General features: G+C 72.1%; 48 protein-coding genes and 1 pseudogene (2 of these 49 running past the window's edge). 22 read left to right on the top strand and 27 right to left on the bottom strand.

Annotated features, from left to right (window positions below; all coding sequences use genetic code 11):
- Nucleotides 1-11, top strand: partial view of an ABC transporter permease gene (locus ACZ7LU_RS26265; RefSeq protein ID WP_471918193.1) — the 3' end only. Its footprint begins 772 nt before the window's first position; only the last 11 of its 783 coding nucleotides appear in the window; the start codon falls outside the window, past its left edge; its stop codon occupies nt 9-11.
- A 248-nt stretch (nt 12-259) separates the two neighbouring features.
- Here the strand turns inward: ACZ7LU_RS26265 and ACZ7LU_RS26260 are convergent, their stop codons facing one another.
- Nucleotides 260-529, bottom strand: a complete 270-nt coding sequence (locus tag ACZ7LU_RS26260) for a hypothetical protein (protein WP_358590355.1) — start codon at nt 527-529, stop codon at nt 260-262.
- A 413-nt stretch (nt 530-942) separates the two neighbouring features.
- Here ACZ7LU_RS26260 and ACZ7LU_RS26255 point away from each other — a divergent pair, with 413 nt between their 5' ends.
- Nucleotides 943-2,586 carry a serine/threonine-protein kinase gene (locus ACZ7LU_RS26255; RefSeq protein WP_471918361.1) on the top strand — a complete coding sequence of 548 codons (1,644 nt, stop codon included), beginning with the start codon at nt 943-945 and terminating at the stop codon, nt 2,584-2,586.
- Here ACZ7LU_RS26255 and ACZ7LU_RS26250 read toward each other — a convergent pair.
- Entirely contained in the window at nt 2,570-3,391 is an 822-nt protein-coding gene (locus tag ACZ7LU_RS26250) for an SGNH/GDSL hydrolase family protein (protein ID WP_471918192.1), read from the bottom strand. The genes ACZ7LU_RS26255 and ACZ7LU_RS26250 overlap by 17 nt on opposite strands.
- Before the next feature lie 231 nt (nt 3,392-3,622).
- On the opposite strand from ACZ7LU_RS26250, the gene ACZ7LU_RS26245 reads away from it, so the two are divergent.
- The 6 genes from ACZ7LU_RS26245 (at nt 3,623) to ACZ7LU_RS26220 (ending at nt 12,108) form a co-directional block, all read left to right on the top strand.
- A complete protein-coding gene (locus ACZ7LU_RS26245) occupies nt 3,623-4,045 on the top strand; it encodes a hypothetical protein (RefSeq protein ID WP_398309998.1) in 423 nt (140 codons plus the stop codon).
- Between the two features lies 1 nt (nt 4,046).
- Nucleotides 4,047-5,147, top strand: a complete 1,101-nt coding sequence (locus tag ACZ7LU_RS26240) for a GNAT family N-acetyltransferase (protein WP_471918191.1) — start codon at nt 4,047-4,049, stop codon at nt 5,145-5,147.
- Between the two features lie 362 nt (nt 5,148-5,509).
- Nucleotides 5,510-6,343, top strand: coding sequence for a glycosyltransferase family 2 protein (locus ACZ7LU_RS26235; protein ID WP_471150295.1), 834 nt, complete (start codon nt 5,510-5,512; stop codon nt 6,341-6,343).
- Nucleotides 6,340-7,347: a glycosyltransferase family 2 protein gene (locus ACZ7LU_RS26230; protein ID WP_471918190.1), complete on the top strand. Its 1,008-nt coding sequence runs from the start codon at nt 6,340-6,342 to the stop codon at nt 7,345-7,347. Before ACZ7LU_RS26235 ends, ACZ7LU_RS26230 begins: the two co-directional genes overlap by 4 nt.
- Nucleotides 7,344-8,147 (top strand): polysaccharide deacetylase family protein, encoded by an 804-nt coding sequence (locus ACZ7LU_RS26225; RefSeq protein ID WP_398310009.1) that lies wholly within the window; start codon nt 7,344-7,346, stop codon nt 8,145-8,147. The genes ACZ7LU_RS26230 and ACZ7LU_RS26225 overlap by 4 nt, the downstream gene beginning before the upstream one ends.
- Complete coding sequence (locus ACZ7LU_RS26220) at nt 8,140-12,108, top strand: lipopolysaccharide biosynthesis protein (RefSeq protein WP_471918189.1); 3,969 nt, start codon at nt 8,140-8,142, stop codon at nt 12,106-12,108. Before ACZ7LU_RS26225 ends, ACZ7LU_RS26220 begins: the two co-directional genes overlap by 8 nt.
- Before the next feature lie 31 nt (nt 12,109-12,139).
- On the opposite strand, the gene ACZ7LU_RS26215 is transcribed toward ACZ7LU_RS26220, so the two are convergent.
- Complete coding sequence (locus tag ACZ7LU_RS26215) at nt 12,140-13,561, bottom strand: GH39 family glycosyl hydrolase (RefSeq protein WP_468561653.1); 1,422 nt, start codon at nt 13,559-13,561, stop codon at nt 12,140-12,142.
- A 153-nt stretch (nt 13,562-13,714) separates the two neighbouring features.
- Between ACZ7LU_RS26215 and ACZ7LU_RS26210 the strand changes: the two genes are divergently transcribed.
- Complete coding sequence (locus ACZ7LU_RS26210) at nt 13,715-14,809, top strand: DUF5925 domain-containing protein (protein ID WP_471119217.1); 1,095 nt, start codon at nt 13,715-13,717, stop codon at nt 14,807-14,809.
- 37 nt (nt 14,810-14,846) lie between these two features.
- Here ACZ7LU_RS26210 and ACZ7LU_RS26205 read toward each other — a convergent pair whose 3' ends face one another.
- A complete protein-coding gene (locus ACZ7LU_RS26205) occupies nt 14,847-15,227 on the bottom strand; it encodes a GntR family transcriptional regulator (protein WP_398310021.1) in 381 nt (126 codons plus the stop codon).
- Between the two features lie 136 nt (nt 15,228-15,363).
- On the opposite strand from ACZ7LU_RS26205, the gene ACZ7LU_RS26200 reads away from it, so the two are divergent.
- Together ACZ7LU_RS26200 and ACZ7LU_RS26195 are read left to right on the top strand one after the other, a co-directional pair.
- Nucleotides 15,364-16,302 carry a GNAT family N-acetyltransferase gene (locus ACZ7LU_RS26200; protein WP_471918188.1) on the top strand — a complete coding sequence of 313 codons (939 nt, stop codon included), beginning with the start codon at nt 15,364-15,366 and terminating at the stop codon, nt 16,300-16,302.
- Nucleotides 16,283-16,795 (top strand): ribonuclease FAU-1 family protein, encoded by a 513-nt coding sequence (locus ACZ7LU_RS26195; RefSeq protein ID WP_471918187.1) that lies wholly within the window; start codon nt 16,283-16,285, stop codon nt 16,793-16,795. Before ACZ7LU_RS26200 ends, ACZ7LU_RS26195 begins: the two co-directional genes overlap by 20 nt.
- Here ACZ7LU_RS26195 and ACZ7LU_RS26190 read toward each other — a convergent pair.
- Complete coding sequence (locus tag ACZ7LU_RS26190) at nt 16,792-18,300, bottom strand: trifunctional class I SAM-dependent methyltransferase/NUDIX hydrolase/VOC family protein (protein WP_471918186.1); 1,509 nt, start codon at nt 18,298-18,300, stop codon at nt 16,792-16,794. The genes ACZ7LU_RS26195 and ACZ7LU_RS26190 overlap by 4 nt on opposite strands.
- 123 nt (nt 18,301-18,423) lie before the next feature.
- On the opposite strand from ACZ7LU_RS26190, the gene ACZ7LU_RS26185 reads away from it, so the two are divergent.
- Nucleotides 18,424-18,564 carry a hypothetical protein gene (locus ACZ7LU_RS26185; RefSeq protein ID WP_398310033.1) on the top strand — a complete coding sequence of 47 codons (141 nt, stop codon included), beginning with the start codon at nt 18,424-18,426 and terminating at the stop codon, nt 18,562-18,564.
- A gap of 7 nt (nt 18,565-18,571) precedes the next feature.
- On the opposite strand, the gene ACZ7LU_RS26180 is transcribed toward ACZ7LU_RS26185, so the two are convergent.
- The 4 genes from ACZ7LU_RS26180 to ACZ7LU_RS26165 are packed head-to-tail and all read right to left on the bottom strand — an operon-like array spanning nt 18,572 to nt 22,074.
- Nucleotides 18,572-19,051 (bottom strand): GNAT family N-acetyltransferase, encoded by a 480-nt coding sequence (locus ACZ7LU_RS26180; protein WP_471918185.1) that lies wholly within the window; start codon nt 19,049-19,051, stop codon nt 18,572-18,574.
- Entirely contained in the window at nt 19,048-20,556 is a 1,509-nt protein-coding gene (locus ACZ7LU_RS26175; RefSeq protein ID WP_398310039.1) for a tripartite tricarboxylate transporter permease, read from the bottom strand. The genes ACZ7LU_RS26180 and ACZ7LU_RS26175 overlap by 4 nt, the downstream gene beginning before the upstream one ends.
- Before the next feature lies 1 nt (nt 20,557).
- Nucleotides 20,558-21,094 carry a tripartite tricarboxylate transporter TctB family protein gene (locus ACZ7LU_RS26170; protein ID WP_471918184.1) on the bottom strand — a complete coding sequence of 179 codons (537 nt, stop codon included), beginning with the start codon at nt 21,092-21,094 and terminating at the stop codon, nt 20,558-20,560.
- A complete protein-coding gene (locus ACZ7LU_RS26165) occupies nt 21,091-22,074 on the bottom strand; it encodes a Bug family tripartite tricarboxylate transporter substrate binding protein (RefSeq protein WP_471918360.1) in 984 nt (327 codons plus the stop codon). Before ACZ7LU_RS26165 ends, ACZ7LU_RS26170 begins: the two co-directional genes overlap by 4 nt.
- Nucleotides 22,075-22,204: 130 nt before the next feature.
- Between ACZ7LU_RS26165 and ACZ7LU_RS26160 the strand changes: the two genes are divergently transcribed.
- Entirely contained in the window at nt 22,205-22,891 is a 687-nt protein-coding gene (locus tag ACZ7LU_RS26160; protein WP_471918183.1) for a response regulator, read from the top strand.
- A 927-nt stretch (nt 22,892-23,818) separates the two neighbouring features.
- Nucleotides 23,819-24,847 (top strand): lytic polysaccharide monooxygenase auxiliary activity family 9 protein, encoded by a 1,029-nt coding sequence (locus ACZ7LU_RS26155; RefSeq protein WP_471918182.1) that lies wholly within the window; start codon nt 23,819-23,821, stop codon nt 24,845-24,847.
- Between the two features lie 37 nt (nt 24,848-24,884).
- Here the strand turns inward: ACZ7LU_RS26155 and ACZ7LU_RS26150 are convergent, their stop codons facing one another.
- The 3 genes from ACZ7LU_RS26150 to ACZ7LU_RS26140 form a co-directional block, all read right to left on the bottom strand.
- Nucleotides 24,885-25,763 carry an esterase/lipase family protein gene (locus ACZ7LU_RS26150; protein ID WP_471119238.1) on the bottom strand — a complete coding sequence of 293 codons (879 nt, stop codon included), beginning with the start codon at nt 25,761-25,763 and terminating at the stop codon, nt 24,885-24,887.
- A gap of 202 nt (nt 25,764-25,965) precedes the next feature.
- Nucleotides 25,966-26,646 carry a response regulator transcription factor gene (locus ACZ7LU_RS26145; protein WP_471918181.1) on the bottom strand — a complete coding sequence of 227 codons (681 nt, stop codon included), beginning with the start codon at nt 26,644-26,646 and terminating at the stop codon, nt 25,966-25,968.
- Complete coding sequence (locus ACZ7LU_RS26140; RefSeq protein ID WP_471918180.1) at nt 26,643-27,929, bottom strand: sensor histidine kinase; 1,287 nt, start codon at nt 27,927-27,929, stop codon at nt 26,643-26,645. Before ACZ7LU_RS26140 ends, ACZ7LU_RS26145 begins: the two co-directional genes overlap by 4 nt.
- Before the next feature lie 134 nt (nt 27,930-28,063).
- Between ACZ7LU_RS26140 and ACZ7LU_RS26135 the strand changes: the two genes are divergently transcribed.
- Nucleotides 28,064-29,011, top strand: coding sequence for an ABC transporter ATP-binding protein (locus ACZ7LU_RS26135; protein WP_471918179.1), 948 nt, complete (start codon nt 28,064-28,066; stop codon nt 29,009-29,011).
- Nucleotides 29,008-29,847 (top strand): ABC transporter permease, encoded by an 840-nt coding sequence (locus tag ACZ7LU_RS26130; RefSeq protein WP_471918178.1) that lies wholly within the window; start codon nt 29,008-29,010, stop codon nt 29,845-29,847. Before ACZ7LU_RS26135 ends, ACZ7LU_RS26130 begins: the two co-directional genes overlap by 4 nt.
- A 29-nt stretch (nt 29,848-29,876) precedes the next feature.
- Here ACZ7LU_RS26130 and ACZ7LU_RS26125 read toward each other — a convergent pair whose 3' ends face one another.
- Both ACZ7LU_RS26125 and ACZ7LU_RS26120 read right to left on the bottom strand, forming a co-directional pair.
- Nucleotides 29,877-30,863, bottom strand: coding sequence for a DNA polymerase Y family protein (locus ACZ7LU_RS26125; protein WP_471918177.1), 987 nt, complete (start codon nt 30,861-30,863; stop codon nt 29,877-29,879).
- On the bottom strand, nt 30,860-34,306 hold the full coding sequence (locus ACZ7LU_RS26120) for a DNA polymerase III subunit alpha (RefSeq protein ID WP_471918176.1): 3,447 nt from the start codon (nt 34,304-34,306) through the stop codon (nt 30,860-30,862). Before ACZ7LU_RS26120 ends, ACZ7LU_RS26125 begins: the two co-directional genes overlap by 4 nt.
- 184 nt (nt 34,307-34,490) lie before the next feature.
- Between ACZ7LU_RS26120 and ACZ7LU_RS26115 the strand changes: the two genes are divergently transcribed.
- Nucleotides 34,491-35,534, top strand: a complete 1,044-nt coding sequence (locus ACZ7LU_RS26115) for a DUF3533 domain-containing protein (protein ID WP_398310070.1) — start codon at nt 34,491-34,493, stop codon at nt 35,532-35,534.
- Between the two features lie 97 nt (nt 35,535-35,631).
- Here the strand turns inward: ACZ7LU_RS26115 and ACZ7LU_RS26110 are convergent, their stop codons facing one another.
- From ACZ7LU_RS26110 to ACZ7LU_RS26070, 9 genes are all read right to left on the bottom strand, one after another.
- The gene (locus tag ACZ7LU_RS26110; RefSeq protein WP_471918175.1) at nt 35,632-36,714 is read right to left on the bottom strand and encodes a S1 family peptidase; all 1,083 of its coding nucleotides are present in this window, start codon (nt 36,712-36,714) and stop codon (nt 35,632-35,634) included.
- 278 nt (nt 36,715-36,992) lie between these two features.
- Nucleotides 36,993-37,838: a slipin family protein gene (locus ACZ7LU_RS26105; RefSeq protein ID WP_471918174.1), complete on the bottom strand. Its 846-nt coding sequence runs from the start codon at nt 37,836-37,838 to the stop codon at nt 36,993-36,995.
- A gap of 144 nt (nt 37,839-37,982) precedes the next feature.
- On the bottom strand, nt 37,983-38,888 hold the full coding sequence (locus ACZ7LU_RS26100; protein ID WP_468315019.1) for a S1 family peptidase: 906 nt from the start codon (nt 38,886-38,888) through the stop codon (nt 37,983-37,985).
- Nucleotides 38,889-39,078: 190 nt separating this feature from the next.
- Nucleotides 39,079-39,864, bottom strand: coding sequence for a DUF1684 domain-containing protein (locus ACZ7LU_RS26095; RefSeq protein ID WP_471918173.1), 786 nt, complete (start codon nt 39,862-39,864; stop codon nt 39,079-39,081).
- A 5-nt stretch (nt 39,865-39,869) separates the two neighbouring features.
- Nucleotides 39,870-41,198: an NtaA/DmoA family FMN-dependent monooxygenase gene (locus tag ACZ7LU_RS26090; RefSeq protein WP_471918172.1), complete on the bottom strand. Its 1,329-nt coding sequence runs from the start codon at nt 41,196-41,198 to the stop codon at nt 39,870-39,872.
- On the bottom strand, nt 41,195-42,301 hold the full coding sequence (locus ACZ7LU_RS26085; protein ID WP_471918171.1) for an LLM class flavin-dependent oxidoreductase: 1,107 nt from the start codon (nt 42,299-42,301) through the stop codon (nt 41,195-41,197). Before ACZ7LU_RS26085 ends, ACZ7LU_RS26090 begins: the two co-directional genes overlap by 4 nt.
- Nucleotides 42,302-42,310: 9 nt before the next feature.
- A complete protein-coding gene (locus tag ACZ7LU_RS26080; protein WP_471918359.1) occupies nt 42,311-43,063 on the bottom strand; it encodes an amino acid ABC transporter ATP-binding protein in 753 nt (250 codons plus the stop codon).
- Between the two features lie 19 nt (nt 43,064-43,082).
- Nucleotides 43,083-44,864: an FAD/NAD(P)-binding protein gene (locus tag ACZ7LU_RS26075; RefSeq protein ID WP_471918170.1), complete on the bottom strand. Its 1,782-nt coding sequence runs from the start codon at nt 44,862-44,864 to the stop codon at nt 43,083-43,085.
- Nucleotides 44,861-45,727: an amino acid ABC transporter permease gene (locus ACZ7LU_RS26070; protein ID WP_471918169.1), complete on the bottom strand. Its 867-nt coding sequence runs from the start codon at nt 45,725-45,727 to the stop codon at nt 44,861-44,863. The genes ACZ7LU_RS26075 and ACZ7LU_RS26070 overlap by 4 nt, the downstream gene beginning before the upstream one ends.
- Before the next feature lie 481 nt (nt 45,728-46,208).
- Here ACZ7LU_RS26070 and ACZ7LU_RS26065 point away from each other — a divergent pair, with 481 nt between their 5' ends.
- Nucleotides 46,209-47,168, top strand: a complete 960-nt coding sequence (locus tag ACZ7LU_RS26065) for an ABC transporter substrate-binding protein (protein ID WP_471918168.1) — start codon at nt 46,209-46,211, stop codon at nt 47,166-47,168.
- A 48-nt stretch (nt 47,169-47,216) separates the two neighbouring features.
- Here ACZ7LU_RS26065 and ACZ7LU_RS26060 read toward each other — a convergent pair whose 3' ends face one another.
- On the bottom strand, nt 47,217-48,527 hold the full coding sequence (locus ACZ7LU_RS26060) for a DUF5685 family protein (protein ID WP_398310102.1): 1,311 nt from the start codon (nt 48,525-48,527) through the stop codon (nt 47,217-47,219).
- A 291-nt stretch (nt 48,528-48,818) separates the two neighbouring features.
- Between ACZ7LU_RS26060 and ACZ7LU_RS26055 the strand changes: the two genes are divergently transcribed.
- Nucleotides 48,819-49,268 carry a cell division protein SepF gene (locus ACZ7LU_RS26055; RefSeq protein WP_398310104.1) on the top strand — a complete coding sequence of 150 codons (450 nt, stop codon included), beginning with the start codon at nt 48,819-48,821 and terminating at the stop codon, nt 49,266-49,268.
- Nucleotides 49,269-49,310: 42 nt separating this feature from the next.
- Here the strand turns inward: ACZ7LU_RS26055 and ACZ7LU_RS26050 are convergent, their stop codons facing one another.
- Both ACZ7LU_RS26050 and ACZ7LU_RS26045 read right to left on the bottom strand, forming a co-directional pair.
- Complete coding sequence (locus ACZ7LU_RS26050; protein ID WP_471918167.1) at nt 49,311-50,507, bottom strand: acyl-CoA dehydrogenase family protein; 1,197 nt, start codon at nt 50,505-50,507, stop codon at nt 49,311-49,313.
- A 216-nt stretch (nt 50,508-50,723) separates the two neighbouring features.
- A complete protein-coding gene (locus ACZ7LU_RS26045) occupies nt 50,724-52,355 on the bottom strand; it encodes an MFS transporter (protein ID WP_471918166.1) in 1,632 nt (543 codons plus the stop codon).
- Between the two features lie 253 nt (nt 52,356-52,608).
- Between ACZ7LU_RS26045 and ACZ7LU_RS26040 the strand changes: the two genes are divergently transcribed.
- Together ACZ7LU_RS26040 and ACZ7LU_RS26035 are read left to right on the top strand one after the other, a co-directional pair.
- Nucleotides 52,609-53,766 (top strand): glycosyltransferase family 39 protein, encoded by a 1,158-nt coding sequence (locus ACZ7LU_RS26040; protein ID WP_471918165.1) that lies wholly within the window; start codon nt 52,609-52,611, stop codon nt 53,764-53,766.
- Between the two features lie 248 nt (nt 53,767-54,014).
- Nucleotides 54,015-55,043 carry a phosphatase PAP2 family protein gene (locus ACZ7LU_RS26035; protein WP_468315076.1) on the top strand — a complete coding sequence of 343 codons (1,029 nt, stop codon included), beginning with the start codon at nt 54,015-54,017 and terminating at the stop codon, nt 55,041-55,043.
- A gap of 129 nt (nt 55,044-55,172) precedes the next feature.
- Here ACZ7LU_RS26035 and ACZ7LU_RS26030 read toward each other — a convergent pair whose 3' ends face one another.
- Nucleotides 55,173-55,397, bottom strand: coding sequence for an I78 family peptidase inhibitor (locus ACZ7LU_RS26030; protein ID WP_398310119.1), 225 nt, complete (start codon nt 55,395-55,397; stop codon nt 55,173-55,175).
- Nucleotides 55,398-55,693: 296 nt separating this feature from the next.
- Between ACZ7LU_RS26030 and ctaD the strand changes: the two are divergent.
- Nucleotides 55,694-56,358: pseudogene (ctaD, locus tag ACZ7LU_RS26025) on the top strand (aa3-type cytochrome oxidase subunit I); its annotated part runs 1,063 nt beyond the window's last position; the annotation flags it as partial.

Raw genomic sequence — 56,358 nt, 5'->3', positions numbered from 1 at the left:
GGGAGCGCTGAAAACCGCGGGAGGCACGGGGAAGAAGAGGAGGCAGAGGCGCTGCGGCGAACACGCACCGACCGGGGGAGTTTGGGCGCGTCGGCCCGACGATCGGTGCGGTTCGGCTGAATCTCTGCGCGTCCGGAGCCGACGAGCGGCCCGTCGAGCCCGGGGTCTACGGGGTGGTGTGACGGACGGAGGAGGGAGAGCGGGGTGGCGGGAAAGACCCGCCGCGGAGCGGCGGTTCAGTCCCGGGGGCCACCCGCGGTCAGCGTCCGCCGAACAGCGAGCGCCGCAACCGGCGCAGTGGCGCGAAGAGCGAGACTCGCCTCACTCGGGCACCCCTGCTGCTGCGGGCGTGCGCGGTGTCACGTGAGGTCAGCTCACGCATCAGCAGCGTCGCCTCGTGCGACTCCCGCTGCGGGACGGCGGGGCCGCCCAGCACCGAGAGATGGCGGTCGAGACGCGAGCTGCTCGCGCTGCTGCCACAAGTGATCGCAGGGACACGCGCCCTGCTGCGCACCGTTATCTGTTCCATGTCACTCCCCACCCGTACGAGGGCACCCGGCCCAGGGCAGGTTAACCCTATCGCCCCATCCTGACACGCGTGTATCCCGGTCGCAGGATTCACCTACCCCACAAGGAGGTTGACGATTACTCTCCGAATACGACTGATTCCAGGGCGAGTTGGACATACGTCCTGACCGTGGCGCGGCAGCGCTCCGGTGACGTGGGCCATCTCACGCGGGTTCCCGGACGCCATGTCCGCGTCACTGGGGCGAGCGGGCTCGCTCTTGGGTGTGGATTGGTGTGCAAGGGGGCCGCAACAGCGCTCGGTTGAGCTACTTTTGTGGAGAATCGCACCGCTGCGGATGGGGGGCGCCCGTGAGCCGGCCAGAGCGCGTGATCGCCGGGCGGTACCGCCTTCTGGCGCCGTTGGGCGAGGGGGGCATGGGCACCGTGTGGCGGGCCCGTGACGAGGTGCTTGGCCGTGAGGTGGCCGTCAAGGAAGTGCGCGCCCCCGCCGGGCTCCCGGCGGGTGACGTCGACCGGCTGTACGCGCGCCTGGAGCGCGAGGCCTGGGCCGCCGCCCGCATCCCCCACCGGAACGTGGTGACGGTCTACGACGTCGCGAGCGAGAGCGGCCGCCCCTGGATCGTCATGGAGCTGGTCCGCGGCCTCTCCCTGTCGGACGTGCTGGACGCCGAGGGAGCGCTCACCCCGCAGCGGGCCGCCCGGATCGGCGCCGAGGTCCTCGGCGCCCTGCGCGCCGCCCACGACGCCGGGGTCCTGCACCGCGACGTCAAGCCGGGCAACGTCCTGATCGCGAACGACGGCCGGGTCGTCCTCACGGACTTCGGGATCGCCCTGGTCGAGGGGAGTTCGGCGCTGACGATGACCGGTGAGGTCGTCGGGTCGCCGGAATTCCTCGCGCCGGAGCGGGCGTTGGGGCAGCGGCCGGGGCCCGCGTCCGACCTGTGGTCGCTCGGCGTACTGCTGTACGCCGCGGTGGAGGGCAGCTCGCCGTTCCGCCAGGACACCCCGCTGAGCACGCTGCGCGCGGTGGTGGACGAGCCGCTGCCGCCCGCCCGCGGCGCCGGGCCGCTCACCCCGGTCATCGAGGGGCTGCTGCGCAAGGATCCGGACGAGCGGATGTCCGCGGCCGACGCCGAGCGCGATCTGCGCACCGTCGCCTCGGGCGGCACGCCGCGCACCGGGTCCGCGCTCCCCTACATGCCGACGACCACGGCCGAGCGGCCCCCGCCCGAGCCGACGCCGCCCGCTCCCCTGCCCGCCCCCGCGCCGTGGCCCACCACGGCCACCACCGACACGTCGACGGCCGGGCCCGACCGGTCCCGCCGGGCGGTGGCCGTCCTGGTGGCGGGCCTCGTCGCCCTGGCGCTCGCGCTCGGCGGGCTCACCTACTACCTGGTCGGTCGCGACGACGGCGGAGGCGGGAGCGGCAACGAAGGCAGTGACAGCAGCGGCCAGTCCGCCGGGGGCGGCGGCAGTACGTCGGAGGGGTCGGACGGCGGCTCCGGCGGAGGCGGGTCGACCGGCTCCACGGACGGGAACGGCGACGACGGCGGCTCCACGGACGGCGGCGGCGGAGGCGACGGAAACAACGGAGGGAGCGGGGGGAACGGCGGAAGCGGCGGGAGCGGGGGCAGCACCCCGGCCCCGCAGTCCGTGAAGGTGCACGTCTCGGGCGCCTACACGCAGTACGAGGGCGCGTGTCCGCCGGCGGCCGCTCACGCTCCGTCGTTCACCGCGACGTTCACGGTGGGGCGCGTCCCCGCCACCGTCGAGTACCGCTGGGTGACGGAGTCCGGTGAGCCGAGCGAGCCAGGCTGGAAGACCCTGTCCTTCCCCTCGGGGAGCAAGACCCGGCAGGTCAATCACGTCGAGACGGCGTACGACACGGGCGGCGGGACGTACGAGAACGCGATCAGCGTCCAGGTGCGCAAGCCCGTGGAGACGACGTCGAACTCGGTGGCGTACACGGTCACCTGTGAGGAGGAGACCCCGACGGGCGGGGCCTCCTACACGCCGAACGGGTACGGACAGCCGGTGGGGGTCAGGCCGCCGCGGTGAAGACCGGGAGGTAGCCACCGGACTGGCCGGCGGCGGTGGGGTGGTAGGACTCGCCGATGTTGAGCCAGTTCACGCTGTGCAGCCAGGGGCTGCCGGAGCAGATCTCGTGCCCCGCGAAGGTGGAGGTGACGTCACCGAAGGCGAAGCCGTGGTCGGCGGCGCGCTTTTCGGTGGCGGCGTTGAGATAGTCCGCCGCGCCGTTGATGGCGGCCCGCTCGCGCTCGGAGAGGCCGGCGGCGCAGCTGCCGCTGAGCTTGTAGAAGCGGGGGTAGCCGAGGACGACGACGCGGGCGGAGGGGGCCTTCGCCCTGATCGCGTCGTACACCCTGTCGAGGTTCCCGGGGAGCGTGGTGTCGACGTACCGGCGCGCCTGGTCGATGCGGGCCAGGCAGTTGCTCTCGGACTGCAGCACACAGGTCGTCATGACGTCGGCGAAGCCCGCGTCGTTGCCGCCGACGGAGAGGGAGACGAGGCCGGTGCCGGCGCCGAGCGGACCCAGCTGGTTCGCCAGAACATCACCCGTACGAGCGCCCGAGCAAGCGGTGAAGGCGAAGCTCGAGGGTGAGTGGGCGGCTGCCCACAGGGCGGGGTAGGCGCGGGTGCTGCGCTTGCAACTGCCGCTTCCGCTGTCGTAGTTGCCGGCGCCGACGCCCGACGAGTAGGAGTCGCCGAGGGCCACATAGCCGGTGGCCGCGGCCTTCTGGTCGGACGACTGTTCGGCGCGGGCCGCTGCCGCGCCGGTGAGCGCGAAGGCGGCCGCAAGGAGGAGCGAGGACACGTATGCCGTGATCCGGGACAATTTCATGGAACCTCCCTTAGCAGGGTTTCTGCCTCGACCGTGGTAGCACGCACCCCCGACCACCGATAGTGTCCATGTCAATAAGTTCTTGAACAATTCCCTTGTGATCGCGGGAAGTTCAGCTTCGACCGGTTGTGGCGGGGAACATTTGCACGCCCTCTCCGCATCTTGACGGGCCGCCGAGGGGTGGGCGACATTGAAGCCCGGCATCCGGCGCGTCGGGGGGCAAAGTCGCCCATGCAGACCAACGTCAAGGCACCACCAGCGGACACGGGGCAGCACACCGGAGGGGGCGGCCGCCACGACCTGGTACCGCTGCTCGCGGGGGCGGCCGTCGCCGTCGGCGGGGTCGGCGCGGTGCTCGCGCTCGTCGACCTGGACTCACCGCTGCGCGGCCCGTGCACCCTCTTCTTCCTCCTCGCCGCGCCCGGGGCCGCGATCGGCGCGGCACTGCGGGCCCTCACACCGTGGGGCAGGGCCGTGGTGTCCGTGTCCGGGGCCGCCGCGGTCAACCTGCTCGTGGCCCAGGGCATGCTGGCGCTGCACGTGTGGTCGGTGCGCGGCGGTGTCGCCGCGGTCGCCGCCCTCAGTTCGCTCATCCTCCTGCTGACCGTGGTGCGACGGCTGCGCGGCCGTCCGGCGAGAAGGTGGACCACCTGACGTGAACATCACCGTGCACCGCCCCGGCGAACTCACCTCGGCCGACCGGGCGGCGTGGACCGCGCTGCAGTCCAAGGCGCACCTCCACGGCTCGCCCGGTCTCGCCAACCCCTTCCTCTCCCCCGAGTTCGCACTCGCGATCGGGCACGAGCGGCGCGGGGTGCGGATCGCCGTGGCGCGCGAGGACGGCGGGCCCGCCGCGTTCCTCCCCTTCCAGAGATCGGCCACCGGCATCGGCCGGGCCATCGGTCTCGGCGTCTCCGACTGCCAGGGCCTGGTGCACCGGCCGGGCTTCGACTGGGATGCCAGGGAGCTGTTGCGGGCCTGCGGGCTCTCCCTGTGGGAATTCGACCATCTGGTGGCCGGTCAGACGCCGTTCGAGGCGCACGCCTCGGGCACCTTCGCCTCCCCCGTCATCGATCTCGACCAGGGGTACGAGGCCTATCTCCGCCAGCTCCGCGAGGAGTCCCCGAAGTTCCTCAAGCCGACGCTCGCCAAGGAGCGCAGACTTGGCCGCGACCACGGCGCCGTGCGGTACGTGCACGACGAGCGCGACCCCGCGGTCCTCACCACGCTGATGGGCTGGAAGTCCGCGCAGTACCGCAGGACGGGCCGCAGCGACCGCTTCGCACGCCCCTGGATCGTCCGGCTGCTGCGCCGGCTCTTCCACACCCGCACCGACTCCTTCGCCGGGGTCCTCTCTGTCCTCTACGCCGCCGACGTGCCGGTCGCCGCGCACTTCGGGCTGCGTTCCGAGCGGATCCACACCTGCTGGTTCCCGGCGTACGACCCGGCCTACGCGAAGTACTCGCCCGGCCTCATCATGCACCTGCACATGGCCGAGGGCGCCGCCGCCGACGGGATCGCGCACATCGATCTCGGCCGCGGCCAGAAGGCCTACAAGGACTCCCTCAAGACACGTGAACTCGTCGTGTCCGAGGGGTGGGTGGCGCTCCGCCGTCCAGCGGCGTTCGGGCACCGGGCGCGGCGTGCCCCGGTCAGGGCGCTGCGCAACACCGTGCAGTCACGACCGGAATTGTTCGAACCGGCCGACAAACTGCTCAAGCGTATGGGTCGAATTCGATCTAGGGGCAGGGAATAAGCCGGTCCGAATAAGATCGAACAGTTTACGCAAATCATGAAAAACGTGGGACCACGCTCCAGGTCTTGCCATACAGTCTCATTCATCAATACCGTCGTACATCCACCCGCAACGGTCCATCACGCAATGCGATCAAGGGGAGGGCTCAAGATCGCGGTGATGCCGGTGCGGGCGCGGTAGGGGGGTGCCGTGCTCGGTGACCGCTCTTTCACCGAGTCACGTCCCGCGCAAATGCCAGCTCACTCGGCATGCACGGAGATCCATTTCGTCACGCTCAAGTGAGAACCCCCCTTTCGAACCGGATCAATTTCCGGACTGCCCGGGGGCGGGCCGTCCACCGGACGAGAGGGACCACCGGACTCATGACTTCTTTTGTGCGCCCGGCAGACGCCGGGCAAGAGCCATTGGAAGAGATCTCAAGGAACTACCGGCCGATCTCCACGCACTTGGCGATCACCCCACCCGTCAGTGTGGTGATACCGGCCATGAACGAAGCGGAGAATCTTCCGTACGTTTTCAAGACACTGCCCGAATGGGTGCACGAGGTCGTCCTCGTGGACGGCAATTCCACCGACGACACGGTGGCGGTCGCCCGTGAGCTGTGGCCGGACGTGAAGGTCGTCCGCCAGCTCGGCAAGGGCAAGGGTGACGCTCTCATCACCGGCTTCGCCGCGTGCACGGGCGACATCATCGTGATGGTCGACGCCGACGGCTCCGCCGACGGCAACGAGATCGTCTCCTACGTCTCCGCCCTCGTCTCGGGCGCGGACTTCGCCAAGGGCTCCCGGTTCGCCAACGGCGGCGGCACGGACGACATGACGCCCATCCGCAAGCTCGGCAACCACGTCCTGTGCTCCGTGGTGAACACCAAGTTCGGCGCGCGCTACACCGACCTGTGCTACGGCTACAACGCCTTCTGGCGGCACTGCCTCGACAAGATCGAGCTCGACTGCACCGGCTTCGAGGTCGAGACCCTGATGAACATCCGGGTCGTCAAGGCCGGGCTCAAGGTCCAGGAGATCCCGAGCCACGAGTACCTGCGGATCCACGGCACCAGCAACCTCAGAGCCGTCCGGGACGGCATCCGCGTACTGAAGGTGATCCTCTCCGAGCGCTCCAGCCGCGGCAGGCGCGGCGGGCGGCGCAAGGGCGGCCGGGGGCTGCCGCTCCGGGCCGGTCAGGGAGAAGGGTCTTGAACGGGGACACATCCGTCGTAATCTGCGTGTACACCGAGGACCGCTGGGAGGACATTCTCGCGGCGGTCTCCTCGGTGCGCGCGCAGTCACGTGCGGCGCTGGAAACCCTTCTCGTGGTCGACCACAACGCCTCGCTCCTGGACCGCCTCACCAAGGAGTACAAGGAGACCGAGGGTGTGCGGGTGCTCGCGAACGCGGGCCCCCGCGGCCTCTCGGCGGGCCGCAACACCGGGATCGCCGCCGCCCGCGGCGACTTCATCGCCTTCCTCGACGACGACGCCGTCGCCGAGCGGGACTGGCTGCGGTACTTCGCCGAGGCGTTCGAGGACCCGCGGGTCCTCGCCGTCGGCGGCCGCACCCTGCCCGCCTGGGAGTCCGGGCGGCGGCCGGACTGGTTCCCCGAGGAATTCGACTGGGTGGTCGGCTGCACGTACAAGGGGCTGCCCCGCGGACGGGTGCGGGTGCGCAACGTCCTCGGCGGTAACGCCTCCTTCCGGCGCACCGCCTTCGCCGCGCCGGGCGGCTTCGCCACGGGCATCGGACGGGACGGCGACAAACGGCCGCTGGGCTGCGAGGAGACGGAGTTCTGCATCCGCCTCACCCGCACGAGACCGGACGCCGTCCTGCTCATCGACGACCGCTCGGTGATCCACCACCGGGTGCCCGCCGCGCGGGAACGATTCCGCTACTTCCGTACGCGGACGTACGCCGAAGGCCTCTCCAAGGCACTCGTCTCCCGAAGTGTCGGCGCCGCCAAGGGCCTCGAGTCCGAGCGGCGCTACACCACGCGCGTCCTGCCCGCCGGGGTCGCCCGCGGCCTGCGCGACGCGGCGCTCGGCCGCCCGGGCGGTGCGGGGCGCGCGGGGGCCATCGTGGCGGGAGTGCTCACCGCGGCGGGGGGGTACGTACTCGGGAGCGTCCGTGCGCGCAGGGGAGGCGCGACGTTCTCGGTCGTGGAGATCGCCGGGACGGCAGAGACGGGCGGCGAGGGGGCTGCCGCATGAGCACGGGACCCGTGCCGATACTGATGTACCACTCCGTCGCGCGCGCGCCGAACGCCGCGACGCACGACCTCTCGGTCTCCCCCGACGCCTTCGAACGCCAGATGAAGGTGCTCGCCGAGCGCGGCTTCACCCCGCTCACGACCGCCCGGCTGGCCGCTCTCTGGCGCACTTCCTGCGGGTCACTGCCCGAGCGGCCCGTCCTGATCACCTTCGACGACGGCTACGAGGGCGTGCACCGGTACGCGCTGCCCGTGCTCGCCGGGCACGGCTTCGCGTCGACCCTCTTCGTCACCACCGGCTGGCTGCGCGGGGCGTACGACACCGGGGGCGCCCCCGACCGCATGCTCGACTGGGACCAGGTGCGCGAACTCGCCGCCGCCGGGGCCGAGATCGGCGGGCACAGCCACACCCACCCCGAACTCGACCAGCTCGACGACGACCGGCTCCGCTCCGAGCTGCGGCGCTGCCGCGACATCGTCACCGACGAGCTGGGCACCCGGCCCGTGTCCTTCGCGTACCCGTTCGGCTACTCCGACCGCCGGGTGCGGGAGCGGGTGCGCGAGACGGGCTTCGGCCAGGCCCTCGCCGTCGGCAACCGGCTGGCGTGCCGGACGCAGGGGCCGTACGCGCTGCGGCGCGTGACCGTGCGGCGCACCACAGGGGCCGAGGAGTTCGAGCGGCTCGTGACCGGCCGCTCGATCGGCCGCATTTTCGCCAGGGACCGCGCCCTCACCAAGGGGTACGCCGTGGTCCGCAGAGCCCGACAGGTACGTCGGAAGGCAACGCGTTCCAGTGTCTGACACGACCACGGCCCAGGCCGGCGCCCCCGATTCCGCGAGCGCCGGGGGCCGGTCACCGTCCGGCAAGCCCGGTAAGTCCGGTAAATTAAGCAAGACCGGTAAGTCCGGCAAGTTCGGCAGGGCCCGCAGGATGCGCCTGCCGGGCCGTGGAGACGATCAGAGCCCGCTGTTCCGCAACGCGTACGCACTGATGCTCAACACCGGCATCTCCGGCGTGCTCGGCGTGGGCTTCTGGCTGGCCGCCGCCCGGTACTACTCGGAGTCGGCGGTCGGTCAGGGTTCGGCGGCGATCGCCGCGATGAAGCTCCTCGCGGGGCTCGCCGCGCTGACGCTGATGGGCGCCCTCGCGCGGTTCATCCCCATCGCGGGGCGCGCCACGGGCAAGCTCATCTTCCGTACGTACGCGGGCAGTTCCGCCGTGGTGGCGCTCGCCGCCGTCCTCTTCCTGCTCACACTGGACCTCTGGGGACCCTCGTACCGCTTCCTGCACGGTCCCGTCCACGGCGTCGGCTTCGTCCTCGCCGTGGTGGCCTGGTCGGTCCTGACGCTGCAGGACGGCGTCCTGACCGGGCTGCGCAGCGCGCTCTGGGTGCCGGTGGGCAACACCGTCTTCTCGGTCGCCAAGCTCGCGCTGCTCATCGCGATCGCCGCCGCGATCCCCACCGCGGGCGTCTTCGTGTCCTGGGTCGCCTCGATCCTCGTGTCGGTGATCCCGCTCGGCTGGCTGGTCTTCCGGCGCCTGGTGCCGCGGCACGTGCAGGCCACCGAGGGGAAGGCGCAGCCGCCGACGCTGCGCGAGATCGGCCGCTTCCTCGCCGGCGACTACACCGGCTCGCTCTTCTCGCTCGCCGTGGTCTACCTCGTCCCGGTGATCGTGGCGTCGCAGGTCAGCTCGGTCGACAACGCGTACTTCTACATCACCACCACCATCGGCAGCACCATCAACCTCCTCGCCATCAACATGGGTGCCTCGCTGACCGTGGAGGGCGCGCACGATCCGGCGCTGCTCGCCGCCAACACCCGCTCGGCGCTGCGCCGGATGGCGGTGATCATGCTGCCGGTGTGCGGGATCCTCTTCCTGGCCGCACCGCTGATCCTGAGCATGTTCGGCCGGGGGTACGCGGACGCGGCCACTCCGCTGCTGCGCTGGTTCGTGGTGGGGGCGCTGCTGCGGGTCGTCATGGAGACGTACTTCGCGGTGCAGCGCGCGCAGAGCAAGACGTCCGGCATCGCCTGGCTGCAGGGCCTGTTGTGCGTCCTGGTGCTCGGCCTCACGCTGATCCTGCTGCCGCGGATGGGGCTGACCGGCGCGGGCGTCGCGGAGATCTGCAGCCTGGCGGTGATCGTGGCCATCGCGGCGCCGAAGCTGTACCGCGTGGTGCGGGCGGCGCCCTCGGGGCAGGCCGCGGGGGCGGCGCCGGACGGGGACCTGGCCGACCTGGGGACGCCGGACGCGCCCGCCGAACAGGTGCGGGCGGGGGCCTCGGCCAGGGACGGGGAGCGCAAGCAGCATCGCGGGCCCGCGTGGGCGTTGCGCGAGTCGCTCGACTCGGACACACTCCAGCTCGCGGTGCAGCTCGACTTCGAGCACCAGGAGCGCAGGCCGGACGTGCGCCCCGGTCCTGGCACGCCCGCGGCGGGGACGCCCGTGGCGCGGAGCGAGGGGGACGACATGGACCACCGGCCGACCTGGGCGCTGAGAACCCCGGCCGGGCCGGACACCACACCCGTCCCGGGGCCTGAACCGGACCACGTGCCCGACGCCGTGGAGGACGCGGCGCCAGCAACTCCCCCGGAACCGGCGGCACCGGCAGAGCCCGTCGCAGCTCCTCCGGAACCGGCGGCACCGGCAGAACCCGTAACAGCGCCTCCGGAACCGGCGGCCCCCGAGGAACCGGCCCCGCCACCGCGCGCCCCCCGCCGCCACATCCTCGTCATGGCGCTGCTCCTCGCCGCCGCGCTCGCCCTGTACTGGCTGCCCGTCCTCGGTCTCGGCGAGAAGGACCTGGACGGCATGGGCGGGCTCGGTCTGATCTCCGTGCTCCCGACGCCGACGCTGGTCGGCGCCGCCCTCCTGGTCGTCGTGTTCGCCGCGCTGCTCTGGATGGACCGGCCGGTCAAGAGCCTCCTCCTGCTCACCCTGCTCGCCACCGTCGTGTCGCTGCACGCGCTGCCCGCGGTCGTCGAGACCGAGCCGCGGTTCGCCACGGCCTGGCAGCACCTGGGCTTCATGGAGTACATCGACCGGACGGGCTCCGCGGTGCCCGATCTGGACGCGCGCTGGAGCTGGCCGGGCTTCTTCGCCGCGGCCACCTTCGTCGCGGAGGCGTGCGGCGTCTCGGACATGACCGAGGTGATCCGCTGGTGGCCGACGGCGATCCAACTGCTGTACCTGGCCCCGATGTTCCTGCTCGTGCGGTCGATCAGGGCGGCCTGGCGCGCCAAGTGGGCGGGTCTGTGGATCTTCGTCCTGAGCGGCTGGGTCGGTCAGGACTACTTCTCCCCGCAGGGCTTCACGTACCTCCTCTACATCGTCTTCGTCGCCGTGCTCCTGGTGTGGTTCCGCGCCCCGCGCGTGCTGTGGACCAAGCGGCGCCCGGGCGAGGCCGAGGTCGAGCCGGCCGGCCGCGGGGAACGCGCGGTGCTGCTCCTGGTCCTGATCGGCCTCTTCGCCGCGACGGTCCCCGCGCACCAGCTCACGCCGTTCGTGATGCTCGGCGTCCTTACGGTGCTCGTCCTGGTCGGCCGCTCGGAGCTGCGCGGCCTGCCGCTGCTCTTCGGGGTGCTCGTCGTCGTGTGGCTCGGCTTCCTCGCCGAGCCGTACTGGTCGGGGCACTTCGGCGAGCTGTTCGGCGGGGTCGGCGGGGTGGGCGGCAATGTGTCCTCGTCGGTCTCCGGACGCATCGAGGGCGGCGATCCCACCCACAAACTGGTGCTGTACGTGCGGGTGGCGATGGCCGGCGGCGTCATGGCGTTCGCCTGCTGGGGCTGGTGGCGGCGGCGCTTCCACAAGTACGGCGAACGCTCGCTCCTCGTCCTCACCTTCGTGCCGTTCCTGGGCTTCGGCATGCAGTCGTACGGCGGCGAGATGGCCCTGCGCGTCTTCATGTTCGCGCTGCCGGGCGCGGCGCTGCTCGCCGGCCTTGCGCTGTTCCCGCGCGCGGGCGGCACACCGGACGAGCCCGACCGTGGCGGTGGCGGTGGCGGTGGCGGTGGCGGTGGCGGTGGCCGGGTGCATCTCGCGCCGCTGGCCGCCCTCCTGGCCGGGCTCGTCCTGATGGGCGGTTTCTTGGTGGCCCGCTGGGGCAACGAACCCTTCGAGCGGGTCCGTCCCGGCGAGGTCGCCGCGATGGAGTACGTGTACGCGCACGACGAGCCGACGGCACGGCTGCTCTGGATGACCAACGACACGGTCAACAACGTGACGCCGTCGATCCCGTGGGGCTCCCGGGACATGGAGAAGGTGGAGTACGTTCCGACGCTCGCGCCCGCCGACCCGGTCCTGGTGTCCGGCCTGGCGAAGGCCCTCAAGGACGCGGGACCCAACTCGTACCTGATGATCAACCGCAGCCAGACGGCCTTCCTGCAGCTGGACGCCGGCTACTCGAAGACGTGGGAGACGCGGCTCGTCCGCAACCTCGACGCCCGCGAGGACCTCAAGAAGGTCTTCGCCAACGCCGACGCGACCGTCTACACCCTGAGCGAGCGGCCGGACGGCAGGGTCGCGCGGGCCGATCCGGGGCCCGTCGGGCCGAAGGTGACCTGGACGCCGTGGTCGGTGGTGGGCGGTCTCGCCGCCGTCGCGCTCGTGCTGCTGCTCGGGGCGCGCGAGGTGGTGCGGGTCGCCGCGGCGCCGAGCGTGCGACAGCAGCGGTGGCTGCAGGGCAGCTTCTGGTTCTCGCTGCCGCTGCTCGCGGTGCTGCTCGCTTCACTGATCCAGCGGTTCGTGACGATGGCGTGAGGATCGGCGGGGGGTGACGGTGGCGTGAGGTTCAGCGCTTCAGCCACTGCACCTCGTACCCCGCCAGGTCGACGCGGCGCCCGTCGACCTTCGCGCTGATCCGCCGGTCGAGGGTGTTCACCACGAGGACCGCCTCGTCGTCGGCGAGGACGCGGACGTGGGGGCGGTCGTCGGCGGCGACCGTCACCGTCTCGTACGCCGTGCCGGGGCCGAACTCCTTGCCGAACCGCTCGATGAGCTCCAGCATCGGCAACTTCGCCCCGCCGTCGGCCTGTTGGGTGGCCGTCCACAGGCAGCCCGCGCATTTCGCGCCCCGCTTCTGCGGGTTCCAGTAGAAGCCGCTGGTGGCGCCGCCACGGGCGATCGCCATGAGGCCCGAGGCGTGGACGGCCACGCGGTGCGCCTCGGACCAGTCGTCGCGGTTGTCCTGGCTGTCGCCGGGCTCCACGTAGTACTCGGCCCACCACAGGGGCAGGTCCCCGGTCCGCTCGCGCACCCACTCGCCGACGGCCGTGAACTTGTCGGTGGCCTTGAACTCGTCGGGCAGCAGCTCGTCGTCCTCGGTGTAGCTGGCGCCGTCGACGACGACGAAGTCCGCGCCCTTCTTGTGCTTGTTCCAGTACTCGAAGGCGTCGAGAGGCCGCTGGTCGAGCCGGCCCCAAGGCCCCTCCACCTCGGAGGCGTTCTGGGTCTGGCGGGGGTCGATGCTGTCCATGACCAGGTAGGGACCGCCGACCATGATGTCCCTGTTGACCTTCTTGAGCTCGCGGTAGACGAGGTTGTAGAGCTCGGTGTAGCCCTCGTAGTCCCAGCGGGCCTCTTCGTTGTTCCAGAAGCCCTTGAACTCGTTCCAGACGACGAAGTGGCGTACGTCGGGATAGCGCTTGGCGACGGTCGCGGCGAGCCGCGCGAAGTCGTCGTAGTGCTCGCGCTCCGGGGCGGTCTCCAGAGCCTGCTGGCTCCAGTCGGTGTTCTCCGCGCCGGGCTCGCCGCCCTTCATCCAGTCCGGTGCGCAGCACAGCGTGACCACGGGCGTGCCTCTGCTCGCCCGGACGAAGTCGATCCGGCGGTCCATGTCGGAGAAGTCGTAACGGCCGTCGACCGGCTCCGGGTTGCCCGCACCCCAGCCCATGATGTGCTGGATCTGCGGGACGGGCCGCCCCTGTCCCGCGAGTCCGGCGCGGACGCGCTCGACGGCTTCCTCCTCGCCCTCGTCCGCGCTGTACTGGGTGTGGGTGAAGCCCCAGCCGACCTCCGGGTCGGCGTCCTTGGGCGGAACCGCGGGCGTGCCGTGCACCTTGTCGCCGTCCCGGGTGGTGCCCTTGGTGCTGCCACCGTCCCCGGGAAGCGTGTCGATCAACGTGATCACCAGGGCCAGTAAGGCCAGACCGACTCCGAGCAGTGCGACGAGTCGCCACCGCCGTGCTTCCGAAAACCACCCATGACGTCCCATCAGCGACAAGCGTATCGGGGGTCATACGCGGTAGGACAGGTTCCGGACCACAGCTCCGCACCGCGGCCACGGCGCTCGGAAGTGCGAACGGCGCAAGCGGAGCGCCTGCGCAAACCGGGTGCGCGCGGGCGGTGCGTGCCGGATCATGTCGGCATGTCTGCGAACCCCCAGGACGCCCTGCCGATCCGGCTCAACGTCGACGACAGCGACTCCCCGTCGGATGTCGTGGACGCCCTCTTCCTCGGCCGTTTCGCGACGGGCGAGCAGCCCTTCTCGCACAGTGCGAACATCGACCGCGTCAAGTCCGGTTCCACGCTGCTGCCGCCCGCGGCGAAGGTGCTGCGCGCGGCCCGCGACGACGACCGCAGCGCGACGCTCGCCGAGGGCGACGGCTGGACGCTGCTGGTCTCCCGCTGGAACCGGGGCGCGGACGTCACGGTGACGGCGACCACCGCCGAGCTCGCCGAGAAGGTGCTGAAGCAGGCCACGGACGGCGCGCAGGACGAGCCCGAGCCCCAGCCGGAGAACGTGACCATGGGCTTCTGGTACGTCTCCCCGCGGCGCGGCCCGCACCGCACCACCCGGCAGATCTCCGCCGGTACGTGGGAGGAGGTGCGGCCCAACTACACGGCGCCCGTCGCCGACGCCATGGACAAGCTGATGAAGACGGTGCCCGATGACATCTCGGGCCGGCTGCTCCTCCTCCACGGACCGCCGGGCACGGGCAAGACGTCGGCGCTGCGGACGCTCGCGCGGTCGTGGCGGGACTGGTGCCAGGTGGACTGCGTCCTTGACCCGGAGCGGTTGTTCAGCGACGTCGGTTACCTCATGGACATCGCCATCGGTGAGGACGATGGGACTGCGAAGGGGCGGTGGCGGCTGCTGCTCCTGGAGGACTGCGACGAGCTGATCCGCGGGGAGGCGAAGCACACGGCGGGCCAGGCGCTCTCGCGCCTGCTCAATCTCACGGACGGGCTGCTCGGCCAGGGGCGGAACGTCCTGGTGGGCGTGACGACCAACGAGGACCTGGAGCGCCTGCACCCCGCCGTGGTCCGCCCCGGCCGCTGCCTGGCCCGCATCGAGGTCGGCGCGCTGACCCGCTCCGAGGCGGTGGACTGGCTCGGCACGGAAGAGGGCGTGGGCCGCGAGGGCGCCACCCTCGCCGAACTCTTCGCCCTGCGCCGCGGCACAGCCCCGACCTCGGTACCGGACCAGCGGGAGGGCGCGGACTCGGGGTTGTATCTGTAGGAGCGCGATCCGGGGCCGGCCCCGTAATGGGCCGGGCCTACCCGGAGCTTCCGTACGCGGCGCGCAGGGCGTCTCGTACCGCGGTGAGCGCGTCCTCCTCCGAGAGGCCGAGGCGGCGGGTCCGCTCGGCGTACGACTGTGCGGCGGTGGACGCCTCCTTCGCGGCCGCGTCACCCGCCGCCGCGACGAACGTCCCGTTCCGCCCCCGGGTCTCGATGACCCCGTCGGACTCGAGCGCACGGTAGGCCTTGGCCACCGTGTTCGCGGCGAGCCCGAGCGACTCGGCGAGCCCTCGGACCGTGGGCAGCTTGTAGCCGACCGGCAGCGCCCCGGACCTCGCCTGCTCGGCGATCCGGGCCCGCACCTGCTCGTACGGCGCGTCGCTCGCGCCCCCATCGATGTGGATCTTCAATGTCACGGAGCGATTGTCCCGCACGTCGCGCCTTCGACGGCACCGTCGCGGCCGCGAGGGTCGCGGCGGCGGTCATGGCAGCAGTCGCGGCGGCGAAAAATGGGAGGCGGCCCCGCGCGCCCCGCACGTAGCGTGCGGCTCCATGACAGTGATCGTCCGAGCCCTCGCCCACGGCGCGCCGACAGCCGCCGCGGACGACGCGGGTTTCGCCGCCGTACGCCGGGCCTGCGTACCCGCCATGCTCGCCACTCCCGAGTCCGTCGCGTTCGACCGGGCGCACGCCCATCCGGACGCCGCCTACCGGCAGTTGGTCGCCGAGACGGACGGCGAGATCATCGGCACGGCGCAGGTGGGCATCGCCTACGACAGCCCCGAGCCGGGCCAGGGCTACGCCAACGTCTACGTCCACCCGGACCGGCTCGGCAGGGGCGCCGGAACGCTGCTCCTGCGGACCGCGGAGGAGTACCTCGCGGACGCGGGCGCCCACACCGTCTACTCGTGGGTGCTCGACGAGCCCGCGAACCGCGCCTTCGCCGAGCGCCACGGCTACCGGGCGCGGCGCAGCGCGCACTTCCTCCGCCTGGACCTGGCGCACGGCACGCTGCCGCCCCGCCGGGAGCCGTCGGCCGGGGTGGAGCTGGTCAGCGGTTCGGTGTTCGCGGACGACGCACGCGCGCTGTTCGCGCTGGACGCGGAGACGGTGGCGGACGAACCGAGCGATGTGGCCGCCGAGTTCGCGGACTACGAGCACTGGCTCGCCGAGACCTGGCACCATCCGCTGGTCGATCAGGAGCTGACCAGCGTGGCGCTGGTGGACGGCCGCCCTGCGGCGTTCAGCCTGGCCCGCACGGACGGCGCGGGCCGCTACGCGTCCAACATGACGGGCACCGCCCGCGCCCACCGCGGCCGGGGCCTCGCCAAGCTCGCCAAGAACGACTCCCTGCACCGGGCCCGCGCGGCGGGCTACACGGAGGCGTTCACGGGCAACGACGCCGGGAACGGGCCGATGCTGGCGATCAACAAGTGGTTCGGTTACGAGATCTGCGCGACGGAGGTCCGCCATGTCCGCACCCTCGGCTGACCCGGCCGGCCCGGCGACACCGGCGGTCACCCTGGAGATCGCCCTGGTCAAGGCGGGCCGCACCAAGATCCGCTACCCGGCACGGCTCGTCCGCGACGACGGAACCCGGATCACCGTCCGCGCCCCCTGGGCGGCCCCCGACGCCCGCGACTTCGGCTTCGTCCGCTTCGAGCCGGGCGACGTCTTCACCGAGCACTACTGGCGCGACCGGTGGTACGCGATCAAGGAGGTGTACGCCGCGGACGGCACCCTGAAGGGCTGGTACTGCGACGTCACACGCCCCGCGGTCCGCACCGGCTCCGTCCTCACGGTGGAGGACCTGGACCTGGACCTGTGGTGCTCGGCGGACGGCGGCACCGTACTCCGCCTGGACGAGGACGAGTTCGCAGCGAGCGCCCTGCCCACCACGGACCCGCCGGCTGCCGCCGCGGCGGTCCGCGCCCTGGAGGAACTGGAGGCGATGGCCATGGGCAAGGGCTTACTCGCCGACTAATCGGCGACGAGCTCCACTTCGTACCCCCACGCGTCCTCCAGGTAGGCCGCGTAATGGGCCTCACCGCCCGCGTGGGGGTGCCGGTCCGGGAAGAGCAGGGTCCAGCCGTGGCCGGGCGCCTCGGCCACGATCCGGTCGAGCTCGGCCCGGTCCGGCACCCGGAGCGCCAGGTGGTTCAGACCGGGGCGGTGCCGGTCATGGCCGCCGGACCGCAGATCGGGTGACTCTTCGAGGACCACGTACGTCTCCTCGCCCGCGCGCCGCCAGCTGCGCCCGCGTGCCCAGCGCCGGTGGGGCAGGTGGCCCGACTCGCCCAGGAGCCACTCCCACGAGTCCTCCGCCGCCTCGATGTCGGGCACCCACAGCTCCACGTGGTGGATTCCGCCGGCCCGTGCGGGGGCCAGTGGTGTCGGTGTCGCTGTGCGGGCGCTGTCGTACGCGACGGGCTCGTCGTCCGACTGCCAGTGGACGATGAAGCGTTCGCCCGCGTGCCAGGCGGTCAGGGCCGCGCGGCAGTACGCCACCATGTCGTGCGGCAGCGCGGACAGGGGGTGCCAGACGAGCTCTGCGCATTTGGCCGGTTCGGCGTTGAACGGCTCGCCGCCCGCGCCGTGCTCCGCCGAGAAGAACCAGCCCGTGCGCGGTGCCTCGCCGGGGCCGCGGTGCTGGACGACCGCCTCCGCGCGCAGGTCGGCGGGGGTCAGGTCGAGGCCGGCCTCCTCGCGCGCCTCACGGAGCATGGCCGCGCGGACGTCCTCGCCGTCCTCCACGTGGCCCGACGGGAGGTGCAGCAGACCGTCGCCGTACCCGGTCCCGGTGCGGCGGGACAGCAGGATCTCGTCGCCGCGGCGCAGGATGAGGTGGACGTCGACGATCTCGGTGTGCCGGGCCGGAGCGGCCGGCACCACCCCCACCACCGCATACCGCTCGTCGTCGACCTGTCTGCCCCACAGTCGCGCGTCCCACGAGAGGCGCTCGGAGTGGAGGTGGGAGACGAGTGGGGTGAGGGCCGAGACCAGGCGGGGCATCGGGAGCCCGGCGGGGGCCACCGTGCCCCACACGCCCTCGATCAGGATCAGCCGGCCGCCGGGGCGCAGCAGTCCGCGCCAGCGCCGCAGGGTCGCCTCGGGGTCGGGCAGCATCCAGAGGATGTGCCGAGCCAGGACGACGTCGAACTGCCGTCCCGCGACCGGCGGGTGGTCCGCGTCGCCGACGAGGACCTCGGCGCCCCGGCCCGCCAGCTTCTCGCGGGCCCGCTCCACCATGGCCGGGGACAGGTCGACCGCGGTGACGCGGTGGCCCCGGTCCGCGGCGAGCAGGGCGAGGCTCCCGGTGCCGCAGCCCAGGTCGAGGACGTCTCCGGGGGTGTCGGGCAGCCAGTCCCGCAGGCGGTCCGCCCATGCCAGGCGCACCGTCTCGTCGCGCAGGCCGTGGTCCGGTTCGTCGTCGAAGGTGGCTGCCGGGGCGTCCCAATCGACGGGCGCGATCGCCTCGTTGTTCGTCATCCCCAGATGGTCGCAGCCACCACTGACAATCGGCCCTCGATCAGAAAGCGGCCGCCAAGAGGTCTACGGCGGTCCTCGAATGGACATCGGTAAGGCAGGGAGTCGGAAGTCAGGGAGGCCGCCATGCGCCGAGTGACCACGCACAAACCCGCGGGCAAGTCCGTCAGCCGCCGGGTGCGGGACCGCCAGGAGGCGGAGGTGCGGCCGCAGGAGAGGCCCGAGGTCCGCAAGGACATCCAGCGGACGTGGTGGCCCGACGGGTGAGATCCCGTCAGGTGTCCAGCCGCTTGCGGTAGTGGATCCGGTCGTACGGCCCTTCCACCCGCCGCTCGACGAACTCGTATCCGTACCGGGGGTAGATCTTCTGGTTCTCCCACATCATCGCGTTGGTGTAGAGGCGGATCTCGATCAGGCCCAGCGCACGCGCGTGGTCGTCCACGAAGGACAGCAGGCGGCGGCCCACCCCCTGCCCCGCGGCATCGGGGTGGACCGCGATCGACTCCAGGAGGAGCCGGCCCTCGTACGGACGCGGGACGAGCACCAGGAGACCCACCACGGGGTCCCCGGTGACGTACACGAAACCCGCCGCGACATCGGCCGCGTGATCGGCCTCCATCGGGCTGGGGACGAGCCCGATGCGTTCGATGTAGTGGTGGTACGCCGCGTCCGTGACCGCCCGCACGGCGGGGACGTCGGCGGCGGTGGCGAGACGGATGTCCGTGTGCTGCAGGGCGTTCTCGGGCGTCGTCATGCCTCTACGTCTACGTCACGCCGGCGCGCCCGCGACACCGCCTTCTTCAACAAGGGCCACGCCAGGATCAGGACGACGAGTCCATAGACCGTCAGGGAGAACGGTGTGTCGACGAGGCCGCGGACGCTGCCGTCGCTGATCTGCAGGGCTCTGCGCAGCTGTTGCTCCGCGTTCGGGCCGAGGATGACGCCGATGACGGCGGGCAGCACGGGCAGTCCGTAGCGCCGCATGCCGAAGCCGATGAGGCCGATGACGAGCAGGATGACGAGGTCGAGGGATTCACCGCCGACCGCGTAGGCGCCCACGGCCGCGAAGAAGAGGATGCCCGCGTAGAGGTAGGGGCGCGGGATGCGCAGGAGTTTCGCCCAGAGCGGGGCGAGGGGCAGGTTCAGGGCCAGGAGCAGCACCATGCCGACGAAGAGTGAGGCGATCAGGCCCCAGACCAGGTCGGCCTCGCGTTCGAAGAGGAGCGGTCCCGGCTGGATGCCGTACTGCTGGAAGGCGGCGAGCATCACGGCGGCGACGGCGGTCGTGGGCAGGCCGAGCGTCAGCATGGAGACGAGGGTGCCCGCGGCCGAGGCGGACGACGCCGACTCGGGGCCCGCGACGCCCTCGATGGCGCCCTTGCCCCACTCCTCCTTGTGCTTCGAAAGCCGCTTCTCCGTCACGTACGACAGGAACGTCGGGATCTCCGCGCCGCCCGCCGGGATCGCGCCGAACGGGAAGCCGATGAGGGGGCCGCGCAGCCAGGACTTCCAGGTGCGCCTGACGTCGTCCCTGCCCAGCCAGGGGCGGCCGACCGGGATCGCCCGGGCGCTGGTGCGGCGCAGGTGGGCGGCGACCCAGAGGGCCTCGCCGATCGCGAAGAGGCCCACCGCGACGATCACCACGTCGACACCGTCGGCGAGTTGGAGGGAGCCGAAGGTGAGCCGCTGCTGGCCGGTCATCTGGTCGAGGCCGACCAGGCCGATGGTCAGGCCGATGAGGAGCGAGGCGAGGCCGCGGACGCGCGAGGAGCCGAGCACGGAGGTGACCGCGATGAACGCGAGGACCATGATGGCGAAGTAGTCGGGCGCGCCGATGTCGACGGCGAGGTCGGCGACGGTGGGCGCCAGGGCCACCAGCAGGAGTGTGCCGATCATGCCGCCCGCGAAGTGGCCGATGGCGGCGGCCGCGAGGGCCTGCGCGCCCCGCCCGGCCTTGGCCATCGGATGGCCTTCCATGGCGGCGACGACGGCCGCGCTCTCCCCCGGTGTGTTGAGCAGGATGGAGGTGGTGGAGCCGCCGAACATCGCGCCGTAGTAGATGCCCGCGAACATGATGAAGGCGCCGGTCGGTTCGAGTCCGTACGTCACCGGGAGCAGCAGGGCGACGGCCATCGCCGGGCCGATGCCGGGCAGCACGCCGATCGCGGTGCCGAGGAGGACGCCGACGGCCGCCCAGAGGAGGTTGACCGGGGTGAGGGCCGTGCCGAAGCCGTCCATGAGGGAGTTGAAGGCGTCCATGTCACAGCACTCCCATCAGGGGGCCGCCCGGCAGGGGCACGCCGAGCAGGTTGTTGAAGACTTCGTACGTGACGACGGAGAGCACGGCGGCGATGAGCGGGTCGCGGTCGAGGTGGCGGCTGCCGAGTGCGTAGGCGGAGCCCCAGAAGAGCAGGGCGCCCGCGACGGGGAAGCCGACGGGTTCGATGAGGACGGCGGTGGCGAGGAAGACGCCCGCCAGGATCAGCACGGTGCGCCAGTCGGCGGGTTCGGACAGGTCGATGTCCTCGCCGCCCTCGGCCTCGCCGCGTCCGCCGCGCAGCACGTCGACGGCGAGCAGGACGGCGACGACGAGCAGTCCGACGCCGACCGCGACCGGGACGGTCTTCGGGCCGACGGGGCCGCGCTGGGTGAGCTCGACGTCCATGGTGAGGGCGTCGGTGAGGACGAGCGCGCCGAGGGCGAGGAGCAGGACGGACACGCCGAGTTCGGAGTGTTCGCGCAGCCAGGCGCGGCGGTCCCGGTCCCGCGGCTCGTGGGGGACGTCGGTGGTGGTCACAGGCCCAGCTCCTTCAGTACGGACACGACGCGCTTGTCCTGGGCCTTCAGGAAGTCGCCGAAGTCGTCGCCGGTCAGGAAGGCGTCGTCCCAGCCGTTCTTCTTCAGGGAGTCGCGCCACTCCTTGGAGGCGTGCAGCTTCCTGACGAGCCCGGTGAGCTTCTTGCGCTCGGCGCCGCTGAGGCCGGGCGGGGCGACGATGCCGCGCCAGTTGGTGAAGTCCACGTCGTACCCGGACTCCTTGAGGGTGGGCCCGTCCAGGCCGCGCACCCGCTTCGGTCCGGTGACGGCCAGCAGCCTGAGCTCACCGGACTTGATCTGGTCGAGGTACTCGCCGACTCCGGAGACGCCGAAGGCGACCTTGCTGCCGAGGATGGAGGCGAGCAGTTCGCCGCCGCCGTCGAAGGGGACGTAGTTGACCTTCTTCGGGTCGATGCCGGCGGCGCGGGCCATCAGCATCGGGGCGAGGTGGTCGGGGCCGCCGGGGGACGAGCCGCCGCCGACGGGCACCTTGCCGGGGTTCGCCTTCCAGGCCCGTACGAGCTGTTCGATGGTCTTGTACGGGGAGTTCCTGGCGACCACGACGACGTCCTGCTCCTCGGTGAGCCGGGCGATGGGCGTCGTGTCGGCGAGGGTTTTGGGTGAGTGGTTGGAGCGGGCGGCGCCCACGACGCCGAGGCCCATGGACATGGCGAGCTTGCCGTTGCCGTGCTCGCCGACGAGCCGGCTCAGGCCGACGGTGCCGCCCGCGCCGGGCAGGTTGAACACCTCGATGTTGTGGGTGAGTCCGGCGTCCTCGGCGTTCTTCGCGGCGGTGCGGGCGGTGATGTCGTAGCCGCCGCCGGGGGTGTTGGGGACCATGAAGCGCAGGCCGGGGATCTGGGTGCCGGTGTCGGCGCCGCTGCCCGTGGTGAGCAGCGGCGGCGCCACGAGCACGAGGAGGGCGGCCCCGAGCAGGGCGAGGGGGGTGCGCAGGCGCACGTGTGCCACCACCTGTCGGCTGTAGTCGGTTGTGAGGTGGCCCACATGTTGCCCGCGCGCCGACAACCTGTCTCTCTTCCGGAATCAACGGACGTTGTGGTCGTTGTGGTCGCGCCCATAGCCTGCGGCGATGACAAGGGTGCTGGTGGTGGACGACGACTTCATGGTCGCCAAGCTGCACAGTCGGTACGTCGCCGCGGTGGCGGGCTGCGCCGTGGTCGGGGTCGCCCACAGCGGCGCGGAGGCGGTCGACGCGGTGGAGCGGCTGCGCCCCGACCTCGTCCTTCTCGACGTGTATCTGCCGGACATGGACGGCATCGCGGTGCTGCGTGAGCTGCGGGCGGCCGAGGAGCGCGATCCGGCGCGCCGGCCGGTGGACGCGCTGTTCATCACGGCGGCGCGGGACGCGCAGGTGGTGCGGGCGGCGCTGCGGGCCGGCGCCCTGCACTATCTGATCAAGCCGTTCAACCAGGCGGCCCTGCATGAGCAGTTGAGGCACGTGGTGGCGCTGCGGGCCCGCCTGGACGGTCTGGAGGAGGCCCGCCAGGAGGACGTCGACCACATCTTCGGCGCCCGGCCCCCTGGCTCCAGGGAGCTGCCGAAGGGCCTCGCGGCGCACACGGCGGACCTGGTGGAACAGATCCTCCGCGACCACCCGGAAGGCCTCTCCGCCTCGCAGTGCGCCCAGGCGGGCACCCTCTCCCGCGTGAGTGCCCGCCGGTACCTGGAGTTCTTCACGACGACGGGCAGGGCCGAGGTCACGCTGCGGTACGGGGGGACGGGGCGGCCGGAGCGGCGGTACCGGTGGGTGAGGTGACGGGGGCGGTGCGGAGGACGTCACGGTTCCCGCGGGGCGGGCCGGGCTCGGTTCGGCCCCGCCGTTTCGCCGGACACATGGCTCTCTCCCTGGTTGAGCCTGGCGATCCCTGGCGAATAGTGGCGCGCGGTCGAGCGGGTGCCTGGCGCGCCGGTAGGTTGCGAGATGCCCGGCGCTGTCTCTCCCGGAACGCCCGCCTGTTCGGGCGGGTCCCAACCCAGTTGGGGACGTAGAGAGACGGGAGGCCGGGCATGGTGGACGGACCGGGACGGAAGGGCAGGTGCCGCAGGCACCCTCGGCGGTACGAGTGGGTGCAGCTGGCGGCACTGTCCCTGACAGCGGTCGCCGCCGTCGCGGGGTGCGTCGAACGCTTTCTGTGACGCATGAGGTGTGAGCCGGACGGCTGGCCGGGCAGGTGAGCGAGCCCGGCCGACGGCTGCTCGGCCGGACTCACCCGCCCCGCGCACGGGCCTGGCTCCGGGCTGCATTCCCGGAGCCGGGCCTTTCGTGTGTGCGCGAGGAGCATGCGGCACGCCTCCGCGGGGGCCCGCGTGCACTCCTGGACGAGATAACCCCATGTCACGGCACTCATCAAGCCGTTCCGCCCACCCGGTTCGGCAATTTGCGGCTTTTGCCGGTGGCGAATGATCTTGCTAACCCTGGCGTCTGCGTGGCGCGGAACGGAGAACTCCCAGGTGGCGAACGGCCGGGGGTGGCGAACCCTGGCGTATTGGCGCCCGGGTCAGGGCGATCCCAGGACACACGGGACACCCATGTGGTATGTCCGGGGCGCAGTCTGAGCCCTCGGTTAGCTCTCCCTTAAAGCGACCATAAGGATCTCCGATCCCCGTCCTCAGCAGGGGTTTTCGCGGATTTCAGGGGCTAGCTTTCTGGTCGCCCCCTGAACCGTCGTTGAGGAGAACCACCATGACTGCCCGCCGCCGCAAGGTGTCCGCCATCGCCGCCGTCGGTGTCGCGCCGCTCGCCCTGACCGCCCTGTCGGTCACGCCCGCCGCCGCGCACGGCTCCATGACGGACCCGGTCAGCCGGGTCTCCGCCTGCTTCCAGGAAGGACCGGAGTCCCCGAAGTCGGCCGCCTGCAAGGCCGCTGTCGCGGCCAGCGGCGCGCAGGCCTTCTACGACTGGAACGGCGTGAACATCGCCAACGCCGCCGGCAAGTCGAAGGAGATCATCCCCGACGGCAAGCTGTGCAGCGCGAACAACGACAAGTACAAGGGCCTCGACCTGCCGCGCGCCGACTGGCCCGCGAGCAAGCTGTCCGCAGGCGACCACACGTTCCACTACAAGGGCACCGCCCCGCACAAGGGCTCCTTCGAGCTGTACGTCACGAAGGAGTCGTACGACCCGACGAAGCCCCTGAAGTGGTCGGACCTGGAGGAGAAGCCCTTCGTCAAGGTCACCGACCCGAAGATGGAGAACGGCGACTACGTCTTCGACGGCAAGGTCCCCGCCCGGCAGGGCCGTCACCTGATCTACTCGGTCTGGCAGCGTTCGGATTCCCCCGAGGCCTTCTACACCTGCTCCGACGTCGTCTTCGGCAAGGACACCGGCGGCTCCGGCGCCGCCCCGGCCCCGGCCGCCTCCGCCCCTTCCGACCAGGAGATCGCGGCGGGCGCCGAGAAGTCCACGGTCGAGCACCACGGGCACGGTGACGCCGATGCCGCGACGGGCGCCAAGGCCACGGAGGCCGCTCCGGCCGCCGATGCCCCCGACACCCCCGATGCCGCCGGTGCCGGGGACGCCCCGGGCAACGCCCCCGAGGTGAAGGGCGGCGCCGAGAAGCCGGTCACCAGCGCGAACGACAACCTCGCCGAGACCGGCGGCGACAGCACCACCCCGTACATCGCGATGGGCGGTGCCGCCATTCTGGCCATGGGTGCCGCGGCGATGTTCGCCACCACCCGTCGTCGGGCCGCCGGACGTCACGGCCGCTGACACGGTCCGGGCGTTCCGTCTAGGACAGGCAGTCCGTCTAGGACAGGCAGGTGGTCGGGGTCGCGTGCGCCGGGTCCAGGGCGTTCGCGACCTCGTGGTGGGCGACGCGGTCCAGGACACCGACCGCGACGTGCTCCGCCAGGTCGACGGGGCACAGATCCTGGACGGTCACGTTCCGCACGCCGGGGCCGTCGAGGAACTGGCTGCGGTACGGGGTGACCACCTCGTCGTACTTGGTGGCGATGACGGTGTAACGCACCCCGGGCACCGTGTCCCCGCCCTCGTTGAGCTTGGTCAGGAAGGGCGAACCGGCCACCTGGTCGGCGAGGGCGGGGGTCTTCGTGGTCAGCAGGTCCTCGATGCCGGGGAAGTACGGCAGCAGTCTGGTGAGACCGAGCAGGGTGGTGCCGTGGTTGTCGGGGGCGAGGCCGATCAGGGCGTTCACCTCGTCGGCGCCGCCGAGGAACTTGAGGTAGTGGCGGGGCATCATGCCGCCCTGCGAGTGGCCGACGAGGTCCACCTCCTTCGCGCCCGTCGAGGCGAGCACCTTGTCGACGAAGCCGTCGAGCTGCTCGGCCGACTTCTCGACGGGGCCGAGTCCGTGGAAGAACGGCACGCCCTTCAGCTGGCCGTAGTCCAGGGAGTAGACGCAGTAGCCGCGCTTGACGAGGTAGGGCGCGAGGACGAGCCAGTTGTCGACGGAGTTCCCGAACGTGCCGTGCACGAGGACGACGGGGCGGGGGTGGGCGGTGGACGGCTTGCAGTCGTAGTCGTTCCACCCCCGCGACACCGCCGTCGTCGTCGAGGTCTGCGACGTGTCGGCGGCGGCCGTGGCGGCGGGAGCGAGGGTGACCGCGCCCGTGACGAGCAGGGTGGCGGCGAACGCGCGCAGCGCGCGTCTCCAGGAGGGCAGCATCGTGTGATCTCCTTGCGGCTCAAGGGAGTACGAGGGTGTGCGTGGGGCTGCGATGGGGGGTGCGATGGAGGTACGCCCTGTGATCCGGATCGACAGGATGCCGTGCTCACGTCAAATTACGCGCGAGTAGACGAAGACAGAAGCGGCGCGCCGGTAAAACTTCCAGCGTTCACTGGCACGGTCCTGCCCGCCCGCCCCGAGCTCACCGCGTCGGCGTCACGAGCCCCGTCTCGTACGCGATGATGACCAGCTGGACCCGGTCACGGGCGCCGAGCTTCGTGAACAGGCGCGCCACGTGCGCCTTCACCGTGGCCACGGTGATGAAGAGCTCGGCGGCGATCTCGGCGTTGGCCAGGCCGCGCCCGACGAGAGTGAGGACCTCGCACTCCCGGTCGGTGATGCCCTCCACCGCACGGGGCGCCGGCGGCGGGCCGGGCTCGGGACGCGCGGCGAACTCCTCGATCAGGCGCCGGGTGACGCTCGGTGCGATCAGGCCGTCCCCGGCGGCGACCACCCGGATCGCCGCGAGGATGTCGTCCAGCGCCATGTCCTTGACGAGGAAGCCGCTCGCGCCGGCCCGCAGGGCGCCGTAGACGTACTCGTCGTCGTCGAACGTGGTCAGGACGACGACTCGCGGTCCGTCGGGATCTCCCTGGTCCGCCGTGATCAGGCGGGTGGCCTCGATGCCGTCCATGCCCGGCATGCGGATGTCCATGACGACGACGTCCGGGCGTACGCCGTCGGCCAGCCGCACCGCTTCGGTCCCGGTGCCCGCCTCACCCACGACCTCGATGTCCGGGGTGTCGGCCATCAGGACCCGCAGGCCGGCACGGACCAGCGGCTGGTCGTCGGCGAGGACGACGCGCACGGTGCGGCCGGTCATCGGCCCACCGACACGGCGGACGCAGACACGGACTCAGCCCCGGACTCGGGCACGGGGAGCCGGGCCGACACCCGGAAGCCGCCCTCGGGGCGCGGCCCCGCGGTGAAGCGGCCGTGCAGCAGGCCGACCCGCTCCCGCATGCCGACGATGCCGTATCCGGTGCCCGCGCAGAGACCGCCACCGCCGTCGTCCTCGACCTCGACGCACACCTCGTCCGCGTCGTACGCGATGGTCACCCGGCACTCCCCCGTCCCCGCGTGCCGCACGACGTTGGTGAGCGCCTCCTGAAGGATGCGGAACGCCGCCAGGTCGATGTCGGCGGGCAGCGGCCGCCGTTCGCCGTGCAGCCGCACATCGGCGCGGACCCCCGCGTCCAGGGCCGAGGCGACGAGGCGGTCGAGGTCCGCGAGGCCGGGGGCCGGGTCGAGCGGCGCGTGCGACTCGGCCGATGAGCGCAGCGCGACCAGCGTGCGCCGCAGCCCCGCGAGCGTCTCCCTGCTGGTCGCCTCGATGGTGGCGAGCGCGTTGCGCGCCTCGGCGGGCTGCGTGTCGATGACGCGGCTGCCGACGCCCGCCTGGATGGCGATGACGCCGATGCTGTGCGCGATCATGTCGTGCAACTCACGTGCAATACGCAGCCGTTCGGCGGTCACCGCCTGCTCGGCGGCCCGCGCGCCGAGCGCCTCGGCGTACGCGCGGCGCTCCCGCACGGAGTCGCCGGCCAGCCAGGCGGCGAGCGTCGCGAGGGCGATGAACGCGGCGAGCTGGACCACCCGGGCGGGGGTCTGCCCGAGGCTGGTCAGATGCGTGCCGAGCTGCGCGCCGAACGCCAGGACGGCCGCCACGACCGAGGTGCGGCGCGGCCGCACGGCGGCGATGTAGCCGACGGCGAGATCGCCGAGCAGCACCTGCAAGTACACGATCTCCGAGTTCTGCATCTGCGTGCGCGCGACGGCCCAGCCGGCGAGCAGCACCGCGAGGGCGGGCAGCGGCCTGCTCCGCAGGAGCGAGCCCACCAGCGCGGTGAGGACGATCAGCGGGACAACGGTCACGGCACTGAAGCCGCCGCGCCCGTCGCGCATCACGAAGTACAGGGCGAAGGGGTACACGAGCGCGGCCCCCCAGGCGACCGGCGTCAGCCAGGCACGCGGCGGCCGGGGGTGTGCCGGCCGGGCCCGTACCGTCCGCCACCGGGCCGTCGAAGCGGCCCGGGCCGTCACGGTCGCCCCGCCCCGCGCGGGTGGTGAGGTGGGCGGGGCCGAGGCCTCCGGTGTCGCGTCCATGTCCCGATCGTAGGCGCGCGGCCCTGACCTGGGCATGGGCCCGAAGACGTACGCCCACGGGCTACCTCCCCCGGGCCGGAGGGTGGCCGAGGGGCCGATGCCGAGGGCCGTGCGTGCGCGTCACCGTGTATCCCGTGATCGAAGTCCACGAACTGACCAAGCGCTACGGCGACATCACCGCTGTCGACCGTCTCTCCTTCACCGTGCCGCCCGGCCGGGTGACCGGCTTCCTCGGGCCCAACGGCGCGGGCAAGACCACCACCTTGCGGATGCTGCTCGGTCTGGTCGCGCCGACCGCCGGGACCGCCACGATCGGCGGCCGCCCGTTCCGGGAACGCCCGCGCGGGCTGCGGCACGTCGGCGCGCTGCTCGACGCGGGCGACGTGCACGGCGGGCGCACCGCGCGGGCCCATCTGTCGGCCCTCGCCCGCAGCAACGGCATCCCGCGGCGCCGGGTGGCCGAGGTGCTCGGGGAGGTGGGGCTCGACCGGGCCGCGGGGCGCCGCGTCGGCGGCTTCTCGCTCGGCATGAAGCAGCGGCTCGGGATCGCCGCCGCGCTCCTGGGCGACCCGCCGGTGCTGCTGTTCGACGAGCCCCTCAACGGGCTCGATCCAGAAGGGGTGTTGTGGATGCGGGGCCTCTTCCGGCGGCTGGCCGACGAGGGGCGCACCGTCCTCGTCTCCAGCCACCAGATGAGCGAGATGGAGAGCTCCGCCGACCACCTCGTCGTCATGGGCAGGGGTGCGCTGATCACCGCGGAGAGCGTGGCGCGGTTCGCGGCGCGCGGCATCCGGCCGGGGGTGCGCGTACGCAGTCCGGAGGCCGTCGCCCTGGCGGCCGCGCTCACCGCGGAGGGCGCCGTCGTGGAGGCGGCGGACGGGGACGCCCTCACGGTCGGCGGCCTGGCGGCCGACCGCGTCGGGGAGCTCGCCCACCGGCACCGGCTGCCCCTGCACGAACTCACGCCCCGGGCCGCCTCCGTGGAGGCGACGTTCCTGGAACTGACCGCCGGCAGCGTCGAGTACACCGCGTACGGCACGCGGCCCTCGTCCACCACGGGAGAAGCGGGAGCGGCCCGATGAGCCCCGCCCCCGCCCTCGCCCTCGCCCCGGAGCGGCCCCGCTTCACCGACCTCCTCGCCGCCGAGTGGATCAAGCTCTGGTCGCTGCGCTCCACCTACTGGATCCTCGGCGTCGGCGCGCTGGTCGTCGTCGGGATCAACGTCAACTCCGCCCGGTCCAACGCCGATCTGCTGGCGCGCCGGTCGGCCGCGTCCCCGGACGGGATCATCGGGATCGACCCGATGCACACCGCGTTCGTCGAACCCGCCTACCAGATCCTCATGATCGTCGCCGGCAGCGTCGGTGCCATCGCGGTCTTCGGCGAGTACGCCAGTGGGCTGATCCGCACGACGTTCGCGGCCGTCCCCGACCGCCGTGCGGTGGTGGCGGCCAAGACGTGCGTCGTGGCGGTGGTCATGTTCGGGCTCGGAGCGGTCGTCTCCGCGGCCTCGTTCGGTCTGACCCAGGCCGTCCTGAGCGACACCATCGGCCTGTCGATCGGCGCGCCCGGCGCCCTGCGCGCCGTGGTGGCGTCCGCGCTGCTCGCTCCCCTGTGCGCGCTGGTCGGCATGGCGCTCGGCGCGCTGGTCCGGCACGCGGCGGGCTCCGTCGTCGCGACCCTGGTGACGCTGTTGCTGCTGCCCGCCCTCTTCCGGGGCGAGACGTACCGCTGGGTCAAGGAGATCGGCAACGCGATGCCCCTCACGGCCTGGGAGGCGCTGGTCGAGAACCCCGCGACGGACCGACCGCCGGGCAGGTACCCGGAGTCGATCGCCGAGGCGTGGACCGTCTTCGCGGCGTGGCCGCTCGTCGCGGTGATCGTCACGGTGGTCGTGGTGCGGCGCCGCGACGTGTGACGCGGGCACCGAACAGGGCACCGGACGGGTCACGCCGCCAGCGTCCCCGGCACGATCGCGCCGGGCCCGAACTTCTCCCGTGCCCGGTCGGCCACCTCCTCGATGCGGCGGGCCTTCTCGTCCGCCGGGTCGAACGTCAGCTGGTGGACGGCCCGTTCGGCGGGCACGATCCCCTCGGCGCGCAGGGACACGGCGCGCACCCGGGCCCGCTGCAGGCCCAGCGCCTCGTACATGCGGTACGCGGCCGTGGTCAGCGCGGTGGAGTGCGCGGTCGGCTCGGGCAGGGCCCGGGTGCGGACGGTCGTACTGCGGTCCGCGTACCGCACGGTGAGGGTCAGCGTGCGGCACACCTGGTCCTCGTCGCGCATCCTGGCGCCCAGCTCCTCGGCGCCGGAGAGCAGGGCGCGGCGGTGCCGGAAGGGGTCCAGCTCGTCGCGGGGGAAGGGGCGTTCGACGGAGAGCGAGCGTGCGGCGGCGTTCGGCACGACGCGGGTCCGGTCGATGCCTCGCGCCTTCTCGCCCAGTTCGCGGCCCGCGCGGGCGCCGACGAGCCGTTGCAGGGTGGACAGGGGCGCGGCGCCGACCTTCCCGAGGGTGTCGAGGCCGTATTCGCACAGGGTGCGGGCGGTGGCGCGGCCGATGCCCGGCAGCTCGCCCACCGGCCGGTCGGCGAGGAACTCCCGTACGCCGTCCGGGCCTTCGGGCACCGCGCGGGTCACCCCGGGGGCGGCGCCGCGTGCCGCCATCCGCGCCAGCATCGGCCCGGGCCCCGCGCCGATCGCGCACTCCACCCCGTACAGCGCGAGCGCCCGCACCCGGATCAGCGCGGCGAGCCCGACGGCGCTCCGCCCGAAGTACCGCCGCGCGCCCCGCACGTCGACGAGCGCGGCGTCCGGCGGCAGCGCCTCGACCTGCGGGGAGAACTCGCCGAGCAGGGCGAGCAGTCGGGGCAGGAACGCCTCGTACATGGGCGGCAGCAGGAACCGTACGTAGAGGGTGGTGACGCCGTCGTTCATCCCGCGCTCCCCGGACTCTGGTGCCACAGCTTCCGTGTCGATGCCGTCCCTTCGCCCGCCGGGCGCAGATCCGCCCAGGGGTGCATCTCGTATCCGTTGGGCATGCGGATGCGGCGCCCCTCCGCCGCCGGGTCCCGCTCCTCCGGCTCCGGCTCCGGCTCCGCCAGGCGCCGCGCCACCGCGTCGAGCCCGCCCTCCTTCCGCAGCTCCACCAGTTCCGCCAGGTTCCACGCCGCCGCGCCCACCACGCTGAGGCTGCGCGGCCCGCGGCGCTGCACCACGCCGCGCACGAGCAGCAGCCAGGAGTGGAAGACGGTGTGCGCGCACCGCTCGTGGGCGTCGTCGAAGAAGGCCAGGTCGACCAGGCCCGTGCCGTCGTCCAGGGTGGTGAAGATGACGCGTTTCCCGGAGCGGATCGGCGGGGTCTGCGTGGCGGCCTTGGCGCCCGCGACCAGGACGGTCGCGCCGTGCTCGGCCTCGCGCAGGCGCCGGGCGCCGAGCACGCCGAGCTCCGCGAGGAAGTCGCGGTGGTCCACCATGAGGTGGCGCGACGAGTCCATGCCGAGGACGCCCAGTTCGGCGCTGAGCCGCTCCGCGTCGTCCAGGTCGGGGAGGCCCGCGGGTGCCGTCTTCCGCCCGCCCGCCAGGGGCAGTTGGGCGCCCGCGGCGCCGCGCGTGCCCCGCCGCAGCTCGGCCAGGTGCAGTTGCAGATCGCGGCGGTTGGCGCCGAACGCGTCGAGCGCGCCGACCTGGGCGAGCCGCTGCGCGACCGGCTTGGAGGGCCTGGCCCGTTCCCAGAAGTCGACGAGTGAGGCGTAGGGCTGCCCGTCGGCGATCCGGGCGGCCTCGGCCTCGCTGATGCCGTGCACGTCGGAGAGGGCGAGCCGCAGCCCCCACACCGGCCGAGGCCCTGAGTTATCAGACACCAGTTCGATACGGTGAGCGACCGCCGACCGGTTCACGTCCAGCGGCAGGATCGGCACCCCCCGGCGCCGCGCGTCCGCGAGCAGCAGCCGCTTCGGGTACATCCCGGGGTCGTGCGTGAGCAGCCCGGCGTAGAACGCGGCCGGGTGATGGGCCTTCAACCAGGCCGACTGGTACGTCGGCACGGCGAAGGCCACCGCGTGCGCCTTGCAGAAGCCGTACGACCCGAAGGCCTCGACGATCTCCCAGGTGCGGCCGATCGTCTCCGCGTCGTACCCCCTGGCCGCCGCCTGCTGCGCGAACCAGAAGCGGATCCGGCCCTGCGACTCGGGGTCGGAGAGTCCGCGCCGCACCCGGTCCGCCTCGTCGCGCCCGCAGCCGGTCATGATGTCCACGATCTGGATGACCTGCTCGTGGAAGACGACGACGCCGTACGTCTCCTTCAGCGGCTCCGCGAGATCCGGGTGCGGGTAGCGGACGGGCGCGCGGCCGTGCCTGGCCTCGATGAAGGGCCGCACCATGTCGGCGGCGACCGGGCCGGGACGGAACAGCGAGATGTCGACCACCAGGTCGTGGAAGGTCGCGGGCTGCAGCCGCCCGACCAGGTCGCGCTGGCCGGGCGACTCGATCTGGAAGCAGCCGAGCGTCTCGGTGGACTGGATGAGCCGGTACGTCGCCGGGTCGCCCGGCTCCACCGCGTCCAGGTCGACCCGCTCCCCCGTGGCCCGCTCGGTCTCCGCCACGGCGTGCGCCATCGCCGACTGCATCCGCACCCCGAGGACGTCCAGCTTGAGCAGGCCGAGGTCCTCGACGTCGTCCTTGTCGAACTGCGACATGGGCAGGCCCTCGCCGCTGGTCGGCACCACCGGCGTACGGGCGAGCAGCGAGGCGTCGGAGAGCAGCACCCCGCACGGGTGCATGGCGACGCCGCGCGGCAGCGCGTCGAGGGCCTCGACCAGCTCCCACAGCCGGTCGCGGTCGCCCAGTTCCGCCGCGATCCGCCGCAGCTCGGGCAGTTCCTCCAGCGCGGCGCGGGCGTCGCGGGCGCGGATGTGCGGGAAGGCCTTGGCGATCCTGTCGATCTCGGCCGGGTCCATGGACAGGGCGGCGCCCACGTCGCGTACGGCGTGGCGGACCCGGTAGGTCTCGGGCATGGCGACCGTCGCGACCCGCTCGGTGCCGAAGCGGCCGATGATCGCGCGGTAGACCTCGAGGCGGCGGGCCGACTCGACGTCGATGTCGATGTCCGGCAGGACGTGCCGCCGCTTGGACAGGAACCGCTCCATGAGCAGCCCGTGCTCGACGGGGTCGGCGTGCGCGATGCCGATGAGGTGGTTGACGAGGGAGCCGGCGCCGGAGCCGCGGGCCGCGACCCGGATGCCCAGGTCGCGCACGTCGTCGACGACCTGCGCCACGGTCAGGAAGTACGAGGCGTAGCCGTGGTGGTCGATGATGTCCAGCTCGTGGTGCATGCGCTCCCAGTACTCGCGCCGGGAGTCGTAGCCGCGCCGCACCATGCCGGCCGCCGCGCGCGAGGCGAGGACGCGCTGCGCGGTGCGGCGCCCGGCGCCGACCAGGCGGGGCTCGGGGAAGTGCACGGTCCCGATGCCGATGTCGTCCTCGGCGTCGACGAGGCACTCGGCGGCGGCCGCCCGGGTCTGTTCGAGCAGGCGGTGGGCGGTGTCGCGGCGGAAGCCCGCGGCCTCGACGACGCGCTCGGCGACGCGCAACATGTCGTCCGCGCCCTTCAGCCACCGCTCGCCGCTGTCGAGTTCCTTGGTCGGGTCGACGGGGACGAGGCGGCGGGCGGCGTCGAGGACGTCGGCGACGGGGCCCTGCCCGGGGTCGGCGTAGCGCACGGCGTTGCTCAGGACGGGGCGCACGCCCTGCTCGGCGGCGAAGCCGACGGTGCGCGCGGCGAGGCGCAGCGAGCCGGGCCCGGTGCCCTCGCGGCCGTGCCAGACGGATTCCAGGCGCAGCGCGTCGCCGTACCGCTCGCGCCAGGGGGCGAGGAGGCGGGCGGCCCGGTCGGGGCGGCCCGCGGTGAGCGCGCGGCCCACGTCGGAGGCGGGTCCGAGCAGCACGGTGAGGCCCTCGCCGTGGTTCTCCTGCCAGGGCAGGACGGGCTGCCCATCGGTGCCGCCGTCGGCGTCGGCGCGGTGTGCGGCGGTGACCAGGCGGCAGAGCGCGGCCCAGCCGGTGGCGCCGTCCCGGGCGAGGAAGGTCACGCGCGGGGTCGACTCGTCGATGAAGGCACCGCCGCGCACGGGGGCGCGGCGCCGCTCGCCCTTGGCCGGGGCGGGCGCCCCCACCGCGAGCTCGGCCCCGAACAGCGGCCGCACGCCCGCCTTGGCGCAGGCCTTGGCGAACCGGACGGCGCCCGCGAGGGTGTCCCGGTCGGTGAGGGCGAGGGCGTCCATGCCCCGCACGGCGGCGCGCTCGGCGAGCCGCTCCGGGTGCGAGGCGCCGTAGCGCAGGGAGAACCCGGAGACGGTGTGCAGATGCGTGAACCCGGGCACACGCACCTCCTGAAACCCTGAATCGATCCGTTCTCACATCCCCCGCCTCCACCATAGACCAGTTTCGAACGCACGTACGACACATACGTTCGATTCACTGGTCCGGCGTGCCCCACGGCCCGGAACGTCGTCCGTTCGGCCCATCCCACCTGCGGAAACGCCCCGGGACCCGGAGCGTGGGGGCATGAGGTTCGCCGACGAATTGAAGAGCGCCGTCACCCCGCGAGCAGCCCTGCTCGTCATCGGCGTACTCGCCCTGCAACTGCTGTTCATCGCCTCCTACGTAGGAGCCCTCCACCACCCGAAGCCGAAGGACGTGGCTTTCGGAGTGGTCGCCCCGGGCCCCGCGGCCGAGCAGACGGCCGACCGTCTCGGGAAGCTCCCCGGCGACCCGCTCGACACCCGCGTCCTCAAGGACGAGGCCACGGCCCGCCGCCAGATCATGAACCGCGACATCGACGGCGCCCTGCTCGTCGACCCGCGCGGCACCACCGACACCCTCCTGGTCGCCTCCGGCGGCGGCACCGCCCTGTCCAGGACCCTCACCGAGCTCGTCTCCGAGGCCGACGCCGCCCAGAAGCGCACGGTGAAGACCGACGACGTGGCCGCGGCGTCGCCCCAGGACTTCAACGGTCTCTCGTCCTTCTACCTGGTCGTCGGCTGGTGCGTCGGCGGCTATCTGTGCGCGTCGATCCTCGCGATCAGCGCGGGATCCCGGGCCTCCAACGTGCCGCGCGCGGTCATCAGGCTCGGCACCATGGCGCTCTACTCGATCGTCGGCGGGCTCGGCGGCGCGGTCATCATCGGGCCGATCCTCGGTGCCCTGCCGGGCAGCGTCATGGGCCTGTGGGGCCTCGGCGCCCTGGTGATCTTCGGGGTCGGCGCGATCACGCTCGCCCTGCAGTCGCTCACCGGCATCGTCGGCATCGGCCTGGCCGTCCTCCTCGTCGTCATCGCGGGCAACCCGAGCGCGGGCGGCGCCTTCCCGCTGCCGATGCTGCCGCCCTTCTGGCAGGCGATCGGGCCCTGGCTGCCGCCGGGCGCCGGCACCTGGGTGGCCCGCTCCATCGCGTACTTCGAGGGGAACTCGGTCACCCGGGCGCTCCTGGTCCTCTCCGCCTGGGCCGTCCTCGGCACCGTCGTCACCCTCGCCCTGTCCGCCCGGCGCAGGACGCGCAGCGCCTCCATCGACCTGAGCGGCACGAACTACGGCAGAGGCATCGGCTGAGCGGCACGGCGGTAGGGAACGGCGGACGCGGGGCGGCGGACGCGGCAAAGCCCCGCCCCCACTGTCGCGGGGGCGGGGCTCAGTGTGTCCGGCGGCCTCAGCCGATCTCGGCTCCGTAGGCGCTCAGCGCCTCGGGAACCGGCTGGAAGAACGTCTCTCCACCGGAGGAGCAGTCACCGCTGCCGCCCGAGGTGAGACCCAGCGCGGTGTCGCCGGCGAAGAGCGCGCCGCCGCTGTCGCCGGGCTCGGCACAGACGGTGGTCTGGATCAGGCCGTCGACCTGGCCCTCCTGGTAGTTCACCGTCGCGTCGAGCGCGGTGACCTCACCGTCGTGGACCTGCGTGGTGCTGCCGCTGCGCGTCACCTTCTGGCCGACCGTGGCGTCCCCGGCCTTGCTGATCGCCTGGGAGCTGCCGTTGTAGAGGTTCACCTCGCTGGGATGCGGGGTGTCGGCCGTGTACTTCACGAGGGCGTAGTCGTTGCCCGGGAAGCTGGACTCCTCCGTGGTGCCGATCTCCGAGCCGCCCTGCGAGTCGGACCAGCTCTTGACCGCATTGCCGCAGTGGCCTGCCGTCAGGAAGTACGGCTCGCCGCCCTTGACGACGTTGAAGCCGAGCGAGCAGCGCGAGCCGCTCCCCCAGATCGCGTCGCCGCCGGCCAGGAAGGCCTTGAACTCGCCCTTGCTGTGCTTCAGTTCGGCCTTGCCGCCGAGGCTCTTCACGATCGAGGCGACCTTGTCGAGCCGCGCGCCGTCGACCGTGCGGTCCGCCGTGACGACGATCTTGTTCGTGGCCGGGTCCATCGCCCATGAGGTGCCGGGCACGGCGGCCTTGTCGTCGAGCGTCGCGCGGGCGCTCTTCAGCTCGGCGAGGGAGTTCTCCACGATTCTGGCCTTGCCGCCCGCCGCCTCGACGGCGCTCGCGGCGCTCTTGTTCAGCACGTTCACGACGAGGGCCTCGGCCTTCGCGTCGTAGTACGTGCCCGCGGTGTCCGCGCCGAGTTCCTCGACGAGGGTCGAGGCGAGCTTTCCGGCCTTCGCCACCGAGAGGGTGTCCGGTGTGGGCGTCGGGGAGTTCTCGCTCGCGTTCGCAGTCTGGAAGGTGATTCCCGCGACGACCAGCGCGGCGATGCCCGCGCCTGTCACGGCGGCACGCCGCTTGGGTATGCGTCGGTGCTTCAAAACTCACGACCTCCTGTGGGGGGAACGGCTCGTCGGGCGTGGGGGCCTGACGGGCCGCAAGGTTGCACCGCACGGAGTTGCCACGCTGAAAAAGCCGCGTCCATGCCAAAGTTGCCTCGTCCACTATCCCGAGGCTTTCCGGTAGCACACAAGGTCGACTTCAGGACGCGCACACGACAACACCAGTGCGCCCCCCGCACATCGAGTGAGCCCGGTCACGCCACGTCGGTTCCCGCTGCAAACACCCCGCGCGAGGAACGATCGTCAGCCTGTGAGGACTAGTCCTGTCCGGTTCTCGACCCTTCCACCGGGGGTACCTGCGGCGGGCGTTGCCGCTGTTGTCGCTGTTGCTGCTGCGGCAGGGACTGCTGGGCCCGCTCCAGGAAGCGGAGCAGCTCCACCGGGAAGGGCAGGACGAGAGTGGAGTTCTTCTCGGCGGCGACGGCCACCACGGTCTGCAGGAGCCGGAGTTGGAGCGCGGCGGGCTCCTCGGCCATCTCGTGGGCGGCCTCGGCGAGCTTCTTGGAGGCCTGGAGTTCGGCGTCGGCGTTGATGACGCGGGCGCGCCGCTCACGGTCGGCCTCGGCCTGCCGGGCCATGGAGCGCTTCATGGTCTCGGGCAGCGACACGTCCTTGATCTCGACGCGGTCGATCTGCACGCCCCACCCGATGGCCGGGGAGTCGATCATCAGCTCCAGGCCCTGGTTGAGCTTCTCGCGGTTGGACAGCAGGTCGTCCAGATCGCTCTTGCCGATGATGGAGCGCAGCGACGTCTGCGCCATCTGCGAGACCGCGAAGCGGTAGTCCTCCACCTGCACGACCGCCTCGGCGGCGTCGACCACCTTGAAGTAGATGACCGCGTCGACCCGGACCGTGACGTTGTCGCGCGTGATGCCGTCCTGCGCCGGCACCGGCATCGTCACGATCTGCATGTTGACCTTGTGGAGCCGGTCCACGAACGGCACGATCATGGTGAACCCCGGTCCGCGCACGGAGCGTTGCAGCTTTCCGAGGCGCAGCACCACGCCCCGCTCGTACTGCTTGACGACGCGCGCCGCCGCCATCGTGTAGACCACTCCGGCCGACCCGAGGGTCAGTCCCGCCGCCACCAGCTCCTCGACCATGCCGGCCCCCCAGGGTCCGAATCGGGCGTGTCGGGCGTTCCCTTCGAAGGTAGCCCTCCCCCCGGACGAGGGCGAGCCCCCGCCCGGTGTCCGGACGGGGGCCCACCCACTGCTGGCCAGAGCTTCAAGCGGCGTGCGCCGGCCTCAGTAGACGCTCACGTTGTACGCGCGCAGCGCCTCGGTGACCGGCTGGAAGAAGGTCGTGCCGCCCGACGAGCAGTTGCCGCTGCCGCCGGAGGTCAGGCCCAGCGCCGTGGTGCCCGAGTACAGCGGGCCGCCGCTGTCGCCCGGCTCGGCGCAGACCGTCGTCCTGATCATGCCGTAGACGACGTCGCCGCCGCCGTAGTTGACCGTCTGGTTCAGCGCGGTGACACGGCCGCTGTGCGTACCGGTCGTGGAGCCGCGCCGGGTGACGTTCTGCCCGACGGTGGGGTCGGCGGCGCGGGTGATGTCCTGGCTGCCCACGGTGCCGGACTTGGTGATCGAGTCGTTGGTGTAGCGCACGATGCCGTAGTCGTTGGTCGGGAAGCTGGAGCCCGACGTGGTGCCGAGCACCGTGGTCTTCGCCGAGTTGGCCCACCACGTGGTCGCGCCGTCGGTGCAGTGCCCGGCGGTCAGGAAGTAGTAGGCGCCCGCGCTGTTGCGCACGTTGAAGCCGAGCGAGCAGCGCCAGCTGCTCGCGTAGATCGCGTCGCCACCGGAGATGTACTTCTGGAACTTGCCCGGCGTGCGCTCGATCTTCAGGGCGCCGGCGTTGGACCCGGCCGCGTCCTTGATCCTGGCGATCTCGGACTTGGAGACCGTGCTGTCGGCGGTCACGACGACCTGCTTGGTCTTCGGGTCGACACCCCAGGCGGTGCCCGCGACGTCGGCGTCGAGGACGGCGTCACTGGCCTGTTCCAGCTGGGACGCGCTGAAGGTCGCCATGCCGTCCTGGGCGTTGGCCGCGGGCACGGCGAGCGCTCCTGCGGCGACAAGTCCGGTGGCTATGGCGAGCAGGCGGGTGCGTCTCGCCGTGCCACTGTGGGGGATGGTGCGCTTGATCCTCACGTTGTTCCCTCCCGAGGGAAGTCAGTGGGTCCTTGTGGGTTGAGGACCCGTGAGGCGCAGCCAAAGAGCAAGCCCGGATTCCGGTTACGCCGTGCTCCTGACAAGCGCTGCTCGGGAGTATTGAGGGGCGGACACGAGCCGCACAAGGGCGCCTTTCGGCCGTGCCGGATCGGCACGGCCCGGCCCCCGCTCAGCGGTCGAGAAGGTTCCGCTCTCCCGCCGCGACCTCGGTGACCAGCGTGTTCCCCGGCGGCGGGAAGGGGCAGACGAAGTGGTCGGCGAAGGCGCACGGTGGCAGCAGCGACCGGTTGAAGTCGACGGTGGTGCGCCCTTCCGCGTCGGGCGCGGCGGGCCGCAGGAAACGGAAGCGGTAGCTGGACGTTCCGCTGGTGGCATCCGCGAAGACGGCCCACAGCGATCCGTCCGCCTCGACGCTCACCTGGAGGGTGTGCTCGACTCCCCCGAGCCGGAAGGAGAGTTCACCGCCGAGGCCGAGACCGCGCTCCTTGCCGTCCGCGTTGCGGACCGTGACGGTGCGGTCCTCGGCGTACGGGACGAAGCGGCCCGGCACGGCCCAGCGGGCGTCGTACGCGGTGGCGTCGATGCCCCGGAAGGCGCGGCGGGCGGCGGCGTCCGGGTCGAAGTCGCGCACCGCCCAGAGGCCCTCGCGCCGGATGACGACGAGGCGGCGCCCGCCGTGCGCGACGCGGGCACCGGCGACCGGGCCACTGTCCGCGTCCAGCCGGACCTCTCCGGTCAGGGGCTGCCCGTCGACGGTGAGGCCGTCGTCCTCCCCGGCGGTCAGCACCACCGCGTCGGCCGCCGGGGTCCAGTGCCCGGGGACGCCCGGCAGGTGTCCGTCCGGGTGGTCCGCGAGCCAGTGCGTGCCGGTGAGGGAGAGCGGCCCGTAGGGGGCCGACACCGTCTCCGTCCGCTGCTCGTGCCAGTGCTTCCAGTCCTGTACGTCGTCCGTCATGGTGATCAACCCTTCCATACGGGCTCGGGCAGCCCGAGGTGGGAGCGCAGCGTCACGCCCTCGTACTCCGTGCGGTACGCGCCGCGCTCCTGGAGCAGCGGCACCACCTTGTCGACGAAGTCGTCGAGGCCGCCCGGGGTGAGGTGCGGCACGAGGATGAAGCCGTCGGCGGCCTCGGTGCGCACGGCCTCCGTCAGGTCGGCGGCGACCTGGTCCGGGGTGCCGATGAAGGACTGGCGGGCCGTGGTCTCGATGACGGTCTGGCGGATGGAGAGCCCCTTGGCCTCGGAGAGCGCCCGCCACTTCGCGGCGACGGCGAGCGGGTCGCCGATCTTCACCCGGCCCTGGACCAGCTGCGACTCCGGGTCCGGGTCGATGTCGGGCAGCGGTCCGTCCGGGTCGTACGCGGAGAGGTCCACGCCCCAGACCTGTTCCAGGGCGAGGATCGCGTTCTGCGGGGAGACTTGAAGACGGCGGATCTCGGTGGCCTTCTCCTGTGCCTCGGCCGCGGTGTCGCCGAGGACGTAGGTGACGCCGGGCATGATCTTCAGGTCGTCGGCGGCCCGCCCGTACTTCGCGAGGCGCCCCTTCACGTCCGCGTAGAACTCCCGGCCGGCCTCCGGCGTGCCGTGCCGCGTGAAGACGACGTCGGCGGCCGACGCGGCGAACTCCCGCCCTTCCGGGGAGTCGCCCGCCTGGATCACGACGGGGTGCCCCTGCGGAGAGCGCGGCAGGGTGAACTCGCCCTCGATCGTGAAGTGTTCGCCGTGGTGCGTGAAGGGCCGCGGCCGGCCGTCGGGCGTCCAGGAGTCCCACAGCTCGCGTGCCGTCGCCAGGAACTCGGCGGCGCGGGTGTACCGGTCGGCGCGGTCGAGGTAGCCGCCGCGCCGGAAGTTCTCGCCGGTGAAGGCGTCCGACGTGGTGACCACGTTCCAGGCGGCGCGGCCGGCGCTCAGATGGTCCAGGGAGGCGAATCTGCGGGCCAGTTCGAAGGGTTCGTTGAAGGTCGCGTTGACGGTGCCTGCCAGGCCGAGCCGTTCGGTGACGGCGGCGAGCGCGGTCAGGACGGTGAGCGACTCGGGCCGTCCGACCACGTCCAGGTCGTGGATCCGCCCCTTGTGCTCGCGCAGCCGCAGCCCCTCGGCGAGGAAGAAGAAGTCGAAGAGGCCGCGCTCGGCGGTGCGGGCGAGCGTCGCGAAGGACGAGAAGTCGATGTGCGAGCCGGACCTCGGGTCGGACCAGACGGTGGTGTTGTTGACGCCCGGGAAGTGGGCGGCCAGGTGCACCTGCTTACGTGGCTGCGTCCCAAAGGGCCGATGGGGTCGATGTGTCATGAGGGCTCCCCCGCGAGGGTGGCGTAACGGTTGGCGGGCCGGGCGAGCCCCAGGTGTTCGCGGAGCGTGCTGCCCGGATAGAAGGTGCGGAACAGGCCGCGGTGCTGGAGCAGCGCGACGGTGCCGTTGACGAGCCGCTCCAGGTCACGGCGCGGCTCCGCGGGCGTGAGGTGGAAGCCGTCGACGGCGCCCGCGCGGTGCCAGTCGGCGATCAGCTCGGCCAGGTCGACGGGGCCGCCCCGGTAGGCGGGCCCCTCGGCGGTGGGCAGCGGCCCGCCCCCGTGCCCCGGCTCCGCGGCGTGCTCCCCGCCGCCGAGGTCGACGTGGAGGGCGGCGAACACAAGGAGCGTCCCCGGATCGCGCCCCGCCCGGGCCGCGAGGCCCCGCAGTTCGGACCGCGCGGCGTCGGCCCGCTCGGCGGACGCGACCCGCACCAGGGCGACGTCCGCGTACCGGGCGGCCGTCTCACGGGCCTGCGGGGCGGTCGCGTCGACCACCCGCACCGGGTGCCCCTGCGGCGGCCGCGGCACGATGGACGGGCCGCGCACCGAGAAGCCGCGCCCCTGGAAGTCGACGTAGTGCAGCTTGTCCCGGTCGATGAAGCGGCCGGTCGGCACGTCCCGTATCTCCGCGTCGTCCTCCCAGCTGTCCCACAACCGGGCGGCGACGTCGGCCACTTCACCGGCCTCGCGCCACAGCTCCTCGCGGGACGCGGCGCGGCGCCGCCCGAAGAGGCGGGCCTCGGCCTCGGTCGTCGACACGTCGACCGTCCAGCCGGCCCGCCCGTGGCTGACCCAGTCGAGGGTCGCCACGGCGGCCTGCACGTGGAACGGCTCGGTGTGGGTGGTCGTGACGGTCGGCACCAGGCCGATGCGCCCGGTGCGGGGCGCGATCCTCGCGGCCACGGCGAGCGCGTCGGGACCGGGCCGCGCGAAGGAGTCGCCGAGGGTCACGAAGTCCAGCGCCCCCCGCTCGGCGAGCAGCGCGGGCTCAATGTAGGCGTCGGCTTCGTAGGCCTCGGCTTCGTGGGCGTCGGGCCGGTCGACGGCGACGGCGAGGTGGAGGGAGCCGCGGCAGGCCGCGGCGGTGGGCGGGGTGGGCATGCGGAACTCCTAGAGGACCTTGGAGAGGAAGGCGCGCGTGCGGTCGTGGCGCGGGTTGTCGAGTACGTCGGCGGGGGCGCCCTGTTCGACGACGCGGCCGTCGTCCATGAAGACGACGGTGTCGGCCACCTCGCGGGCGAAGCCGATCTCGTGCGTGACGACGATCATCGTGGTGCCCCGGCGGGCCAGGTCCTTGATGACGTCGAGTACCTCGCCGACCAGTTCGGGGTCGAGCGCCGAGGTCGGCTCGTCGAAGAGGAGCAGCTTCGGTTCGAGGGCGAGCGCGCGGGCGATGGCGACGCGCTGCTGCTGCCCGCCGGAGAGCTGTCCCGGGTAGGCGTCGGCCTTGTCGGCGAGGCCGACCCTGGCCAGGAGCCGCCGCGCGGCCTCGTCCGCGGCGGGGCGGGGCCGCTTGAGGGCGAAGACGGGCGCCTCGACGACGTTCTCCAGGACGGTCAGGTGCGGGAAGAGGTGGAAGTCCTGGAAGACGAAACCGATGCGGGTGCGCTGCTTGAGCACGTCGCGTTCGGGCAGCTCGTACAGCTTGTCGCCGGAGCGCCGGTGGCCGATGGGCGTGCCGTCGACGCCGACCGAGCCCCCGTCGGCCTTCTCCAGGTGGTTGATGGTGCGCAGGAGGGTGGACTTGCCGGAGCCGGACGGGCCGAGCACGACCGCGACCTCGCCCCTGCGGACCTGCAGGTCGACGCCTTTCAGCACCTCCATCGAGCCGAAGGACTTGCGCACGGAGCGGAGTTCGACCATGGGGGGATCGACGAGGGGATCACTGGGCTGCGGCACGGGTTCCTCCGGTCCGGGTGGTGTGCAGGAAGTCGAGTACGGCACGCGCGGTGGCGTCGTTCTGCCGGAAGGTGGGGCTGTTGGTCCGCGGCCGGGTGAAGGCGCCCGCGCCGCGCGCGTCGGTGTGCGGGCCGAGCGCGAACCGGCGCGGGTGCGCCGCGCCTGCCCGGTCGAGCACCCGTCCGTCGGCCGGGTCGACGGCGAGCAGCCCCGCCTCGGTCGACGCGGCGCCCTCGGCGTACAGGGCGCGCAGCAGCGGGTCGCGGGTGCGGGCGAGGGTGGGCTGCGGCAGCCGTGCCTCGACGAGCGCGCGGGCCTCGGTGACCTGGCCGGGGAGGGTGGGGCTCTGCGCGCGGAACACCCCGTCCTCGGCGGCGACCCGGACGTCCGCGCCGAGGAACCGCACGACTCCGGCGCGGGAGAGCGCGAGCAGCTGCCTCAGCCGGGGGCCCGGCGGTCCGGAGGCGAGGTGGCTGAAGAAGCCGTGCCACCACGGCCCCACGTCGCCGAGCCGCACCACCTGTCCGTAGACGGAGAGGAGTCCGAGGAAGACGGCGAGGTCGGGGCTGTGTCCGGGGTCGTGCCGGCGCGCGAGGTCGTCGGCGACGTGGCGGCGCAGCCCGTCCTGCAGCGCTTGGTACGAGGTGTGGCGCACCCCGGACAGGGGGCGGTCGAGTGCCGTGAGGTCGAGCCGGTCGACGGGGTCGGGCACGGCGGAGGCGACGAGGGCGTCCAGTTCGGGGCTGCCGGGGTCGCAGGCCCCGTACTTCTCGTCGAAGTCCGTCCAGGCGGTCCGGGTGCGTTCGGGGTGTGCGGTGAAGAGGCGGTGGTAGTGGGCGAAGCCGAGTTCCTTCTCGACGAGCGGCCACACGTCCCGCCGGAAGTCGAACCCCTCGGGTCTGGCGAGGAGTCCGTCGACCTCGGCCGGTCCCAGGTAGCGGGGCAGGGGCGGGCGTTCACCGTCCCAGTCGTAGCCGATCTTCGAGTGGTAGGGGACGCCGCGCCGCGAGCCGACGTACAGGACGGGCTCGCGGCCCGACGGGTGGTACGTGTCGCCTTCGTGCCGTCCGCCGCGCCCCTCGGTGAGCAGCACCATCAGGTCGACGAAGGCGAGGCCGAAGCCGCGCACGATGGCGGGCGCGCCGGGCGCGAGCCGCGACAGGTCGCTGTCGGCGGTGAAGTCGGGCGGGAGGTACACGAGTCCGTTGCGCTCGGCGTACGCGGCCAACTCAGCCTGTTCGGGGTCCGGTTCGGCGTCCAGGTGCCCCTGGGCGAGGATGACGAGGTCGGCGGCCAGCGACTCATCGACGCCCTCCAGGGTCACCTCCTGAAGGGTGTCGTGTGCCCCGGTGACGCGCAGCGCCCTGCGCCGGTGGTGGTGGACGGCGACGCCCGCGGGCAGGGCGGCCACGGCCTTCTCGTACACCCAGCGCAGATAGGCGCTCTGCTCGCGGCGGCCGAGGAAGGCGCGTCCGTCGCGCCCAGCCCACTCGTGCAGGGCGGGGCCAGGCAGGACGGGGCCCACCACCTCCACCGTGTCGTCGGTGAACATCGTGACGTCCTGGGCCTGCGAGTTCATCCAGAGCAGCGGCGACTGGTCGGTCCGCCAGACGCGCCCGCCGCCCGGCGGGTAGGGGTCGACGAGGTGGATGTCCAGACCCGCTCCGCCGTACGGCGAGGGCGCGTTGGCGGCGATGCGCTCCAGGATTCCGGTGCCGCGGGGCCCGGCTCCCACGATCACCAGCGAGTGCCGCGCCGGACTCATCGCGCCCGCTCCGACCCGCGTGCGTAGTACCGCTCGACGTAGTACTGGCCGACGCTCAGCACCGAGGTGACCACGACGTACCAGAGGGTCGCGACCATGAGCAGCGGGATGACCTGGTAGGTGCGGTGGTAGACGAGCTGCACGGAGTAGAGCAGGTCCTGGACGGCGATGACGGAGACGATCGAGGTGCCCTTGAGGGTGCCGATCAGCATGTTCCCGGCGGGCGGCACGATGGACCGCATCGCCTGCGGCAGGACGATCCGCCGAAGCCGGCGCCACCGCCCGAGCCCGAGGGACCGCGCGGCCTCGGTCTGTCCGCGGTCGACGGAGAGGAGCCCGCCGCGCACCACTTCGGCGGCGTACGCGGCCTCGTGCAGGGTGAGCCCGATGACGGCGATGGTGACCGGTCCGAGCAGGTCCACCGTCCGCACGCCGAACACCTGCGGGTACAGCGCACCGATGTTGAACCAGAAGAGCAGCTGGACCAGGATCGGCATCGACCTGAAGAACCAGATGTAGCCCCAACTGACCGCGCGCAGCACGGGGTTGGCGGACAGCCTGCCGAGGGCGAGGAGCGTGCCGAGCGCGAAGCCGAGCACCATGACGACGGCGGTCAGCCAGAGCGTGAGCCCGAGGCCGCGCAGCACGGACGCCGAGGTGAAGTAGTCGGCGACGACGTCCCACTGGAACGCCTCATTGCGTACGACGGAGTCGGCGGCCAGCGCGAGCAGGACCAGCACGGCCGCGGCCGCCGTCCACTGCCCCACGTGGCGGCGGGGCACGAGGCGCGGTTCGGCGGGGGGCTCGGTGGGATCCCGGGGCGGAGGGGCGGTCGCCGCTTTGGCGAGGGTGTCGGAAGACATGCGGAAGGCTCCGTGGATACAGAAGATCGAACACGGGTGACGCCTTCACACGGACCGAGCCCCTCAGCACGATCCGCCTCGAGATTACGGTTCCCTTCACGCCCGCTGTCAAGGCCGTCCAGCATATGAGCCGTACGTCTCACGGCAGTTGACGCGGAAACGGATGCCTGTTCCACTTGGCCCATGCATCCGCAGCAGTGGCTGGTCACACGCTCCCACATCGACTTCGGTCGAGTGTGGTCCGCGTCTTGTTGATGTTCCTCTGAGCCGACCCCCTGCGCGCCGAGCCCGTTGAGGGCTCCCTTCTTCCTCCTGCCACGGACCGGTCGGTCTGCCGCGTACGTCCGACGTCCGCGCCGTCGCGCGCCGACGCCCCCGCCTTCACACGCGTACGTCACCGCTGCTCCGTCACGAGCGGTGACACCCCCTCCCCTCGTACGTCCGCTTCGCCCTGCCCTGCCGAGCTGGAGACCGTCACGCCATGAGCACGCCCCCGCACTCCCGCCGCCTCCCGGTGGCCTTCGCCCTGATCACCGCCGCCACGCTCGCGCTGACCGGCTGCGGCTCCGGTGACGCCGCCGAGACCGCGGGCGGCGCCGGCCCCGCGGGCAAGGGCGCCCGGATCCCGACCGCGGACGTGGTGTCGTCGGTCAAGAAGAACGAGGCGGCGGCGCGTCTGCTCCCCCGGGACGTGCGCGACCGGGGCACGCTCGGCATCGCCTCCTCCGTCGGCGGCTCCCCGCCCGGCGCCCTCTACCTCGCGGACGGCAGGACGATCGTCGGCCAGGACATCGACTTCGCGGACGCCGCCGCGAAGGTCCTCGGCCTGAAGCTGAAACGGGAGGCCGCGAGCTTCGAGGCGATCCTGCCCGCCCTCGGCAGCGGCAAGTACGACCTCGGCACGGGCAACTTCGGCGTGACCGACGAACGCCGGAAGACCATCGACTTCGTCACGTACATCAACGACGGCCAGGGCTTCGCCGTCCGCGAGGACAGCAGGCTGAAGAAGGTCACCGACTTCGAGCAGCTGTGCGGCCTGAACGTGGCGACCGGCGCGGGCACCACCTTCGAAGTCACGCTGGAGGACAACAAGCACGTCTGCGCGGAGGCGGGCAAGAAGCCGTACGCCGTGAAGACGTACGCCGAGCAGAGCGCGATCTGGGCCGCGCTCCAGCAGGGCCGCGCCGACGTGGTGATGTCCACCATCAACGGTCTGCGGTACGCCGTGAAGCAGCAGGAGGGACTGAAGTTCCTCGGCGAGTACCGGCGGCTCGACGTCGGCTTCGCCTTCAAGAAGGACACGAAGCTGGCGCCCGCGTTCCGGGCGGCCGTCGACCGGCTGATCAAGGACGGGACGTACGACCGCATCCTGCGGAAGTGGGGCACGCAGGGCTCCGCGATCGAGAAGTCACGGATCTCCCCGCCGGAGATCAAGGACTGACGTCCGCTCAGGCGCCGCGGCGCCCGGCCGCGCCCGCACCCACCCCGGTCAGAGCCCGCAGTCGCAGCAGGAGCAGCACTCACAGATGCCGCAGCAGCCGCAGTCGCAGTCGCCGCAGTTGCTGCAGCAGCCCTCGCGCTTCTTGCGGGACCAGGGACCTTCGTACTGGTCGGCGCAGCACATCTTGCAGGTGCAGCAGAGCCCGATGGCGACGGCACACCCCGCCCAGAAGCCGCGCCTGCCGGGCTTCGGGGGCTGCGGCTCGAAGGCGGGCCCACCGCCGAAGCCCCCGGGGCCGCCCGAGCCACCCGGTCCCCCGGGACCGCCCGGTCCACCGGGACCACCGGGCACCCCACCCCCGTACGGATTTCCGACCCCGCCCCCGTACGGATTCTGCGAGTCGTACGGACCACCGGCGGGCGGCTGCCCGTACGGCCCGCCCTGCTGCGGCGGCCCGAAGGAACCACCCTGATGCGCCGTCACCTCATGCGCGTGCCCGCACGCGACGGTACCGAAGGCCCGGTCGATCGACGTGCCCAGCTCGTGCGCGAGCAGCAGGTGCGCCAGCTTTCCGTCGGTGAACTCGGCGTCGCGCAGCGCGAGCCGGATGCCGTGCAGCGCGTCGTCGGCCAGGCGGCGCGCCTCGGCCAGGGACGTGCCGGTTGCCGTGAGGGGATTCCAGGCGCCCGCCGCGGCGTCGGCCTCCCTGTCCTCCACGGCGTCGAGCAGGTGCGCGAGCCTGCCGAAGAGCCGGCCCGCCTCGGCGAGCGGCTCCGCGTTGCCGGGCCGCCCGGCGAGCACGGCGGTGTGCGCGAAGGCCGCGGCGGTCGCGGTCTCGGTCGGCTCGGTGACCGCGAGCAGCGAGCTGCCGGGCCCCGCCAAGGCCTCGACACCGGCCTGCCGTTCGACGGCGTCGACCAGGACGGCGGTGTCGAACCCCACGTCGGCGCCGGTCCGCGCGCCCGCCCTGTCCCAGTTCCTGGCCACGCGCCGGGCGGCGAAGGAGACCGGCTTGCGCGCCAGGAGCCCGTCCCCGTCGACGACATGGTCGCGGACCTTCGCCGAGGCGAGCACCAGCGAGACGGCGGCGGCGAGCCGCGCCCCCTCCCCCTGGGCCACGGAAGCGGTCCGCATCCCGCGCAGCGGACAGGGCCCCGCGGTGCGCCGCCATCCGGTCGACCGCTCGGCCTGAGCCTCCGTCAGAACCGAGATGATGAGCCCGTCGTAGTTGGTGACGACGCGGGCGAACTGCCCGTGGTCACCGCGCAGCGCGAGACAGAGCCCGCAGAGGTGCGCCATCCACTGCGTCTTGAGGCCCTCACCGAGACGGTGGCTGCAGGGCCTGACGATTCCGAACAAGACGACTCCCCCGAGTGGCCCGGATACGATCAACTCCGGCATCGTAGCCACGGGCTCGTTCACCCGTACGCACCGGCCGTCACCCATACGCCGTGAAGAATCATATTTCACTCACAGTCAGCAGCCGTGCACAGCACGACCCTTGGAGGGCACCGCACAACGGCGTGTTGACTCTGCACCAGTACCGTCACGAAAACCCCGCGCGGCGACTATCCACTTGGCGCATCATCCGCATCATGGACGACGATAGGGATGCGGAATTCAGGGAAACCGCTGCGAGAGGAGGCGTCCATGGGATCGGTGCGCAAGGCGAGTGCCTGGCTTGGCCTCGTCGACGACAACAACGACGAGCGTTACTACGACGACGGCTACGAAGACGACCGGGCCGAGGGACCTGACCAGCCGGAGGCCTGGGTCACGGACCCGCGTGCGCGGGTGGCGAGCGAGCCGGCCCAGGACCACGGGCAGCGGATCGGCACCGTGACCCCGGACAGCTTCCGGGACGCGCGCCACATCGGTGAGCTCTTCCGGGACGGCGTCCCGGTCATCATGAACCTCACGTCCATGGAGCCCGCAGACGCCAAGCGCGTGGTCGACTTCGCGGCCGGCCTCACCTTCGGCCTGCGCGGTTCGATCGAGCGCGTGGCGACGCGGGTCTTCCTGCTCACCCCCGCCGACACGCAGATCGTCAACGGCGAGGCCGTGAGTCGCCCGTCGGACGGTTTCTTCAATCAGAGCTAGGGGCAGGGCCGCTCACCGGAGCCCGGGCCGGCACAGGGCCGGTCACCGGAAGGCATCGAGACCGGTGAGCGCCTTGCCCAGTACCAGTTGGTGCATCTCGGAGGTGCCCTCGTAGGTGAGCACCGACTCGAGGTTCGTCGCGTGCCGCATGACGGGGTACTCGAGCGAGATGCCGTTGGCGCCCAGGATCGTCCTGGCCGTGCGGCAGATCTCGATCGCTTCCCTGGCGTTGTTGAGCTTGCCGAAGCTGATCTGCTCGGGACGGAGCCGGCCCGCGTCCATGCGCCGTCCCAGGTGATGGGCGAGCAGGACGCCCTTGTGCAGCTCGACCGCCATGTCGGCGAGCTTGGCCTGGGTGAGCTGGAAGCCGCCGATGGCCCGGCCGAACTGCTCACGGCTCTTCGCGTACTCCACGGCCGCCTCGAAGGACGAGCGGGCCGCGCCCATGGCACCCCAGACGATGCCGTAGCGGGCGTGGGAGAGACAGCTCAGCGGCCCCTTGAGACCGGTCACCTCGGGCAGCACGGCGTCCGCCGGCAGCCGCACCTCGTCGAGGACCAGCTCGCTGGTGACGCTCGCGCGCAGTGACCACTTGTGCTTGATCTCGGGCGCCGAGAAGCCCCGCGTGCCGGTCGGTACGACGAATCCCCTGATGCCGTCGTCGGTCTGCGCCCAGACGACGGCGACCCCGGCCACCGACCCGTTGGTGATCCACATCTTGCGGCCGTTGAGCACCCAGTCGGTGCCGTCCCTCTTCGCGTGCGTCCGCATGGACGCCGGGTCGGAGCCGTGGTCCGGCTCGGTCAGCCCGAAGCAGCCGATGATCTCACCGGCGGCCATGCCGGGCAGCCACCGCTGCTTCTGCTCCTCGGAGCCGAACCTCCAGATGGCATACATCGCGAGGGATCCCTGCACGGAGACGAGAGACCGGATGCCGGAGTCGGCGGCTTCCAGCTCCAGACACGCGAGCCCGTACTGCACGGCGCTGGCGCCCGCGCAGCCGTACCCCTCCAGAGACATCCCGAGGGCCCCGATGGAGCCGAGCTCACGGGCCAGCTCGCGGATCCCGGGCAGCTCGCCCTTCTCGTACCAGTCGGCGATGTGGGGCAGGACCCGGTCGGTCGCCCAGGTGCGGACGGTGTCGCGGATCGCGAGGTCCTCCGGGTCGAGGAGGTCGTCGATGCCGAGGGGGTCGGCGGGGTCGAAGGGCGGCAGCGGGGTGCGGGCGCTTGCGGACATGCGGGCCTCCGGCGACACAAAACTAGCAGCGATAGTTAACAACGACTCACGCCGACGTTACGACGCAGTCTCCCGCACGTCCAGAGCGTCCAGCCCCCGTCCCGGAGGCGCCCCGCAAGGGGCGCGGGGAACTGCGCGCCCAGCCCAAATCGACCCGCACCCGAAAACGGCCCCCTTCAGGGGCGCGGGGAACTGCGCAAAACCCGCCGCGGAGGCTCAGGCATCCACAGACGACCCGGCACCGATCCGCTCCGGGTCACGAGGCCCCGGCACCCCGGGCTCAAGCCGCGCCGCAGGCGCCCCGCACTCCATCCCCCGAGGCAACCGCAGCGCGGCCACCGCCCCGAGCAACAACAGCCCCGCACTGACGAGCAGGGTCACGTGCAGCCCGTGCACGAAGGAGTCCCGCGCAGCGGCCCGCAGCGCGGCGCCCGAGTCCCCGCCGAGCCGCGCGGCGACCTCGTACGCCTCGCCGAGCGAGTGCCCCGCCGCGGCGCTGTCCGCCGCGGACACCCCGGGCACGGAGGAGAGCCCCGGCGTGTACGCCGCGTTCATGACGCTGCCGAGCAGCGCGATGCCGATCCCCGCGCCCAGCTGGTAGGAGGTCTCGCCGATCGCCGCGGCGCCGCCCGCCTGGGCCGGCGGGGCCTCGCTCAGCATCGACTCGTACGCGCCGAAGAGCGTGGTCTCCAGGCCGAAGCCGAGCAGCACGAAGCCGACGAGGAGCAGCGTGTCGTCGGCGTGGGCGCCCATGCCGGTGAGCAGCAGCACGGCGGCCGCGGTCAGGCAGAAGCCGGCGCAGACCATCGTGCGCGGCCCGAGGCCGCTGAGCATCTTCGAGCCGGCGAGGCCCGCGGCCATCGCGGCGACGGTGAGGGGCACGAGCCGCAGCCCCGTCTCCAGCGGGGAGAGGCCGAGGACCAGCTGGAGGTACTGCGCGGCGATCAGTTCGAGGCCCACGAGGGCGAGCATGGCGAGGACGATGCAGCCGACCGACGTGCTGAACGCGGGCCGCGCGAACATCGACAGGTCGACGAGTGGATGCTTGCGCCGCCGCTGTCTGCGGACGAAGCCGACGAGGAGGGCACCGCCGACGGCGAGGGAGACCAGCGTCGTGGCGCCGAGCGGTGACTCGCCGCCGCCGAGCCGCTTCACTCCGAGGACGAGGCCGAAGAGTCCGCCCGCGGCCATCAGCGCGCCGACCACGTCCCACGGCCCGTTCCTGTCGCCGGTGGACTCGGGCAGCAGCCAGCGTCCGATGGGCAGGCTGACCAGCATCAGCGGGATGTTTATGAGGAAGACCGAGCCCCACCAGAAGTGCTCGAGGAGGAACCCGCCGAGCAGCGGTCCGACGGCGGCGCCCACCGCGGCCACCGCGCTCCAGATGCCGATGGCGAGGGCCCGCTCGCGGCGGTCGGGGAAGACCTGGCGCAGGATCGACAGGGTCGCGGGCATGATCATCGCGCCGCCGACGCCGAGCAGCGCGCGGGCCGCGATCAGCACCTGCGCGTTGTCGGAGAGGGCCGCGATCGCGGAGGCGACGCCGAAGAGGGCGTAACCGAGGAGGAGGACGCGTCTGCGGCCGACGCGGTCGCCGAGCGTGCCGAAGAGGATGAGGAGCGAGGCGCAGACGAGTGGATAGATGTCGACGATCCACAGCAGCTCGATCGCGCCGGGCTTCAGGTCCTCGGTGACCGCGGGAACCGCGACGTGCAGGACGGTGGCGTCGACGGCGACGAGCAGCAGGCTGACGCAGAGGACGACGAGCACGACCCAGCGGTTGGCCCCGGCACCGGCCCCGGATCCCCGACGGCCCTGCGGTGCTGCGGCCGTGGTCGTCCCGGACATGTGCGTACCTCCCAGTGGTCCCTCGCAACAGCGGCCTGCGGGATGGGGAACTCCCTGCTCCGGCGGCACAGACAAGGCGAGTGAGCCGTCAGAGTACGCGAGTCCACGCCTGGGGCGCGTGGCGGACCTCTCACGGTTGTACGGATGCGGTGTGGTGTGCGCCACGCCCGCGACTTCCGGCCATGCCCCCGCACAGGCGTACGGCACGCCCCGCGCGGGCGTCCGACTTCCCTCACGGCTGATAATCGAGCCCGTGACTGATCTTGATCAACGCCGCACGCCGTCCCCGCCCTCCCCGGCGGGCCACGTGCTGCGCCGCGCGGCGCCCGCGGTCCTCGTGTACGCGGGGGTGCGTGCGCTGGGACTCGCCGTCCTCGCGGTGTGGGGCGCGGTGGCCGGCAAGAGTCCGCACACGCTGCTGTCGGCCCGCTGGGACTCGCTCTGGTACACCCGCGTCGCCGAGCACGGGTACGGCTGGGAAGTGACGCTCCCGGACGGCAGCGTCCACTCGAACCTCGCGTTCTTCCCGCTGCTGCCCTGGCTGGAACGGCTCGTCGCGGCGATCAGCCCCCTGTCGTACGCCGACGCGGGTCTGGTGGTGAGCTGGCTCGCGTCGCTCTTCGCCGCCGCGGGGATCTTCGCGGTCGCCGACCATCTGTACGGGCGCCGGGCGGGGATCTGCGCGGCCGCGCTGTGGGCGGTCCTGCCGGTCGGCATCGTGCAGTCGATGGCGTACAGCGAGTCGTTGTTCACTGCGCTCGCCGCCTGGTCGTTGTACGCGGTGCTCAGGGAGCGCTGGGTGGCGGCGGGTGTGCTCGCCTCGCTCGCGGGGCTGACCCGGCCGGTGGGCGCCGCGGTGGTCGCGGCGATCTGGGCGGCTGCGGCCGTGCGGATGTACCGGGAGCGGCGGGCCGACCGGCGCGTGCTCCTCGGGGTGATCCTGGCTCCGCTCGGCGCCGCGGGCTATGTGCTGTGGGTCGGCCACCGCACCGGCGGCGGTCTCTTCGGCTATCTCGACGTCCAGGCGGGCTGGGGCAACGGCTTCGACTTCGGCTATGCCTTCGCGCGGTTCGTCGGGGAGAAGTTCACCTCGGTCCCCGACGCCCTCGCGGGTCTCGGCCTCATCGCCGGTGTCGCCCTGGTCTGCGGGCTGTACGTACTCGGCGTACGCGGGAAGCAGCCGCTACCGCTGCTGGTCTACTGCGGGATCGTCGTCGTGCTCGCCCTGTGCGCGGCCGGCTACTTCGGCTCGAAGCCGCGGCTCCTGATGCCCGCGTTCCCGCTCCTGCTGCCGGTCGCGGTGGCGCTGGCCCGGCTGCGTACGTCCAGGTCGGCGCTGGTCCTGGGCGGTGTGGCCGTGGTGAGCGCGGTCTACGGGGCGTTCTGGCTGCACGGCTCGGGCCCGCCCTGATCACGTCATGATCATTTCGGCGGCCACCGGTGATCGAACGGGAAATTCCACACCAGCCCCCGGTGAACCAATTCAAAAGGGCTATAAAACAGCACCGGAAATGATCAACGAATTGGGTAAGGGGTCGGCGCACAATAAACAAACCATGAGGAATAAACCTCTTCCTGAGATCAATCCCACATCACATCGTCATCACAAAGCCACTGATTCGGCCTAGTGCCGCACTCACTCGCTGTAACGTCGATTGGGTGCGTACCGAACGAAACCTCACCCGTCTTGACCGGGTCTTCGCCCGGCTGGACCGTGAGCCGGAACGACCGGCCCACCTCGCCATGCCGAGGATGAGCCGGCACAGGGTCGTGCTCTTCGGCGCGACCCTGGCCTTCTACCTGGCCATCGTCGTCGCCGTGCTGACCACCTCGTGGCTGGTGCGGTTCGACTGGCAGGTCATGTTCTTCCGGCCCTACCAGCAGTGGCCGGAGATCCACGCCTTCCTCGACTACTGGGTCGTCCTCGGCCAGCGCGGCCCGACCGCCGTCATGGTCGCGGCCTGGCTCGGCTGGCGCTCCTGGCGGCAGCACACGCTGCGCCCGCTCCTGATGTTCGGCGCCTCGCTCCTCCTGCTGAACGTCACGGTCGGCGCGGCCAAGCTCGGCATGGGCCGCCTCGGCCCGCACTACGCCACCGCGATCGGCTCGAACGAGATGTGGCTCGGCGGCGATATATTCCCTTCGGGCCACACCGCCAACGCCGTCGTGACCTGGGGAATCCTGGCCTATCTCGCCTCCACCCCGCGCACCCGCCGCTATCTGTCGGCGCTGTCCGCGGTGGTCTCACTGAGCGTCGGCCTCACCACCGTCTACCTCGGTACGCACTGGCTGAGCGATGTCTTCCTCGGCTGGGCCGCGGGCCTGCTCATCCTGCTCGCGCTGCCCTGGTTCGAGTCGCTGATCGCCCGGGTCGAGGCCGGGATCTTCCGCGTCCGCGACTCCTGGCGCGCCCGCCGCGCCCAGATCATCACGGTGCCCGAGCCCGCGCCCGCGCCGGTCGGGGCCCCCGCGATGGTGCCGCAGCGCCCTGCCGCGGACGACAGCGCGCCCGCGCGCGAGCCGGTCGGCGCCGCCCGCGGCGGCCGCCCCGCGGCCTATCTGGCGCCGGGCCCGCACACGGCCCGCTCCGAGCGCACCCCGGTCACCCCGGCGGGCAGCCGCCGCCCGCCGCACTCGGACCGCGTCACCCGCGGCACCACGTCGGCCCGCCCGGTGCCGGGCGGCTGACCCCACAGGCAGCGGGGGCCGGTACGCACAGCCCACCCCCCGCACCGCGAAGGCCCCGGTTCCGTTCAGGAGCCGGGGCCTTCCGCCGTGCGCCTCGGGTGTGTCTCGGACGTGTCTCGGAGCGGGCTCTCAGCCCTTCCAGCAGCGCCTCACGACGCCTTCCTCCACCTCGAAGTTGAGCCGTCCCGCGAGGTACTCCATGGTGATGATCGTGCCCGGGGCCAGCGACCTGACGGTGGACCAGCCGCGCTCACGCGCCCGCTGCCCGGCCGCGTCGGCCGTCAGGCCCACGTAGCCGTCCAGGCTGTCGGCGCTCTCGGGGGGCTCTGCGGGAGGGGTCGGAATAGGTGCCATGGCCGCCACGTTAGGCGGCGCGGCACCGGCGGGGAAGCCCGGGAGGCGCACACCATGCGTCACCGGTACCTCTCCGGTCACGCTTTTGTCACAGGATCACCACGTGCGTTTCGGTCGAACTCCGTCACACGAACGGGCGGTTCCGTCCTTCTGCCGACGTAATTCGATGGTGTCTTCGCGTCACTCGGAAGGCTTCTTTCCCACTCCCGGAAAAGCGCCGCCCGAATGAGACCGCGGGCTCTTTACGAACCCTCCGCATTTCCGAATCCCGGCGCCCGCACGGGATGTGACGGCGCATGGGGGAATTACCCATTCCGGCACCGGTGTCCGCTCACCGGTCACCCGCAACCGGCGTACGCCCCCTGTCGAAGCCGCCCCGACGCGAGCATCATGGCGTGAGCTTCGAACAGCCTGCGGGCAGGGCCCGGGACGCGATGGCGAAGGGGCGAGCCATGGGGACGGAGACGGCGCGGGAGACCGGAGAGCCGGTGCGGGAGCAGCGCCCCGGCCGGGTGATCGTCGACTGGCTGACCACCACGGACCACAAGAAGATCGGTCACCTGTACCTGATCACGTCGTTCGTCTTCTTCCTCGTCGCCGGCGCGCTGGCCCTGCTGATGCGGGCCGAACTGGCCCGTCCCGGGCTGCAGCTGATGAGCAACGAGGAGTTCAACCAGGCCTTCACCATGCACGGCACGATCATGCTGCTGCTCTTCGCGACGCCGACGTTCGCGGGGTTCGCCAACGAGATCATGCCGCTGCAGATCGGCTCGCCCGACGTGGCCTTCCCCCGGCTGAACATGCTCTCGTACTGGCTGTTCCTCTTCGGCGCGCTGATGGTCCTCGGCTCGCTGATCGTGCCGAGCGGGCCCGCCTCGTTCGGCTGGTTCGCGTACGCCCCGCTCAACAGCATGGAGCGGTCGCCGGGCATCGGCGCCGACCTGTGGATCATGGGGCTCGC

The organism is Streptomyces sp. NPDC039462 (assembly GCF_055639375.1).
Note: the sequence above shows the minus strand (reverse complement) of the source record. Positions and strands in the feature narration are given on the sequence as shown.

Coding starts and splice junctions, on each gene's coding strand:
- ACZ7LU_RS26260 (WP_358590355.1), bottom strand. CDS start 529: ATGGAACAGATAACGGTGCGCAGCAGGGCGCGTGTCCCTGCGATCACT.
- ACZ7LU_RS26255 (WP_471918361.1), top strand. CDS start 943: ATGGGCACCGTGTGGCGGGCCCGTGACGAGGTGCTTGGCCGTGAGGTG.
- ACZ7LU_RS26250 (WP_471918192.1), bottom strand. CDS start 3,391: ATGAAATTGTCCCGGATCACGGCATACGTGTCCTCGCTCCTCCTTGCG.
- ACZ7LU_RS26245 (WP_398309998.1), top strand. CDS start 3,623: ATGCAGACCAACGTCAAGGCACCACCAGCGGACACGGGGCAGCACACC.
- ACZ7LU_RS26235 (WP_471150295.1), top strand. CDS start 5,510: ATGACTTCTTTTGTGCGCCCGGCAGACGCCGGGCAAGAGCCATTGGAA.
- ACZ7LU_RS26225 (WP_398310009.1), top strand. CDS start 7,344: ATGAGCACGGGACCCGTGCCGATACTGATGTACCACTCCGTCGCGCGC.
- ACZ7LU_RS26215 (WP_468561653.1), bottom strand. CDS start 13,561: ATGGGACGTCATGGGTGGTTTTCGGAAGCACGGCGGTGGCGACTCGTC.
- ACZ7LU_RS26210 (WP_471119217.1), top strand. CDS start 13,715: ATGTCTGCGAACCCCCAGGACGCCCTGCCGATCCGGCTCAACGTCGAC.
- ACZ7LU_RS26200 (WP_471918188.1), top strand. CDS start 15,364: ATGACAGTGATCGTCCGAGCCCTCGCCCACGGCGCGCCGACAGCCGCC.
- ACZ7LU_RS26195 (WP_471918187.1), top strand. CDS start 16,283: ATGTCCGCACCCTCGGCTGACCCGGCCGGCCCGGCGACACCGGCGGTC.
- ACZ7LU_RS26190 (WP_471918186.1), bottom strand. CDS start 18,300: ATGACGAACAACGAGGCGATCGCGCCCGTCGATTGGGACGCCCCGGCA.
- ACZ7LU_RS26185 (WP_398310033.1), top strand. CDS start 18,424: ATGCGCCGAGTGACCACGCACAAACCCGCGGGCAAGTCCGTCAGCCGC.
- ACZ7LU_RS26180 (WP_471918185.1), bottom strand. CDS start 19,051: ATGACGACGCCCGAGAACGCCCTGCAGCACACGGACATCCGTCTCGCC.
- ACZ7LU_RS26175 (WP_398310039.1), bottom strand. CDS start 20,556: ATGGACGCCTTCAACTCCCTCATGGACGGCTTCGGCACGGCCCTCACC.
- ACZ7LU_RS26160 (WP_471918183.1), top strand. CDS start 22,205: ATGACAAGGGTGCTGGTGGTGGACGACGACTTCATGGTCGCCAAGCTG.
- ACZ7LU_RS26155 (WP_471918182.1), top strand. CDS start 23,819: ATGACTGCCCGCCGCCGCAAGGTGTCCGCCATCGCCGCCGTCGGTGTC.
- ACZ7LU_RS26150 (WP_471119238.1), bottom strand. CDS start 25,763: ATGCTGCCCTCCTGGAGACGCGCGCTGCGCGCGTTCGCCGCCACCCTG.
- ACZ7LU_RS26145 (WP_471918181.1), bottom strand. CDS start 26,646: ATGACCGGCCGCACCGTGCGCGTCGTCCTCGCCGACGACCAGCCGCTG.
- ACZ7LU_RS26140 (WP_471918180.1), bottom strand. CDS start 27,929: ATGGACGCGACACCGGAGGCCTCGGCCCCGCCCACCTCACCACCCGCG.
- ACZ7LU_RS26130 (WP_471918178.1), top strand. CDS start 29,008: ATGAGCCCCGCCCCCGCCCTCGCCCTCGCCCCGGAGCGGCCCCGCTTC.
- ACZ7LU_RS26125 (WP_471918177.1), bottom strand. CDS start 30,863: ATGAACGACGGCGTCACCACCCTCTACGTACGGTTCCTGCTGCCGCCC.
- ACZ7LU_RS26115 (WP_398310070.1), top strand. CDS start 34,491: ATGAGGTTCGCCGACGAATTGAAGAGCGCCGTCACCCCGCGAGCAGCC.
- ACZ7LU_RS26105 (WP_471918174.1), bottom strand. CDS start 37,838: ATGGTCGAGGAGCTGGTGGCGGCGGGACTGACCCTCGGGTCGGCCGGA.
- ACZ7LU_RS26095 (WP_471918173.1), bottom strand. CDS start 39,864: ATGACGGACGACGTACAGGACTGGAAGCACTGGCACGAGCAGCGGACG.
- ACZ7LU_RS26090 (WP_471918172.1), bottom strand. CDS start 41,198: ATGACACATCGACCCCATCGGCCCTTTGGGACGCAGCCACGTAAGCAG.
- ACZ7LU_RS26085 (WP_471918171.1), bottom strand. CDS start 42,301: ATGCCCACCCCGCCCACCGCCGCGGCCTGCCGCGGCTCCCTCCACCTC.
- ACZ7LU_RS26080 (WP_471918359.1), bottom strand. CDS start 43,063: ATGGTCGAACTCCGCTCCGTGCGCAAGTCCTTCGGCTCGATGGAGGTG.
- ACZ7LU_RS26075 (WP_471918170.1), bottom strand. CDS start 44,864: ATGAGTCCGGCGCGGCACTCGCTGGTGATCGTGGGAGCCGGGCCCCGC.
- ACZ7LU_RS26070 (WP_471918169.1), bottom strand. CDS start 45,727: ATGTCTTCCGACACCCTCGCCAAAGCGGCGACCGCCCCTCCGCCCCGG.
- ACZ7LU_RS26065 (WP_471918168.1), top strand. CDS start 46,209: ATGAGCACGCCCCCGCACTCCCGCCGCCTCCCGGTGGCCTTCGCCCTG.
- ACZ7LU_RS26055 (WP_398310104.1), top strand. CDS start 48,819: ATGGGATCGGTGCGCAAGGCGAGTGCCTGGCTTGGCCTCGTCGACGAC.
- ACZ7LU_RS26050 (WP_471918167.1), bottom strand. CDS start 50,507: ATGTCCGCAAGCGCCCGCACCCCGCTGCCGCCCTTCGACCCCGCCGAC.
- ACZ7LU_RS26045 (WP_471918166.1), bottom strand. CDS start 52,355: ATGTCCGGGACGACCACGGCCGCAGCACCGCAGGGCCGTCGGGGATCC.
- ACZ7LU_RS26030 (WP_398310119.1), bottom strand. CDS start 55,397: ATGGCACCTATTCCGACCCCTCCCGCAGAGCCCCCCGAGAGCGCCGAC.